Origin of the sequence: Massilia agilis, from assembly GCF_024756255.1 — a bacterium.
Taxonomy (GTDB): domain Bacteria; phylum Pseudomonadota; class Gammaproteobacteria; order Burkholderiales; family Burkholderiaceae_D; genus Telluria; species Telluria agilis.
The window spans coordinates 56,088-104,822 of the sequence record NZ_JANUHB010000008.1; the positions used below are offsets into that span (position 1 = coordinate 56,088).

The 48,735-nt window shown below is 67.1% G+C and carries 45 protein-coding genes (1 of these 45 cut by a window edge); 25 read left to right on the forward strand and 20 right to left on the reverse strand.

The genetic code is table 11. The annotated features are described in order from the left end of the window. The 6 genes in view from NX774_RS22715 to argS are tightly spaced (at most 15 nt apart) and all read right to left on the reverse strand, a layout consistent with a single transcriptional unit that may run on beyond the window. Window positions 1–38, reverse strand: the 5' end (the start) of a protein-coding gene (locus NX774_RS22715; RefSeq protein WP_258824573.1) for a type III pantothenate kinase. Its footprint begins 703 nt before the window's first position; only the first 38 of its 741 coding nucleotides appear in the window; the start codon lies at window positions 36–38; its stop codon lies beyond the left edge, outside the window. Between the two features lie 5 nt (window positions 39–43). Next, complete coding sequence (locus NX774_RS22720) at window positions 44–808, reverse strand: biotin--[acetyl-CoA-carboxylase] ligase (RefSeq protein WP_258824574.1); 765 nt, start codon at window positions 806–808, stop codon at window positions 44–46. Continuing rightward, a complete protein-coding gene (locus tag NX774_RS22725; protein WP_258824575.1) occupies window positions 805–1,599 on the reverse strand; it encodes an SDR family oxidoreductase in 795 nt (264 codons plus the stop codon). The genes NX774_RS22720 and NX774_RS22725 overlap by 4 nt, the downstream gene beginning before the upstream one ends. Beyond that, the gene (locus NX774_RS22730) at window positions 1,596–2,267 is read right to left on the reverse strand and encodes a thiol:disulfide interchange protein DsbA/DsbL (protein ID WP_258824576.1); all 672 of its coding nucleotides are present in this window, start codon (window positions 2,265–2,267) and stop codon (window positions 1,596–1,598) included. The genes NX774_RS22725 and NX774_RS22730 overlap by 4 nt, the downstream gene beginning before the upstream one ends. Window positions 2,268–2,277: 10 nt before the next feature. Further along, window positions 2,278–2,955 (reverse strand): SPOR domain-containing protein, encoded by a 678-nt coding sequence (locus NX774_RS22735; protein ID WP_258824577.1) that lies wholly within the window; start codon window positions 2,953–2,955, stop codon window positions 2,278–2,280. A 15-nt stretch (window positions 2,956–2,970) separates the two neighbouring features. Beyond that, a complete protein-coding gene (gene argS / locus NX774_RS22740) occupies window positions 2,971–4,680 on the reverse strand; it encodes an arginine--tRNA ligase (protein ID WP_258824578.1) in 1,710 nt (569 codons plus the stop codon). A 144-nt stretch (window positions 4,681–4,824) separates the two neighbouring features. On the opposite strand from argS, the gene rsmB reads away from it, so the two are divergent. The 8 genes from rsmB to NX774_RS22780 all read left to right on the forward strand — a co-directional run bounded on the left by rsmB (window position 4,825) and on the right by NX774_RS22780 (window position 12,672). Beyond that, entirely contained in the window at window positions 4,825–6,411 is a 1,587-nt protein-coding gene (gene rsmB, locus NX774_RS22745; protein ID WP_258824579.1) for a 16S rRNA (cytosine(967)-C(5))-methyltransferase RsmB, read from the forward strand. 46 nt (window positions 6,412–6,457) lie between these two features. Next, on the forward strand, window positions 6,458–7,018 hold the full coding sequence (locus tag NX774_RS22750; RefSeq protein WP_258824580.1) for a DUF4390 domain-containing protein: 561 nt from the start codon (window positions 6,458–6,460) through the stop codon (window positions 7,016–7,018). 3 nt (window positions 7,019–7,021) lie between these two features. Beyond that, complete coding sequence (locus tag NX774_RS22755) at window positions 7,022–9,304, forward strand: sensor histidine kinase (protein ID WP_258824581.1); 2,283 nt, start codon at window positions 7,022–7,024, stop codon at window positions 9,302–9,304. Between the two features lie 51 nt (window positions 9,305–9,355). Continuing rightward, window positions 9,356–10,084: a response regulator gene (locus tag NX774_RS22760; RefSeq protein ID WP_258824582.1), complete on the forward strand. Its 729-nt coding sequence runs from the start codon at window positions 9,356–9,358 to the stop codon at window positions 10,082–10,084. Beyond that, on the forward strand, window positions 10,081–10,437 hold the full coding sequence (locus NX774_RS22765; RefSeq protein ID WP_258824583.1) for a GTPase: 357 nt from the start codon (window positions 10,081–10,083) through the stop codon (window positions 10,435–10,437). Before NX774_RS22760 ends, NX774_RS22765 begins: the two co-directional genes overlap by 4 nt. 109 nt (window positions 10,438–10,546) lie before the next feature. Then, window positions 10,547–10,804: a BTH_I0359 family protein gene (locus NX774_RS22770; protein ID WP_258824584.1), complete on the forward strand. Its 258-nt coding sequence runs from the start codon at window positions 10,547–10,549 to the stop codon at window positions 10,802–10,804. 65 nt (window positions 10,805–10,869) lie between these two features. Continuing rightward, window positions 10,870–11,646: a class II glutamine amidotransferase gene (locus tag NX774_RS22775; RefSeq protein ID WP_258824585.1), complete on the forward strand. Its 777-nt coding sequence runs from the start codon at window positions 10,870–10,872 to the stop codon at window positions 11,644–11,646. A 195-nt stretch (window positions 11,647–11,841) separates the two neighbouring features. Continuing rightward, window positions 11,842–12,672: a lectin OAA family protein gene (locus tag NX774_RS22780; protein WP_258824586.1), complete on the forward strand. Its 831-nt coding sequence runs from the start codon at window positions 11,842–11,844 to the stop codon at window positions 12,670–12,672. Between the two features lie 63 nt (window positions 12,673–12,735). On the opposite strand, the gene NX774_RS22785 is transcribed toward NX774_RS22780, so the two are convergent. Further along, window positions 12,736–13,110, reverse strand: a complete 375-nt coding sequence (locus NX774_RS22785) for an SPW repeat protein (protein WP_258824587.1) — start codon at window positions 13,108–13,110, stop codon at window positions 12,736–12,738. A gap of 150 nt (window positions 13,111–13,260) precedes the next feature. On the opposite strand from NX774_RS22785, the gene NX774_RS22790 reads away from it, so the two are divergent. After that, window positions 13,261–14,202, forward strand: a complete 942-nt coding sequence (locus NX774_RS22790) for an ABC transporter ATP-binding protein (protein ID WP_258824588.1) — start codon at window positions 13,261–13,263, stop codon at window positions 14,200–14,202. A gap of 1 nt (window position 14,203) precedes the next feature. Beyond that, window positions 14,204–15,472: an ABC transporter permease gene (locus NX774_RS22795; RefSeq protein ID WP_258824589.1), complete on the forward strand. Its 1,269-nt coding sequence runs from the start codon at window positions 14,204–14,206 to the stop codon at window positions 15,470–15,472. Window positions 15,473–15,611: 139 nt separating this feature from the next. Here the strand turns inward: NX774_RS22795 and metH are convergent, their stop codons facing one another. Then, complete coding sequence (gene metH, locus NX774_RS22800; protein ID WP_258824590.1) at window positions 15,612–19,382, reverse strand: methionine synthase; 3,771 nt, start codon at window positions 19,380–19,382, stop codon at window positions 15,612–15,614. A 326-nt stretch (window positions 19,383–19,708) separates the two neighbouring features. Here metH and NX774_RS22805 point away from each other — a divergent pair, with 326 nt between their 5' ends. Beyond that, window positions 19,709–19,939, forward strand: coding sequence for a BrnA antitoxin family protein (locus NX774_RS22805; RefSeq protein ID WP_258824591.1), 231 nt, complete (start codon window positions 19,709–19,711; stop codon window positions 19,937–19,939). A 126-nt stretch (window positions 19,940–20,065) separates the two neighbouring features. On the opposite strand, the gene fmt is transcribed toward NX774_RS22805, so the two are convergent. Continuing rightward, window positions 20,066–21,010: a methionyl-tRNA formyltransferase gene (gene fmt, locus NX774_RS22810; RefSeq protein ID WP_258824592.1), complete on the reverse strand. Its 945-nt coding sequence runs from the start codon at window positions 21,008–21,010 to the stop codon at window positions 20,066–20,068. A gap of 9 nt (window positions 21,011–21,019) precedes the next feature. Next, window positions 21,020–21,562: a peptide deformylase gene (def, locus tag NX774_RS22815; protein WP_258824593.1), complete on the reverse strand. Its 543-nt coding sequence runs from the start codon at window positions 21,560–21,562 to the stop codon at window positions 21,020–21,022. Between the two features lie 259 nt (window positions 21,563–21,821). Between def and NX774_RS22820 the strand changes: the two genes are divergently transcribed. The 6 genes from NX774_RS22820 to NX774_RS22845 all read left to right on the forward strand — a co-directional run bounded on the left by NX774_RS22820 (window position 21,822) and on the right by NX774_RS22845 (window position 30,343). Beyond that, window positions 21,822–22,928 (forward strand): LysM peptidoglycan-binding domain-containing protein, encoded by a 1,107-nt coding sequence (locus tag NX774_RS22820; RefSeq protein ID WP_258824594.1) that lies wholly within the window; start codon window positions 21,822–21,824, stop codon window positions 22,926–22,928. Between the two features lie 7 nt (window positions 22,929–22,935). Further along, window positions 22,936–24,045: a DNA-processing protein DprA gene (gene dprA / locus NX774_RS22825; protein WP_258824595.1), complete on the forward strand. Its 1,110-nt coding sequence runs from the start codon at window positions 22,936–22,938 to the stop codon at window positions 24,043–24,045. A 313-nt stretch (window positions 24,046–24,358) separates the two neighbouring features. After that, window positions 24,359–24,838 (forward strand): Smg family protein, encoded by a 480-nt coding sequence (locus NX774_RS22830; protein WP_258824596.1) that lies wholly within the window; start codon window positions 24,359–24,361, stop codon window positions 24,836–24,838. A gap of 38 nt (window positions 24,839–24,876) precedes the next feature. Next, window positions 24,877–25,440, forward strand: a complete 564-nt coding sequence (locus NX774_RS22835; protein WP_258824597.1) for a lipocalin family protein — start codon at window positions 24,877–24,879, stop codon at window positions 25,438–25,440. A gap of 266 nt (window positions 25,441–25,706) precedes the next feature. Then, window positions 25,707–28,358, forward strand: a complete 2,652-nt coding sequence (locus NX774_RS22840; protein ID WP_258824598.1) for a DNA topoisomerase III — start codon at window positions 25,707–25,709, stop codon at window positions 28,356–28,358. Between the two features lie 278 nt (window positions 28,359–28,636). Next, entirely contained in the window at window positions 28,637–30,343 is a 1,707-nt protein-coding gene (locus NX774_RS22845; RefSeq protein ID WP_258824599.1) for a methyl-accepting chemotaxis protein, read from the forward strand. Window positions 30,344–30,606: 263 nt separating this feature from the next. Here NX774_RS22845 and NX774_RS22850 read toward each other — a convergent pair whose 3' ends face one another. The 3 genes from NX774_RS22850 to petA form a co-directional block, all read right to left on the reverse strand. Beyond that, window positions 30,607–34,185: an ABC transporter permease/M1 family aminopeptidase gene (locus NX774_RS22850; RefSeq protein WP_258824600.1), complete on the reverse strand. Its 3,579-nt coding sequence runs from the start codon at window positions 34,183–34,185 to the stop codon at window positions 30,607–30,609. A 3-nt stretch (window positions 34,186–34,188) separates the two neighbouring features. Further along, a complete protein-coding gene (locus NX774_RS22855) occupies window positions 34,189–35,082 on the reverse strand; it encodes an ABC transporter ATP-binding protein (RefSeq protein WP_258824601.1) in 894 nt (297 codons plus the stop codon). A gap of 265 nt (window positions 35,083–35,347) precedes the next feature. Then, a complete protein-coding gene (gene petA / locus NX774_RS22860; protein ID WP_258824602.1) occupies window positions 35,348–35,956 on the reverse strand; it encodes a ubiquinol-cytochrome c reductase iron-sulfur subunit in 609 nt (202 codons plus the stop codon). A 102-nt stretch (window positions 35,957–36,058) separates the two neighbouring features. On the opposite strand from petA, the gene NX774_RS22865 reads away from it, so the two are divergent. Continuing rightward, window positions 36,059–36,538 (forward strand): hypothetical protein, encoded by a 480-nt coding sequence (locus NX774_RS22865; RefSeq protein ID WP_258824603.1) that lies wholly within the window; start codon window positions 36,059–36,061, stop codon window positions 36,536–36,538. Window positions 36,539–36,572: 34 nt separating this feature from the next. Beyond that, window positions 36,573–37,217 (forward strand): 2-polyprenyl-3-methyl-6-methoxy-1,4-benzoquinone monooxygenase, encoded by a 645-nt coding sequence (gene coq7, locus NX774_RS22870; RefSeq protein WP_258824604.1) that lies wholly within the window; start codon window positions 36,573–36,575, stop codon window positions 37,215–37,217. A gap of 70 nt (window positions 37,218–37,287) precedes the next feature. On the opposite strand, the gene NX774_RS22875 is transcribed toward coq7, so the two are convergent. From NX774_RS22875 to NX774_RS22890, 4 genes are read right to left on the reverse strand one after another with little or no spacing between them, the layout of a single operon-like run. Beyond that, window positions 37,288–37,710, reverse strand: coding sequence for an OsmC family protein (locus tag NX774_RS22875; protein WP_258824605.1), 423 nt, complete (start codon window positions 37,708–37,710; stop codon window positions 37,288–37,290). 40 nt (window positions 37,711–37,750) lie between these two features. After that, a complete protein-coding gene (locus tag NX774_RS22880; RefSeq protein ID WP_258824606.1) occupies window positions 37,751–38,935 on the reverse strand; it encodes an ABC transporter permease in 1,185 nt (394 codons plus the stop codon). Continuing rightward, window positions 38,932–39,663 carry an ABC transporter ATP-binding protein gene (locus NX774_RS22885; RefSeq protein ID WP_258824607.1) on the reverse strand — a complete coding sequence of 244 codons (732 nt, stop codon included), beginning with the start codon at window positions 39,661–39,663 and terminating at the stop codon, window positions 38,932–38,934. The genes NX774_RS22880 and NX774_RS22885 overlap by 4 nt, the downstream gene beginning before the upstream one ends. A gap of 12 nt (window positions 39,664–39,675) precedes the next feature. Beyond that, window positions 39,676–41,094: an alpha/beta fold hydrolase gene (locus tag NX774_RS22890; protein ID WP_258824608.1), complete on the reverse strand. Its 1,419-nt coding sequence runs from the start codon at window positions 41,092–41,094 to the stop codon at window positions 39,676–39,678. A 281-nt stretch (window positions 41,095–41,375) separates the two neighbouring features. Here NX774_RS22890 and rplM point away from each other — a divergent pair, with 281 nt between their 5' ends. Together rplM and rpsI are read left to right on the forward strand one after the other, a co-directional pair. After that, complete coding sequence (gene rplM / locus NX774_RS22895) at window positions 41,376–41,804, forward strand: 50S ribosomal protein L13 (RefSeq protein WP_258824609.1); 429 nt, start codon at window positions 41,376–41,378, stop codon at window positions 41,802–41,804. A gap of 11 nt (window positions 41,805–41,815) precedes the next feature. After that, window positions 41,816–42,208, forward strand: a complete 393-nt coding sequence (rpsI, locus tag NX774_RS22900; RefSeq protein ID WP_258824610.1) for a 30S ribosomal protein S9 — start codon at window positions 41,816–41,818, stop codon at window positions 42,206–42,208. Window positions 42,209–42,415: 207 nt separating this feature from the next. Here the strand turns inward: rpsI and NX774_RS22905 are convergent, their stop codons facing one another. From NX774_RS22905 to NX774_RS22915, 3 genes are read right to left on the reverse strand one after another with little or no spacing between them, the layout of a single operon-like run. Continuing rightward, window positions 42,416–43,375, reverse strand: a complete 960-nt coding sequence (locus tag NX774_RS22905; protein WP_258824611.1) for a Gfo/Idh/MocA family protein — start codon at window positions 43,373–43,375, stop codon at window positions 42,416–42,418. A 17-nt stretch (window positions 43,376–43,392) separates the two neighbouring features. Continuing rightward, window positions 43,393–43,701: an EthD family reductase gene (locus tag NX774_RS22910; RefSeq protein WP_258824612.1), complete on the reverse strand. Its 309-nt coding sequence runs from the start codon at window positions 43,699–43,701 to the stop codon at window positions 43,393–43,395. Continuing rightward, on the reverse strand, window positions 43,698–45,173 hold the full coding sequence (locus NX774_RS22915) for a M20/M25/M40 family metallo-hydrolase (RefSeq protein WP_258824613.1): 1,476 nt from the start codon (window positions 45,171–45,173) through the stop codon (window positions 43,698–43,700). The genes NX774_RS22910 and NX774_RS22915 overlap by 4 nt, the downstream gene beginning before the upstream one ends. 81 nt (window positions 45,174–45,254) lie before the next feature. Here NX774_RS22915 and NX774_RS22920 point away from each other — a divergent pair, with 81 nt between their 5' ends. From NX774_RS22920 to erpA, 4 genes are all read left to right on the forward strand, one after another. Beyond that, window positions 45,255–46,610 carry an aminotransferase-like domain-containing protein gene (locus NX774_RS22920; protein ID WP_258824614.1) on the forward strand — a complete coding sequence of 452 codons (1,356 nt, stop codon included), beginning with the start codon at window positions 45,255–45,257 and terminating at the stop codon, window positions 46,608–46,610. 101 nt (window positions 46,611–46,711) lie between these two features. Next, window positions 46,712–47,749 carry an N-acetyl-gamma-glutamyl-phosphate reductase gene (gene argC, locus NX774_RS22925; protein WP_258824615.1) on the forward strand — a complete coding sequence of 346 codons (1,038 nt, stop codon included), beginning with the start codon at window positions 46,712–46,714 and terminating at the stop codon, window positions 47,747–47,749. Between the two features lie 143 nt (window positions 47,750–47,892). Continuing rightward, window positions 47,893–48,294 (forward strand): bactofilin family protein, encoded by a 402-nt coding sequence (locus NX774_RS22930; protein WP_258824616.1) that lies wholly within the window; start codon window positions 47,893–47,895, stop codon window positions 48,292–48,294. 55 nt (window positions 48,295–48,349) lie between these two features. Beyond that, window positions 48,350–48,715, forward strand: coding sequence for an iron-sulfur cluster insertion protein ErpA (erpA, locus tag NX774_RS22935; RefSeq protein WP_258824617.1), 366 nt, complete (start codon window positions 48,350–48,352; stop codon window positions 48,713–48,715). Window positions 48,716–48,735 lie beyond the last annotated feature (20 nt).

Here is a 48,735-nt window from a genome sequence, read left to right on the forward strand (position 1 = left end):
TTGACCCGCGTGTTGCCCGCGTCGACCAGCAGCAGCATCGTCGTCACTCCTTCAGCCGCAGCGAAACGTCGCCGGCGGCGATCGCGATGCGGCGTTCGCCGGTGTCGAGCAGCAGCCGGCCGGTGTCGTCCACGCCGGCGGCCACGCCTTCGTGCAGCACCGCGCCGCGGTCGAGGATGCGCACCGTGTCGCCCTGGTAGGCGTGCAGCAGGTTCCAGCGCGCGGCAAAAGTGGCAAACCCGGTGCGTTCGAACTGGCGCAGCATTGCGGCCAGTCCGTCCAGGAGCGCCGCCATCAGTTCGTCGCGGTCCATGCGCGCCAGCCACGGGACGGCGGACACCGCGCGCCCGATCTCGCGTTCGAGTTCGTCGGGCATCACGAGGTTCAGGCCCACGCCGATCACGGCCCAGATGCCCGGGCCCGGCGCGGCCGCCGTCTCGATCAGGATGCCGGCCAGCTTGTCGCCATCCTTGAGCAGGTCGTTCGGCCACTTCAGCTGTACCTGCACGCCAAGCCGGCCGAGCGTTTCGGCCAGCGCCACGCCCACTGCCAGCGGCAGCCCGGACAGCGCCTGCGGCCCGGACTCGAACTTCCACGCCAGCGAAAAAGTGAGCGAATGGCCGGGGGCGGACAGCCAGCTGCGCCCGGCGCGCCCGCGCCCCGCGGTCTGGTGCTCGGCCACCAGCAGCAGCGGCTGCGCGAGCGCGCCCGCGCGCGCCAGCAGGTCGGCGTTGGTCGATCCGGTTTGCGGCACCACCTCGACCTGCACGCCGCTCGTGGACAGCGCGGCGATCGATGCCGCGTTCATGGCGCCACCTTGCGCGCCTTGCGCGGCGCCTTGTGGAACAGGGCGTCGTACAGCGGATTGGGCAGCAGCCGCAACAGCTTGGCGACCACGCCCATCTGCCACGGGATGACGCGGTAGCTGTCGCCGCGGCCGATGGCGCGCACCGCCAGTTCGGCGAAGCGATCCACCGGCATCAGGAAGGGCATCGGGTATTGGTTGTGACGGGTCATTGGTGTGTCGATGTATCCCGGCGCGATGGTGACGACCGGGATGCCATGGTGTTTCAGTTCGAGCCGCAGCGACTCGCAGTAGGAGATCACCGCCGCCTTGGAAGCGCTGTAGGCGCCGGCGCCGGGCAGGCCGCGGATGCCGGCCACGCTGGCGATGCCCACCAGCCGGCGCGGACCCTGCTGTGCCTTCATCGCCTCGACGAAGGGCGCGAAGGTGGCCACGGTGGCGTTGACGTTGGTGGCGAACACGGCGTCGAACACGCCAAGGTCTTCCGCGCGGTCGGTGAGCGTGCCGTGCGAGATGCCGGCGTTGGCGATCACGATGTCGGCGCCGCCGAGCGCGCCGATGAAGTCCTGCGCGGCCCCCGCCAGCGCGGGGCGGTCGAGCACGTCGAGCGCGTACACGCGGTGGCGTTCGGGATTGGGCAGGCTGGCGGCGAGTTCTTCCAGCAGTTCGCGGCGGCGCGCGGCCAGGCCGAGCGTGGCGCCTTGCTGCGCGTAGCGGCGCGCCAGCGCGGCGCCGATGCCGCTCGATGCGCCGGTGATGAACACGCGGTCCATGCTGCCGGCGGCATGCGTCATTTCTTGTCCGCTTTCGCGCGTGCGACCAGGTAGTCCATCACCTGCAGCGCCTCCTGCTGCATCTGGCTCTCGGCGACCGGTTCGGTTTGCCCGAGGTGGGCGTGGTAGGGCGAGGTCAGGTAGCGGCCGCCGACGGCGACCATCGGCCACTGGTTGATGCCGTAGGCCTGCATCTTGGCGTTGGCCTGGTACATGCGCGCCTGCACGCCGTACGAACGGTAGGTGTCGATGAAGCGGGCGCGGTCGATGCCGGCCTTGCTTGCCCAGTCGAACACGGCTTCGTCGGTATTGAGCGGCAGGCGGCTTTCGTGCATCGCGGCGAACACCTTGGCGTGGTACTGCTCCAGCAGGCCCAGCGCCTCGAGCGTGTAGAACAGGCGCTGCTGCGGCAGCACGTTCATGTCGCGCGTGACGTGCACGCGCTTGAACACGATGTTCGCGCCCTGCTTTTTGACCCAGGCCGCCAGCACCGGCTCGAAGGCGTTGCAGTGCGGGCAGTAGTAGGCGAAGAACTCGGTCACCTCGACCTTGTCGCCGGCGTCCGTCGGCTGCGCGGCCGGCAGCACCAGGTATTCGACGCCGGCCGTGGGCGCGTTGGGGGAGGCGACCGTGGCCGAAACGAAACCGAGCAGGGCGCAAGCGATCAGCAGGCGGCGCAGCAGGCGCATGGGAAGCTCCCTATTTCTGGTTGCGGACGATGGCCACGTCCACGCCGCTGTCGAGCAGCTTGGCCCTGGCCTTGTTCATTGCCTCGACCTGGTTGTACGGGCCCATGCGCACGCGGTGCAGCACGCCCGAATCGCTGGTGCGGTCGCTGATGCTGGCCTCGAAGCCGAGCAGGGCCAGCTTGGCCTTGGCGCTTTCGGCGTCGGCCATTTCGCGGAACGCGCCGGCCTGCAGGTAGTACACATAGCCGTCGCCGCCCGCAGCCGGGGCCGCGGCGGGTGCGGCGGGCGCGGCAGGTGCCGGGGCCGGGGCTGCCGCCGCCGGGGCCGGGGCCGGGCGCGGCGCCTCGCCGTGCGCGGCAGGCTCCTTCATGCCGGCGATCGCCGCGCCGAGCGGGTCGGCGTCGGCCGCGTTGCCGCTGCGGGTGGTGGCGCGGGCGCTCAGTTCCTTGTTCGCTTCGCGCGCGGCGTCGCGGTTGCTGTACAGCGGCTTGTTCGGATCGGTCGCCTGGCCCGGTTCCGGGTCTGCCGGGCGGCCGGTCTTGACCGCCTTGTCGGTGAACGGCGAGGCGCCTTTCGTGATCGCCAGCGCCACCGCCACCGCGATGGCAAGGCCGATGATCAGGCCGATGATGATGCCGGTGAGCGTGCTGCCACGCTGGCGGCTGTGGAGTGGGTGCTGGACGGTCATTGACGCCTTCTCTGGTTACATCTTGTTGGGTGCGGATACGCCGATCAGGGCCAGGCCGTTGCGCAGCACCTGGCGGGTTGCCGCCAAGAGTGCCAGGCGCGCCAGCTTGAGCGCCTCGTCGTCCACCAGCACGCGCTCGGCGTTGTAGTAGCCGTGCAGTTCGCCGGCCAGCTCGCGCAGGTAGAACGCGACCTGGTGCGGGCCCAGTTCGGCCAGCGCGCGCTCGAGCATTTCGGGGTAGTCGGCCAGGGTGGCCAGCAGCGTCGCCTCGCGCGGGGCGGTCAGCGGGGCCAGGTCCACGTTCGCCAGCGCCGCTTCGTCGCCACCCCACTGCGCCAGCACCGAGCAGATGCGTGCATGGGCGTACTGCACGTAGTACACCGGGTTCTCGTCGCTGGTCTTGAGCGCCACGTCCACGTCGAACACGAATTCGGTATCGGCCTTGCGCGAGATGAGGAAGAAGCGCACCGCATCGCGCCCGCGCGTGATGTCGCCGTTGCCCGACCATTCGATCAGGTCGCGCACGGTCACGTAGGAGCCGGCGCGCTTGCTGATCTTGACCTCTTCGCCGTTCTTCATCACGGTGACCATCTTGTGCAGCACGTAGTCGGGGTAGCCCTGCGGGATGCCGATGTTCACCGCCTGCAGGCCGGCGCGCACGCGCGCGATGGTGCCGTGGTGGTCGCTGCCCTGCACGTTGATCGCCTTGGTGAAGCCGCGGCGGAATTTTTCGATGTGGTAGGCCACGTCCGGCAGGAAGTAGGTGTAGGTGCCGTCGGACTTGCGCATCACGCGGTCCTTGTCGTCGCCGTAGTCGGTGGTCTTGAGCCACAGCGCGCCTTCCTGTTCGTAGGTCTTGCCCGAATCGACCAGCGCCTTGACGGTCGCCTCGACCTTGCCGTCGGTGTAGAGCGAGGACTCGAGGTAGTAGTTATCGAACTTGACACCAAAAGCCTGCAGGTCGATGTCCTGCTCGTTGCGCAGGTAGGTCACCGCGAAGCGGCGGATCGATTCGAGGTCGTCGGTGGCGCCGCTGGCCGTGGCCGGCTGGCCGTCGCTGGCCGAGACGGTCTTCTTGGCCAGGAAGTCGTCGGCGATGTCCTGGATGTAGTCGCCGTTGTAGGCCGACTCGGGCCATTCCGTGTCGCCCGGGCGGAAGCCGCGCGCGCGCGCCTGCACCGAATTGGCCAGCGTGAGGATCTGGACGCCGGCGTCGTTGTAGTAGAACTCGCGAGTGACCTGGTGGCCCTGCGACTCGAACAGCGACGACAGCGCGTCGCCCAGCGCGGCCTGGCGGCCGTGGCCCACGTGCAGCGGGCCGGTCGGGTTGGCGGACACGAATTCGATGATCACGTGGCGGCCGGTGCCGGCGGTGCTGCGGCCGTAGCCTTCGCCCTGCTGCAGGATGGTGCGCACCACCGACTGCTTGGCACTGGCAGCCACGCGCAGGTTGATGAAGCCGGGGCCGGCCACGTCGGCCGATTCCACCAGCCCCTGTGCGGCGGGCTCGGCAAGCAGGGCGGCGACCAGGCGCGTGGCCAGTTCGCGCGGGTTGGTCTTGAGCGGCTTGGCCAGCTGCATGGCGATATTGCAGGCGATGTCGCCGTGCGACGGGTCGCGCGGGCGCTCAAGGACGATATTCGGGGTCAAATCGCTGCCGGCGATGATCGGCGCAAGGGCGGCCTGGAACAGGGCAGCGATTTCTTGTTTTTGTTGGGCGAGCATGGTGGTTCGTCTGTAAAGGGTTCGGGCCGTGGTCGCGCCACAGGCAAAATATCGTCCATTATACTGGTTTGCTGCAGCGCCGAATACCGTCAGGGCCCGCTGCGGCGCGACGGTTTAAGCCTGGCCAAAGGCTAAGCCGGTACAATGGCCGTCCTTTATGCATCCACGATCGCCATGACCGAAAAGCGCCCGACGCTCACCCTCAAACCCCGGCCCAAGGCCGCGCCCGCCAAAGCGGGACCGGCCAGGTCCGGGCAGTCGAAAGCCGCCGGGCCGAAACCGGGGCCGTCCAAGCCGGCCGGGCCAAGGCCGGCTTCGCCAAAGCCGGCGCGGCCCGCGCCTGCACCGGCTGCCGCCGCGCCGCAAGCCGAGCCTGGGCCGCGCCTGCGCCACAGCTACGAGGTCAAGACGGTCCACCAGCTCGACTATCGCCCCGAGCTGCCAAGCGATTCGCTCGCCTTTGCGCTGCTGGGCGCAGCCAGCAGCGTGGCCCGGGTGCGCGCCGGCACCGCGCTGCCGCAGGCGCTGGCCGCCGTGTTTGCGGCCTTCGACGCCGAGCCGCAATCGCGCGGCGCGATCCAGGACATCGCCTACCGCGCCATGCGCCAGCTCGGCCGCACCGACGCGCTGATCGGCCTGATGACGTCCAAGGCGCCCGAACCGCCGATGCTCGCCGGGTTGCTGGGCTGCGCGCTGGCGCTGCTCGACCCGCCGGCCGGCGAGGCGCCGCCTTACGAAGCCTTCACGGTGGTTGACCAGGCCGTGCGCGCGGCCGCCGCCCACCCCGATTTTGCCCACGCCAAGGCGATGGTGAACGCGGTGCTGCGCCGCTTCCAGCGGGAGCGTGACGCCCTGCTGGCGGACGCGCTGCGCCAGCCACCGGCCCGCTGGAACTACCCGCAGTGGTGGATCGACACCACGCGCGCCGCGTATCCGGACAAGTGGCAGGACATCCTCGAGGCCGGCAACGTGCACCCGCCGCTGACCCTGCGCGTGAACCGCCGCAAGAGCAGCGTCGCAGCGTACCTGGACGTGCTGGCCGGCGCCGGCATCCGCGCGGCCCAGGTCGGGCCGGCGGCGGTGCGCCTGGAGCAGGCCATCCACGTGTCCAGGATCCCCGGTTTTCATGAAGGCGTGGTGTCGGTGCAGGACGCCGGCGCCCAACTGGCCGCGCCGCTCCTGGATCTGCACGATGGCATGCGCGTGCTGGACGCCTGCGCCGCCCCCGGCGGCAAGAGCGGCCACATCCTGGAGCTGGCCGGCGTGGACCTGACCGCGGTGGACGCCGACCCCGAGCGCCTGCGCCGCGTGGGCGAGAATCTGGGCCGCCTGGGCTTGGCCGCCAGGCTGGTCGCGGGCGGGGCGCAGGACCGCGACTGGTGGGACGGCCAGCTGTTCGACCGCATCCTCGCCGACGTGCCCTGCACCGCGTCGGGCATTGTGCGGCGCCACCCTGACATCCGCTGGTTACGGCGTAAATCGGACACGCTCCAACTTGCAACACTTTCGTCCGAAATACTCGACAATGTGTGGCAGATGCTCCGCCCGGATGGTAAATTGCTGTTCGTGACATGCTCGCTGTGGCCCCAGGAATCGGAGGCGCAGGCGGCCGCATTCGCAGTTCGCCACGGCGCGATCCGGCTGGATGCGCCCGGCCAGCTCCTTCCGGCCAGTGCCGCCGGAGAGGATCATGACGGTTTGTTCTACGCCCTGTTCCAGAAGCGGGCGTAGCCGGTCTCTGACAACAAGTACTAACTAATAGGCACTGGCCCCACTCGTGATCGTACGCTTACTACGCCTTCTCGCCTGCCAGCTCCTGCTGGCGTTCGCGTGCGCGCAGGCGCAGGCGTCCGACGGGATCGACATCACGCGCGCGGTCATCGAGTCCTCCGACGACGGCTACCGCCTGAACGCCGCCTACGCCTTCGAGCTGCCGCATGGGCTGGAAAACGCGCTGCAGCTGTCGGTGCCGCTGTACTTCACCACCGAGATCGAGCTGACCCGCCCGCGCTGGTGGTGGACCGACGAGAAGGCCGTTTCGCAGCGCCAGACCATCAGCATCAAGTACGACGTGCTCACCCGGCAGTACCACGTGCGGGTGATGGGCAGCGTGCAGCAGAGCTTTCCCACGCTGGATGAGGCATTGTTCATGATCCGCCGCAGCCGCTGGCTGATCGCACCAAAGGGCGCGCTCAAGCCCGGCGAGACGTACAATGTCACGCTGCGCATGTTCATGGACCGCGAGTACCTGCAAAAGCCGCTGCAGGTGAACGCCTTCAACAACGCCGACTGGCGGCTCACGTCCAGCAAGAAAACCTTCACCTATAAGGCTGAGTAAAGCGTGAACCAGGCTTTCCGCTATGCGTTGGTGGTCGGCGCGGCGATCGTCTCCATCCTGCTGTTCCTGCTGGCCTCCGCGTCCGACAACTCCGGTTTCTTCGACCGCAACTACTCCTGGCTGCTCGGGCTCAATGCCGCGATGGCGGCCGGCATGCTGGTGCTCGTCGTGGTGGCGCTGGCGCGGCTGGTGCGGCGCTACCGGGCCGGCAAGTTCGGTTCCCGGTTGATGGCGCGGCTGGTGCTGCTGTTCGCGGCGATCGGCATCTTGCCGGGGCTGGTCATCTTCATGGTGTCGGTGCAGTTCGTGTCGCACTCGATCGATTCGTGGTTCGACGTGAAGATCGAAGCGGCGCTCGAATCTGGGCTGAACCTGGGCCATGCCGCGCTGGACGAGGCGCTGTCCGAGCTGTCGGCCACCGCCGAGAGCACCTCGGCCGCGCTGGCCGGGCAGAGCGACCTGCACGCAAGGCAGGTGCTGGCGCGCGCGGTCAACGACACCTCGGGCATGCAGAGCGCGATGCTGCTCGACGCCGAGGGCAAGCTGCTGGCCTCGTCGTCCAGCACGCGCGGCGCCGACCTTGCGGCCGACCTGCCAACGCCGCAGATCCTGCGCCAGGCCGGCATGCCCGCCGGGTACGCCCATGCCGAGGGCGGCATCGAGCGCGACTTCCGCGAGTCGGCCGGCGAGGGCAATGCGCTGGACGCGGCCACCGGCCTGCGCCTGCGCGTGGTGCGCGCGGTGCCCGAGCCGCCGGGCGCGGCGCCGCGCTACCTGCAGCTCTTGCAGTCGGTGCCGGTCAACCTGGCTTCCAACGCCGAGGTGCTGCGCACCGCCTACAGCGAATACCAGCAGCGCCTGGTGGACCGCGTGGGCTTGCACAAGATGTACATCGAAACGCTCACGCTCACGCTGCTGCTGGCCATGTTCGGCGCGCTCGCCAGCGCCTTCCTGATCGCGGAAAACCTGGCCCAGCCGCTCCTGGTGCTGGCCGAGGGCACGCGCGCGGTGGCCGAGGGCGACCTGTCGCCGCGCCCGATCGTCGAAACGAAGGACGAGCTGGGCACGCTGACCCAGTCGTTCAACGCGATGACCGGCCAGCTGTTCGAGGCCAGGAGCGCGGTCGAGCGCAACCGCGCCGCGCTGCAGTCGGCCAAGGCGCACCTGGAGTCGGTGCTGGCCAACATGTCCGCCGGCGTGATCGTGATGGACGCCGACGGCGTGGTGGTCAACACGAACGACGCCGCGCACCGCATCCTGCAGGTGGAGCCGGGGGCGCTGGCCGACCGGCCGCTGGACGAGATCGAGGGTCTGGAAGGCTTTGCCGGCATCATCAACCGCGCATTCTCTGCCCAGAGCGCGCAGTCCGCCGCCGGCAGCCGCCTGCGCGCGCACTGGCAGCAGCAGATCGAGGTGCCGCGCCGGCCGGGCTCGCCGGAGGACCACGACATCACCCTGCTGGCGCGCGGCTCGCGCCTGCCGGTGGGGGCGGGCAGCGGCTTCATCGTGGTGTTCGACGACATCTCGGACGTGATCTCGGCGCAGCGCTCGGTCGCCTGGGGCGAGGTGGCGCGGCGCCTGGCGCACGAGATCAAGAACCCGCTCACGCCGATCCAGCTGGCGGCCGAGCGCATGCAGATGAAGCTGGCGCCGCACCTGCCGCCCAAGGAATCGGAGTTGCTGGACAAGGGCGCCACCACCATCGTCAACCAGGTGGCCGCGATGAAGCGCATGGTGGATGACTTCCGCGACTACGCCAAGGCGCCGCCGGCGGTGCTCGAACCGCTCGACCTGAACGCGCTGATCGAGGAGATCCTGCGCCTGTACCAGTCGGGCGACGACTCGGACATCATCCATGCCGCGCTGGCGCCCGGTTTGCCGCACGTAATGGGCGACGCCACCCAGCTGCGCCAGGTGATCCACAACCTGCTGCAGAACGCGCAGGACGCACTGACCGACCGCTCTGATGCCGCCCCTGCGCCGCGCATCGACCTGACCACCGAGGCGATCCACTACCAGGGCGCGGACGGCGCCGCCGGCACCGCGGTGCGCATGGCGATCGTGGACAATGGCCCCGGTTTCGCGCCCAAGATCCTGTCGCGCGCGTTCGAACCCTACGTCACGTCGAAGGCGCGCGGCACCGGACTGGGGCTGCCGATGGTCAAGAAGATCATCGACGAGCATGGTGGCCGGATCGATATATCGAACCGTGCCGATGGAACCGGCGCTTCCGTGTTCATTTTGCTGTTAAAGTTAGCGCCTGAGGCGAACTTGGCCGCAGCGTAAATCGCGCATAAAATCATGCCTGTTGATGGGTGAGATCTGGAAGGCACACACATGGCGAACATACTCGTAGTAGACGATGAAATGGGAATCCGGGAGCTGCTCTCGGAGATCCTGGGCGACGAAGGCCATGCGATCACCTTGGCCGAGAATGCGCAGCAGGCGCGCGAGGCGCGCGCCGTGGGCGCGCCCGACCTCGTGCTGCTCGACATCTGGATGCCCGATACCGATGGCGTCACGCTGCTCAAGGAATGGCAGCGCGACGGCTTGCTGACGATGCCGGTCATCATGATGTCCGGCCACGCGACAATCGACACCGCGGTCGAGGCGACCCGGATCGGCGCACTGAATTTCCTGGAGAAACCAATCGCGCTGCAAAAACTGCTGAAGGCCGTGCAGCAAGGTCTTACGCGTGCGCAAGAAGTGGCGCGCGCCCCGGCCATTGCCCCGCGCCCGATCGCGGCCGCACCGAGCGAAGAGAGCGTGGCCGTGCCCAGCCCCATGTTCAGCGCGGCGGCGCCGGCGCCGGCCCTCAACGGCCGCATGATCGGCATGGCCACGGCCAGCGATGCGCACGGCCATGGCTACACGCTCAGCTTCGACCTGCCCCTGCGCGAGGCGCGCGATGCATTCGAGCGCATGTATTTCGAGCACCACCTCGGGCGCGAAGGCGGCAGCATGACGCGCGTGGCCGAAAAGACGGGCCTGGAGCGCACCCACCTGTACCGCAAGCTCAAGCAGCTCGGCGTCGAGCCGGGCAAGCTTGCTAAAAAACAAGGATGACCGGCCGGCGCGTGACCACCACCCTGGTCACCGGCCCGTCCTACCATGAGCGCGAGCAGGCGATCGCGGCGCGCCTGCACCACGACGGCGCACTTTCCGCCGTCATTCTCGAAGGCTTGCCCGACGGCCAGCCGGTCCTCCTGCCGTCCCCCTCACTGTTGATTGAACGCATCGCTCCCGGTTGCCTGTGCTGCACCGGGAATCTGGTTTTGCGTGTAACATTAAATCGTCTCCTGCGCCGCCGCCCGGCCCAGCTGTTCATCGGGCTGGCGAACGCGGAGCATCTTGGTCAGTTGCGATCGTGGCTCTGCAGCGCGCCATACGATCAGCTGTTGGAACTGGCGCCGAATTAGCACTCTTGAAATCGGTTCGGCCCAGCCCCACTTCTTCACTGAAGTGACAAGCCAGCCGCTCGCCGCCGCGCGGCTGGTCGCCACACAACTCTGATCGGGAGGAGTCATCATGAACATGATCTATAACAGCGAACAGTACAGCGTGGTCGAATTCGGCGCCGACCGGAATCTCGAAGCCCTGCGCTTTGGCGGCTACGAGATCGTCGACAAGGCTGGACGTCGCGAGGCATTCATCGGCGGCAGACTGGCGCAAGCCTTCCGGCGCGACGTCAACAACCTGATCGCCAGCGAGCCGACCATGGAAGAAATCGACGACTTCCTGGGCTCGTATGACACCCTGATGAGCCAGCCCGTGGTGCTGCACTAAGCGCCAAGCGCCGGGTCGGCTTGGCAAGCGGCCCGGCAGCGCTGGCACATGGTAAGCTTGCCGCCATGTGCCAGCTTCTCGGAATGAATTGCAACGTCCCCACGGACATCGTTTTCAGCTTCACCGGCTTTGCCCACCGTGGCGGGCGCACCGATACCCACCGTGACGGCTGGGGCATCGCATTCTTCGAAGGCGCCGGCGTGCGCCATTTCGTCGACCACGAGGCCGCGATCCACTCGCCGATCGCCGAACTCATCAAGCGCTACCCGATCAAGTCCACCAACGTCATCGCGCACATCCGCAAGGCCACACAGGGCCAGGTGGCGCTGGAAAACTGCCACCCGTTCGTGCGCGAGCTGTGGGGCCGCTACTGGGTGTTCGCCCACAACGGCGACCTGAAGGAATTCGCGCCGGCGCTCACCGGGCCGTTCCGCCCGGTCGGCAACACCGACAGCGAGCTGGCGTTCTGCTACCTGCTGCAGGAGCTGCGCGCGCGCTTTCCCGACGGCGCGCCGCCACTGCCGGCCTTGCGCGCGGCCGTGGCCGAACTGGCGCAGCGCATCGCGCGCCACGGCACCTTCAACATGATGCTGTCCGACGGCACCGCGCTGTTCGCGCATTGCTCGACCAAGCTGTGCTACATCGTGCGCCAGCACCCGTTCGCGCATGCCCACCTGGCCGACGAGGACCTGTCAGTCGATTTTTCCACCGTCACCACCCCACGCGACCGCGTCGCCATCATCGTCACCGAGCCGCTGACCAAGAACGAGCAGTGGACCGATTTCGCACCGGGCGAACTGAAGGTGTTCGTGGACGGCGCGCCGCTCCCCGCGGGCGCCTGAGCCGCTGCCCGGCAGCGTTTATGCACGCTGCCTGTTTTGGTTTTTTCACCCCTCATAGTTGATAGGCCACGCCTGCGGCCGGAACGCGCAGAATGGCCTCCCTGTCGGTGTTTTTCTGACAACGAATGTAAGACAAAACCGAAATCCGGGGCAGCGCCGAACTGCTGCAACACCATGGTTCAGGAGGGGTGAAACATGTCCAAAACGAGCAAGGCATCGAATAATCTCCATCATGTGCAAAACCAGTGGGGCGGCTCGTCCGCGCCGTGGCAGGAAGGCGGCATGTGGGTCCTTGGCTGCCGTTCCGGCCAGAACGTGGTCGCCGTCAACCTCACGTCGGGCGACGGCGGCAAGACCTTCACGGGCCAGATGAAATACGCGGGCGAGGGCGCCATCGGCGTGCGCGCCACGCTCACCCAGGCCAACACCTACATCGTCGAGAACCAGTGGGGCGGCAACGCGGCGCCGTGGCACCCGGGCGGCACCTGGGTGATCGGCTGCCGCGCCGGCCAGAACGTGGTCGCGCTGAACATCGAGTCCGGCGACGGCGGCCAGACCATGGCCGGCACCATGACCTACGCGGGCGAAGGCCCGATCGGCTTCAAGAGCCAGCTGGCCGATGGCGGCGTGTACCTGGCCGAGAACCAGTGGGGCGGCTCGGCCGCGCCGTGGCACCAGGGCGGCGTGTGGGTGCTGGGCTGCCGCGACCAGGGCGTGATCGCGCTGAACATCGCCTCCAACGACAACGGCAAAACCCTGAACGGCACCATGCAGTACGTGGGCGAAGGGCCGATCGGTTTTCGCGCGACGATGGTCGCGGGCAACAACTACCAGGTCGAGAACCAGTGGGGCGGCTCGTCGGCCCCGTGGCATCCGGGCGGGGTGTGGCTGATCGGCTGCCGCGCCGGCCAGCAGGTGGTGGCGGCCAGCATCACCTCGGGCGACGGCGGCAAAACCTTCAACGGCGGCATCACCTACAGCGGCGAGGGGCCGATCGGCTATCGCGCGGCACTCCAGCCGGGTTGATCGCGGCGTGAAAAAAAAAGCGGACCCGCGGGCCCGCTTTTTTTTGTGGTTCGGCCGGCGGCTTCAGCTTGCCGTGCCGGTTCCCACCCATTGCGCATGCAGCTCGGGGTCGGTGCGCATCTCCCACAGCGCCAGCACCACGGTGGCAATGCCGACGATAAGCAGGCTGGCCGTCATGCGCCGGTCCTGCACGTTGATGAGCCAGGGCGACACCGCCGTCCAGATCCCCACGATCAGGTTGAGCAGCACGGCCCAGATGTAGGTCTTGTACAGGTCGAAGATGGCCAGCGCAGCCATGATCAGTCCCGCGACGAAGCCGTTGATGGCCACCGGCGACGAGCCGGGATAGCCCAACGCCATTGGTGAAACGAACAGCCAGATACCAAGCAGCAGGATGAGTTGGTCCTGCCATCGCCTGGTCGAGAAACGCAGTGCCATGATGAACCTCCTTTGCGGGCCATTCCCGCAGTGTATTTGGCAACAAATTCGCCGGTAAGTTCGCTGGCGGACATAAGAGGGACTTGCGTTAAGACAATATCAAGGTGACACTCTCGGCAACCGTTAATCATCCAACAATGCGGAGGCCGGATGCCCGATGTCCTGTTGAGTGCTTCAAACCTGGTGAAATCCTACGGCGAGCGGCGCGCCGTCGATGGCGTATCGCTGCGTGTGCTGGCCGGGCAGACGCTCGGCCTCCTGGGCCCGAACGGCGCCGGCAAATCGACAACCGTCGGCATGCTGTGCGGCCTGGTGCGGCCCGATGCCGGCGAGGTGCTGCTGGCCGGCGAGCCGATCAACCCGGATGCGATGCGCGCCAAGGGCCGCATCGGGCTGGTGCCGCAAGACCTGGCGCTGTACGAGGACCTGCCCGCGCTTGAAAACCTGCGCCTGTTCGGCGCCCTGTATGGGCTGGCGGGCACGCTGCTGGCCGAACGCTGCAAGGCGGCGCTGGCGCTGGCCAACCTGGAGGACCGCGCGCGCGACAAGGTCGCCACGTTCTCGGGCGGGATGAAGCGGCGCCTGAACATCGCCTGCGCGCTGCTGCACGAGCCGCAGCTCCTGATCCTGGACGAACCGACGGTGGGCGTGGACCCGCAAAGCCGCAACGCCATCTTCGACACGCTCGAACAGCTCAAGCGCGAAGGGCGCTCGCTGGTGTACACCAGCCACTACATGGAAGAGGTCGAGCGGCTGGCCGACCACATCGTCATCATCGACCACGGCAAGGTGCTGGCGGACGAGAGCCCGGCGGCGCTGCGCGAGCGGCTGCCGGCGCAGGCCGCGCTGCGTTTCGAGCTGCGCGAGCCGCTCAAGGAAGAGCACCTTGAACGCCTCCGCGGCGAGGCCGGGGTGGCGGGCATCAGCGCCAACGGCACGGCGTACGAGGTGCGGCTGGCCGACCCGGACGACGCGGTCTCGCTGCTGGCCTGGCTGGAAAAGAACGGCTACCGGATCCATCATTTCGCCACCGCCCGCGCCAGCCTCGAAGACATCTTCCTCAACCTCACCGGGCGCTCGCTGCGCGACTGACATGACCGCCTTGATTGCACTTGTCCGCAAGGACCTGATCCTGTTCCTGTCCGACCGCCGGCGCCTGCTCGTCAGCCTGGTGATGCCGATCCTGATCGGCGCCTTCTTCGGCTACCTGACCGGTGGCGCCGGCGACAAGGGGACCATCGACGTTGCGCTCGTCATGCAGGACAGCAGCGACGTCGCCGCAAAAATCGAGGCCGGCCTGCGCGCGGACCCGAGCCTGCACCTGAGCGCCATGTCGCTGCCGGACGCGGAGGCCGCCGTCAGCAAGGGCAAGCAGGGCGTTGCCATCGTGATCCCCGCCGGCTTTGGCGACGCCGCCGGCGAAGCGCTGTTCGGCGTGGCCGACAAGCCGCAGGTGCGCCTGCTGTACGATCCGTCGCAAAAAGCGGTGCTGGCGATGGTCAAGGGAATGCTGACGCAACAGGTCATGCAAACCGTCAGCAGCGAAATGTTCGGCGGCCGGCGCGGCGCCGAACTGGCCGACCGCGGGCTGCGCGAGCTGGAAAAGCGGCCGGACGCCGATGCGAAGGCCCTGCGCGACTTGCTGGGCAGCGTGAAGAACTACCACGTGAGCCTGCAGGACAACGGCAAGGCTGAATCGGCCGGCCTGTCGATGCCGTTTTCGACCAACGACGAACCGATGAAGGCGGGGCCTGCCGCCGAGGGCTACAACGGCTACGCGCACTCGTTCGCCGGCATGGCCGTGCAGTTCATCCTGTTCATGGGGATCGACATGGGCATCGGCGTGCTGCTGGCCAAGCGCAGCGGCGTGTGGAACCGGCTGCTGGCTGCGCCCGTGTCGCTCACCACCGTGCTGCTGGCGCGGGCCGCGTCCACCGCGCTGATCGCATTCGGGCTGATGTGCGCGGTGTTCGTCGTGGCGGTGCTGGGCTTTGGCGTGCATGTGGCCAGCGTGGCCGGCTTTGTGTGCGTGGTGTTCGCGTTTGCTGCGATGACCGCCGGGTTCGGGCTGCTGATTGCGGCGTGGGGCAAGACGCCGGAGGCGGCGCGCGGCATCTCCATGGTCGCGACACTGCTGATGGTGATGGCCGGTGGTGCGTGGATGCCCTCGTTCATGTTCCCGCCGTGGATGCAGAACGTCTCGCTGGCGATGCCGACGCGCTGGGCGGTGGACGGGCTCGACGCGGTAACCTGGCGCGGCTTCGGCATGGAAGTGGCCGGGCCGGCGACGCTGGCGCTGCTGGGCTTTGCGGTGGTATTCGCCGCGCTCGCCGTGTGGAAGTTCAGGCAGGAGAACCAATAAACCCCGTCGTTCGTAGGGTGGGCAGATTCTGCCCACGCGTTCAAACAGAGCTCGTGCAGAGGCAACGCAAGCTTTAGTTGAACGCGTGGGCGGGAGATCCGCCCACCCTACGAATGACAGGGTCGTGGCCGCCCGCGCATCAGGACAGGTTCGGCGCCAGGTAACGCTCCAGCTCCGCCTTGTCCATGCCGCGCCGGCGCGCCATGTCCTCGAGCTGGTCCTGCCCGATCTTCCCGACCACGAAGTAGGTGGACTGCGGGTGCGAGAAGTAGAAGCCGGACACCGCCGCTGCCGGATACATCGCGAACGCATCCGTGAGCTCCATGCCGATCTCGCCGGCCTGCAGCGTGTCGAACAGCGCGCGCTTGACCGTGTGCTCGGGGCAGGCCGGATAGCCGGGGGCAGGGCGGATACCCTTGTAGCGCTCGCCGATCAGCTCCTCGTTCGACAGCTTCTCGTCGGAGGCATAGCCCCACAGGTCGGTGCGCACGCGTTCGTGCAGGTACTCGGCAAAGGCCTCGGCCAGGCGGTCGGCCAGCGACTTGAGCATGATGGCGGAGTAGTCGTCGTTCGCCTTCAGGAAGCGCTGCTCGTGCTTCTCCACGCCCAGCCCTGCCGTCACGGCAAACATGCCAATGTAGTCCGCAATGCCCGACGACCTGGGCGCAATGAAGTCGGCCAGGCAGCGGTTCGGCTTCTGCTCGCCGTCCACCACCGGCTTGACGCCCTGCTGGCGCAGGCCGTACCAGGTGAACGCCACCTGTTCGCGTGAATCGTCGGTGTAGACCTCGATATCGTCGTCGTTGACCGAGTTCGCCGGCAGCAGCGCGATCGCGCCGTTGGCGGTGAGCCAGCGGCCCTCGATGATCTGCTTGAGCAGCGCCTGGCCTTCCTCGAACAACTTGGACGCGGCCTCGCCCACCACCGGGTCGTGCAGGATCGCGGGGTAGGGACCTGCCAGGTCCCAGGTCTGGAAGAACGGGCCCCAGTCGATGTAGCGCGCAACGGCGGCCAGGTCCACGTTGCGGAACTCGCGCCGTCCGATGAACTTCGGCTTGGCCGGGGCGTAGTCCAGCTTTGCCTTGTTCGCGCGCGCCTGTTCGAGCGTAACCATCGGCAGCGCCTTCTTGTTGGCGTGCTGCTCGCGGATGCGCTGGTAGTCGGCGCTGATCTCGGCCAGGTAGGCATCGCGCCCGTCCACCGACATCAGCGACTGCGCCACCGACACCGAGCGCGAGGCGTCCGGCACGTAGATCACCGGGCCTTCGTAATGCGGGGCGATCTTCACCGCCGTGTGCGCGCGGCTGGTGGTGGCGCCGCCGATCAGCAGCGGGATCTTGCGCTCGCGGAAGTACGGGTCGCGCTGCATTTCGCGCGCAACGTGCGCCATCTCTTCCAGCGACGGGGTGATGAGGCCGGACAGGCCCACGATGTCCGCGTTCTCGATCTTGGCGCGCGCCAGGATCTCGGAGGCCGGCACCATCACGCCCATGTTCACCACTTCGAAGTTATTGCATTGCAGGACCACTGAGACGATGTTCTTGCCGATGTCGTGCACGTCGCCCTTGACGGTGGCGACCACGATCTTGCCCTTCGGCTTGGCCACCACGCCGGTCAGGCGCTCCTGTTCCTTCTTTTCCTCTTCGATGAACGGGATCAGGTGCGCCACCGCCTGCTTCATCACGCGCGCCGACTTGACCACCTGCGGCAGGAACATCTTCCCTTGCCCGAACAGGTCGCCCACGATGTTCATGCCGTCCATGAGCGGGCCTTCGATCACCTGGATCGGGCGCCCGCCCGAATTGGCCAGCTGCTGGCGCGCCTCTTCGGTGTCCTCGACGATCCACTGCGTGATGCCGTGCACCAGCGCGTGCGCCAGGCGCTTGTCGACCGGCGCATTGCGCCACTCGAGGTTCTGCTCCTGCTTGTTGCCGCCGGCCTTGAGGGTGCCGGCCAATTCGATCATGCGCTCGGTCGCGTCCGCGCGGCGGTTGAGCACCACGTCCTCGACGTGCTCGCGCAGCACCGGGTCCAGTTCGTCGTACACGCCGATCATGCCCGCGTTGACGATACCCATCGTCATGCCGGCCTTGATCGCGTGGTACAGGAACACGGTGTGGATCGCTTCGCGCGCCGGGTCGTTGCCGCGGAAGCTGAACGACACGTTCGATACGCCGCCCGACACCTTCGCGTGCGGCAGGTTCTCGCGGATCCAGCGCGTGGCGTTGATGAAGTCCACCGCGTAGTTGTTGTGCTCTTCGATACCGGTGGCGATGGCGAAGATGTTCGGGTCGAAGATGATGTCTTCGGGCGGGAAACCGACCTTCTGCGTGAGCACGTCGTAGGCGCGCTTGCAGATCTCGGTCTTGCGCGCGAAGGTGTCGGCCTGGCCCTGCTCATCGAAGGCCATCACGATCACGGCCGCGCCGTAGCGGCGGCACAGCACGGCCTGGCGGATGAATTCGTCTTCGCCTTCCTTGAGCGAGATCGAGTTCACGATGGCCTTGCCCTGCACGCACTTCAGGCCCGCCTCGATCACCGACCATTTGGACGAGTCGATCATGACGGGCACGCGCGAGATGTCCGGTTCGGACGCGATCAGGTTCAGGAAGCGCTGCATCGCGGCGCTTGAGTCCAGCATCGCCTCGTCCATGTTGATGTCGATGACCTGGGCGCCGTTCTCGACCTGCTGGCGCGCCACCGACAGCGCCTCGTCGAACTGTTCGTTCAGGATCATGCGAGCGAACGCCTTGGAGCCGGTCACGTTGGTGCGCTCGCCCACGTTCACGAACAGCGAGTTCTCGTCGATGGTGAACGGCTCCAGGCCCGACAGGCGCATCGCGACCGGGATGTCGGGCACGCGGCGCGGTTCGGTGGTGGAGAGGATCTCGGCGATGGCTTTGATGTGCTCGGGCGTGGTGCCGCAGCAGCCGCCGGCGATGTTGATGAAGCCGGCGTCGGCGAATTCGCTCAGCAGGGCCGAGGTGTCGGCCGGCAGCTCGTCAAAGCCGGTGTCGCTCATCGGGTTGGGCAGGCCCGCGTTCGGGTAGATGCAGACGAAGGTATCGGCGATCTGCGACAGCTCCTCGGCATAGGGCCGCATCAGCGCGGCGCCCAGCGCGCAGTTCAGGCCGATGGTGAGCGGTTTGGCGTGGCGCACCGAGTTCCAGAACGCCGGCACGGTCTGGCCGGACAGGATGCGGCCCGAGGCGTCGGTGACGGTCCCGGAGATCATCAGCGGCAGGCGCGGCGTCTCGGGATGCTCGTCGAAGTACTGGTCGATCGCGAACAGCGCGGCCTTGCAGTTGAGGGTGTCGAAGATGGTTTCGACCAGCAGGAGGTCCACGCCGCCTTCCACCAGGCCGCGCACCTGCTCGTGGTAGGCCGCCACCAGCTCGTCGAAGGTGACGTTGCGGGCGGCCGGGTCGTTCACGTCCGGCGAGATCGAGGCGGTCTTCGGCGTCGGCCCCAGTGCGCCGGCCACGAAGCGCGGCTTGTCGGCGCTGCTGTATTTGGCCACGGCGGCGCGCGCCAGCTTGGCTGCCTCCACGTTCATCTCGTAGGCGAGATGCGCCATGTGATAGTCGTCCTGGGCGATGCGGGTGGCGCCGAAGGTGTTCGTTTCGATGATGTCCGCGCCGGCGGCCAGGTAGCGCTCGTGGATTTCCTGGATCACCTGCGGCCGGGTCAGGGTCAGCAGCTCGTTGTTCCCCTTGACGAACAGCTCGCGGTGGCCGCTGCCGGCAGGCGCGGCAAAATCGGCGAAGCGCGCGCCGCGGTAAGCCGCCTCGTCCAGCTTGTACTGCTGGATGATGGTGCCCATTGCGCCGTCCAGGATCATGATGCGGCGCGCAAGGATGTCGCGCAGCTGGGCTTCGATCGGGGAGGGGGCGGCGGTGCGGGTATTCATCGTTCTGCTTTCAAGAGGCGCGGCGCAAAGCCGCACTGTTGGGCGGGTCTGAAATTATACGTGATCGCGGCTGTTTGGTTCTTAGGCAGCCGCGGCGGCCAAAGTTCACCATCTGCGAGTGTTTGGCGACCCGCGGGTCAGTTATTTGTAACATTGTGTATTAACAGCCGCTGTCGTTACATTGCGATACAATTCGCGCCCCCTCAGCAATCTCCGCGTTACATATCGGTACGAAAATCAGAGCGTGCCACCGGTGGCGTGGCTGAAAGTGTTAAATAACTGGCATGTGTCGCGCCGTCGCGTGCGCAGCCGAAATGGAAGATCCAATGAACAAAGAATACGAGCCGGACTGGAATCAGCCGGTAGTGCGCCCCCTCGACACCGTAGCGCAAAAGCATCACGCTGGCGGCGGCGTCAAGCAGATCGTCACCATCCGCCTGGACGTGGACATGCTGGAATGGTTCAAATCGGCGGGCCCTGGCTACCAGACCCGCATCAACCAGGTCCTGCGTGCCCACATGGACGCGCAGCGCGCCGCGGCGCAGCAGCAACAGTAGGGTGGGCAGGTTCCCTGCCCACGCGTTCAGCGTCGGCGTGCATGACTAGCGGTGGAGTTCAACGCCGGCGTGCATTGCTAACGGTAAAAGGAAAGGCAGGAAAGGCGCTCCCGCCTACCCGGCGCCTTACTCGAACGCGAGGTTCTCGAGCGGGAAACCCTTGAGGAACTCGGCAGCCGGCAGGCGCTTGCCGCCCGGTTTCTGCAACTCGGCCAGGCGCAGCGCGCCCTGGCCACACGCGACGACGATCCCGTGCTGGGCGTCGGCCTGCAGCACCTTGCCCGGCGTCCCCGCGCCTTCCACCGGCTCGGCTTTCCAGATCTTGACCGTCACGCCACCCGCCTGCGCATGCGCGCCGGGGAACGGGTTGAACGCGCGCACCTTGCGCGCCAGCGCCTCGGCCGGCTGCGACAGGTCGAGCTTCGCTTCTTCCTTGCTGATCTTGGCGGCGTAGGTGACGCCTTCCCCGGGCTGCGGCACCGGGCGCAGTTCTCCGTAGCGCTGGAGCGCATCGACGATCATGCGCCCGCCCAGCGCGGCCAGCTTGTCGTGCAGGCTGCCGGTGGTGTCCTGCGGCTCGATCGGGATCGCCTCGATCGTGAGCATGGGGCCGGTATCCAGGCCTTCTTCCATCTGCATGATGGTCACGCCCGTGCTGGCATCGCCCGCTTCGACCGCGCGGTGGATCGGCGCGGCGCCGCGCCAGCGCGGCAGCAGCGAGCCGTGGATGTTGATGCAGGGCCGGATGTCGAGCGTGCTTTTCGGCAGGATCAGCCCGTACGCGGCCACCACCATCACGTCGTAGTCGAGCCCGGACAGCGTCTCGTGCGCGGCCCTGGCCTGCGCGGCGCGCTCGGGATCCTTGCTGTCCAGGCGCAGCGACAGCGGCTGCAGCACGGGAATGCCGTGCGCGAGCGCGAACTGCTTGACCGGGGAGGCCTGCAACTGCATGCCGCGCCCGGCCGGGCGGTCGGGCTGGGTGAGGACCAGGGGAATCTCGAAGCCCGCTTCGAACAGCGAGCGCAGGGCCACGGCGGCAAACTCCGGGGTGCCGGCAAAAACGACCTTCATGGGCGGACCTTAGCGGCGGGCGCCGGCGGCGCGCGGACCCGGTTCGCGCTGCATGCCGCGCTCTTCCTTGAGCAGCTTGGTCTTGATGCGGTTGCGCTTGAGCGGCGACAGGTATTCGACGAACACCTTGCCCATCAGGTGGTCCATTTCGTGCTGCACGCACACCGCCAGGAGGCCGTCGGCCTCGAGCTCGAACGGCTTGCCGTGCTGGTCGAGCGCGCGCACCTTCACGCGCGCGGGGCGCTCGACGCCGTCGTAGATGCCCGGCACCGACAGGCAGCCTTCCTCGTACAGCTGCTTGTCCTCGCTGGCCCAGATGATTTCGGGGTTGCAGAACACCTTGAGCTGGTCGTGCGTTTCCGACACGTCGATTACGATCAGGCGCTCATGTACATCGACCTGGGTCGCGGCCAGGCCCACGCCTGGCGCGTCGTACATGGTTTCGGCCATGTCCGCCACCAGCTGCTGCAGGCGCTCGCCAAAATCGGTCACCGGTTTGGCGACCTTGTGCAGGCGAGGGTCGGGATAGCGGAGGATGTTCAAAATGGCCATGTGTCTGGTCGTGATATCTGTTCAATCAGGTTTGTTGGAAAAGCGTCCACACAAGCACAAATACTGCACGCCAGCCCGGAAGCAGGACGCGGTTTTGTCTTGCTAGTTCAGGGATTTATGTGCAGAATTTGATACAGTTCGGCAACTTTCTGGATCCGCCCTGCGGGTTCAGGCGCCGTCTCTTGTGCTGTGGTTCGGCCGGGGCGAACGGCGCAGCCAGCATTTGTCGCGTGACAGCCGCACTTTACGGACCGTTTCGATGAAAAATTTTAGCATAGTCGGGACCCGCCTTGCAGCGGCAGCCCTGTTCACGTGTGCGGCGATGGCCGGGGCGCACGCCGCGCCGGGCAGCGACTTCCGGCCCGACGCGCCGGACCAGCACGTGGTGGTCAAGGGCGACACCTTGTGGGGCATCTCCGGCACCTTCCTCAACAGCCCGTGGCGCTGGCCGGAAGTGTGGGGCCTGAACAAGGACGAGATCCGCAACCCGCACTGGATCTACCCCGGCCAGATCATTTACTTCGACCGCGCGCACGGCCGCCTGTCGCTGCACAAGCCGGGCGAGGGTGGCGCCGGCGACGCGCAGGGCGAACCGCCCGAGCTGCGCATGTCGCCCCAGCTGCGCACCGAAGCGCTGGGCAAGGACGCGGTCCCGGCCATTCCCGCCGCCGCGATCGAGCCATTCCTGTCCCAACCCCTGGTGGTCGAAGCCGACGAGCTGGCCGGCGCCGCGCGCATTGCCGCCTCGCCGGAAGGGCATATGTACCTGGGCAAGGGCGACAAGGTCTATGTGCGGGGCGACCTGAACGGCGGCAGCTCGTTCCAGGTATTCCGCCCGGGCACGCCGCTGACCGATCCGGAGTCGGGCAAGGTGACCGCCTACCAGGCCACCTACCTTGGCACCGTGGCGCTGCAGGCGCCGGCCCGGGGCGGCGCCGACGTGCACACCTTCGTGGTCGCCAGTTCGAACCGCGAGATGGGCGTGGGCGACCTGCTGGTGCCGGCCCCGCCGACCCCGATCCGCAACTACGCGCCGCACCCGCCGGAGCGCCCGGTCAAGGCGCGCGTGATGTCGATCTACGCCGACGTGGCGCAGGCCGCACAGAGCCAGGTCGTCACTGTCAATAAGGGTTCTGTTGACGGACTCGACATCGGCTCCGTGCTGCAGCTCTATCATTACGGCCAGACGGTGACCGACCCGGGCAGCAAGGGCTTCCTGGGCCTGTTCCGCAAGAAGATCAAGCTGCCCGACGAGCAGTTCGGGACGCTGTTCATTTTCCGCGTGTTCAAGCACGTCTCGTACGGCCTGATCATGCAAGTGACGGAGCCGGTGCGAGTCGGCGACGTGGCCAACTCACCGGAGTAACCCCGCCGTGCAGGACACGGACCCCACCACCGCCGCCAGCGCCGATCACCTTGCCCACTGGCTGCGCCTGGAACAGGCAAGCGGGGTGGGGTGCCGCAGCGCCAACCTGCTGCTGCAGCACTTCGGCTCGCCGGCGGCCATTTTCGCGGCCGGGGTCACGGCGCTGTCGCAACACGTTACCCAACGCCAGGCGCGCGCCCTGTGTGCGCCGCCTTCGGCGCAATTCGATGCGCTGCTCGCGGCCACGCAAGCGTGGCTGGCCGAACCCGCCCACCACATCATCACGCAGCACGACCCGCGCTATCCCAACGCGCTGGCCAACATCGCCGATCCGCCGCTCATGCTGTACGTGAATGGCAATCCCGGCCTGCTGGCGCGGCCGGCGCTGGCCATCGTCGGCAGCCGCAACGCAAGCACCCAGGGCAAGGCCAATGCCGAGGGGTTCGCGCGCGCCCTGTCGCAAGCCGGGGTCACGATCGTGTCGGGGCTGGCGCTGGGCATCGACGCGGCAGCCCATGCCGGCGCGCTCAAGGGCGAGGGCGCCACCATCGCCGTCATCGGCACCGGCGCGGACCGCGTGTACCCGGCCGCCAACCGGGCGCTGGCGCGCGACATCGCGGAACAGGGCTGCATCGTCAGCGAGTACGCGCTCGGCACGCCGGCCACGAGCGGCAACTTCCCGCGCCGCAACCGCATCATCAGCGGGCTGTCGGCCGGCGTGCTGGTGGTGGAGGCGGCGGCGGAATCGGGCTCGCTGATCACCGCGCATGTGGCGGCCGACCAGGGGCGCGAGGTGTTCGCGCTGCCCGGCTCGATCCACTCGGCGCTGTCCAAGGGCTGCCACAAGCTGATCCGCGAAGGCGCGCGCCTGGTCGAGACGGTGGACGAGGTGCTGGAGGCGCTGCAGCTGTCGCCGCTGGCCGGGCGCCGCCCGCGCGCGCAGCAGGCGTGCGGCGGCTTGCTCGACCACGTCGGTTTCGACCCGATCGGGTTCGATGCGCTGGCTGCCGCAACGGGCGCCAAGGCGTCGACCCTGAACAGCGAACTGCTGCTGCTCGAGCTGGCGGGGCTGATCGAGCGCTTGCCCGGCGGGGCGGTGCAGCGGCTGGTGCGCTGATCGGGCGGGTAGGGTGGGCAGCTCGTCTGCCCACGCGTTCAAGCGCTGCGCGGATGGCCGCGCGGCTTGCTTGGGCCGGTTGAACGCGTGGGCAGAATCTGCCCACCCTACGGAGATGTGGCTGCGCCCCGGCTTTCGGTCTCCCCCTGCTGTTGAGCTTTGCCAGCGTTTTTAAGGACATTTGTTCTACCCACCCCGTCATTGCCAGGAACCAATGCATGGCGGGTTCGATAAGGCTGCAAAACAACGTTCCCAGGGCCGTGCCGTGCGGCACTTGTGTCGCGGCGAGCTTAACTGCTACAGTAGCGCCACTATGTTCGACATTCTGGTCTATCTCTACGAGACGTACTACCGTCCCGATGCCTGCCCCGAGCCGGCCGCCCTGGCGCGCAAGCTGTCGGCGGTGGGCTTTGACGATGTCGAAATCTCCGAAGCGCTCGACTGGTTGAGCGGCCTGGCCGAAATGGCGGGCGAGGACATGCTAGACACCGCCGCGTCGACGGGCACGCGTTTCTACGCCCGCCGCGAATTCGACGACCTCGGCACTGCCGCGGTCGGTTTCATCACCTTCCTCGAGTGCGCCGGCGTGCTCGGTCCCGTGCAGCGCGAAATCGTCATCGAGCGCGCGCTGGCGCTGGGCGAGTCCCCGGTCTCGCTGGGCAAGCTCAAGATCATCGTGCTGATGCTCCTGTGGAGCCAAGGCAAGGAGCCGGACGCACTCATGTTCGACGACCTGTTCGGCGACGACGAGGAAGACGGCGAGGGCGAGGTGCTGCCCCGGCTGCTGCACTGAGCAGCCGGTCCGTGGCCGATCGGTTCGCGACTGCGCCGATGAAACTTACTTTTTCCCGCACCCTGATGCTGGCCCTGGCCGCTGCCCTGCTGGCCCTGGCCGCGCCTGCGCGCGCCGAGCCCCCCGCACCACTGGCGCCGATCCCTTCGCTGGACCTGGCGCGCTATCTTGGCACCTGGTACGAAATTGCCCGCTACCCGAACCGTTTCCAGCGCCAGTGCGCAGGCAGCGCGACCGCCCAGTACAGCATGTTGCCGGACAATACGGTCGAGGTGCGCAATCGCTGCCGCCGCGCCGACGGCAGCATGGACGAGGCAATCGGTGTCGCGCGCCAGCTCGGCGGGCGCGACTCGGCGCGGCTGGAGGTGCGCTTTGCGCCGGCCTGGCTGTCGTGGCTGCCGCAGGTGTGGGGCGACTACTGGGTGATCGACCTGGATCCGAATTACCAGCTGGTGGCGGTCAGCGAGCCGCGCCGTCAATACCTGTGGATCCTGGCGCGCACCCCCAAAGTGGACCCGGGTGCCTACCAGGCGCTGCTGGCGCGCCTGGTGCGCCAGGGCTTCGACCCCGGCCGGCTGCAGTCCTCGGCCACCCAACCCTAGCCGGGTACGGCCAGCGGGCGGTGCCGCCCGCTGGCCCATTTTCTGTCCCCAGCGCAAACATACGCCGCATTTTAGTTGCCGTGGGGCTAACAACTATTGCATAGTCCCCGGTGCCGAGCCCACTTGCCGTTTGCGCGGCAACCCGCTTATCATTGGCCGCTTGGCCCGGACTGTTACTAATAAGACATTTTCGGGAAAACGACCGGCTCGGCGACAAGCATGTATGATGCGGCCAAGCCTCTAATATAAGTACGACGAGAAACACTATGACCAAAACCCTCATCATCGCCGAGAAGCCGTCCGTTGCGAATGACATCGCCAAGGCGCTCGGCGGCTTTACCAAGCACGATGAGTATTTCGAGTCCGACGACTACGTGCTGTCGTCGGCCGTCGGCCACCTGCTCGAGATCGCGGTGCCGGAAGAGTATGACGTCAAGCGCGGCAAGTGGAGCTTTGCCCACCTGCCGATGATTCCGCCGTATTTTGCCCTGAACCCGATCGCCAAGACCGAATCGCGGCTCAAGGTGCTCAACAAGCTCATCAAGCGCAAGGACGTGGGCGCCCTGATCAACGCATGCGACGCGGGGCGCGAGGGTGAGCTGATCTTCCGCCTGATCGTGCAGGCTTCCAAGGCCAACAAGCCGGTCAAGCGCCTGTGGCTGCAGTCGATGACCGCCGGCGCCATCCGCGACGGCTTTGCGCACCTGCGCAGCGACGAAGAGATGCTGCCGCTGGCCGACGCCGCGCGCTGCCGTTCCGAGGCCGACTGGCTGATCGGCATCAACGGCACCCGCGCCATGACCGCCTTCAACTCGAAAGAGGGCGGCTTCTACCTGACCACGGTGGGCCGGGTACAAACGCCGACGCTGTCGATCGTGGTGGACCGCGAAGAGAAGATCAAGAAGTTCGTCCCGCGCGACTACTGGGAGGTGCGCGCCGAGTTCGTCTGCGCGGCCGGCATCTACGAAGGCCGCTGGCTCGACCAGTCGTTCAAGAAGGACGAGAACGATCCCGAAAAGCGCGCCGAGCGCCTGTGGAGCAAAGCTGCCGCCGATTCGGTGGTGGCGGCCTGCCGCGGCAAGCAGGGCACGGTCACCGAGGAATCCAAGCCGACCACCTCGATGGCGCCGGCCCTGTTCGATTTGACCTCGCTGCAGCGCGAGGCCAACGGCCGCTTCGGCTTTTCGGCCAAGAATACGCTGGGCCTGGCGCAGGCGCTGTATGAAAAGCACAAGGTGCTGACCTATCCGCGTACCGATTCGCGCGCGCTGCCGGAGGACTACCTCGGCACCGTGAAATCGACCCTCGAGGTTCTCAAGGAGAACGCGAACTACCACCAGTTCGCCAAGCAGATCCTCGACAAGGGCTGGGTCAAGCCGAACAAGCGCATTTTTGATAACACCAAGATCTCGGACCACTTCGCGATCATCCCGACCGGTGTGGTGCCGAAGAACCTGTCCGAGCCCGAGCAGAAGCTGTACGACCTGGTCACGCGCCGCTTCATGGCCGTGTTCTTCCCGGCCGCCGAGTTCCTGGTCACCACCCGCTACACCACCGTGGCGGGCCACCAGTTCAAGACCGAGGGCAAGGTGATGACCAACCCCGGCTGGCTGGCCGTGTATGGCAAGGAGGTGGCCGAGGACAAGGAGGGCGGCGCGACCCTGGTGCCGGTGGCGAAGGACGAGAAGGTCCTGGCCGACAAGCTGACCGCCAACGGCCTGACCACCAAGCCGCCCGCGCGCTACACCGAAGCGACGCTGCTGTCGGCCATGGAAGGCGCGGGCAAGCTGGTCGACTCCGACGAGCTGCGCGACGCGATGGCGGGCAAGGGGCTGGGCACGCCGGCCACGCGCGCCGCGATCATCGAGGGCCTGCTGACCGAGAAGTACCTGATCCGCGAAGGCCGCGAGATGATCCCGACGGCCAAGGCGTTCCAGCTCATGACGCTCTTGCGCGGCCTGGGCGTGAACGAGCTGACCATGCCGGAGCTGACCGGCGAGTGGGAATACAAGCTGTCGCAAATGGAGCGCGGCAATATCTCGCGCGAAGAGTTCATGCAGCAGATCGCGCAGATGACCCAGGTGATCGTCAAGCGCGCCAAGGAATACAGCAGCGACACGATCCCGGGCGACTACGCGACCCTGCACACGCCGTGCCCGAACTGCGGCGGCGTGGTCAAGGAAAACTACCGCCGCTTTGCCTGCACCAAGTGCGAGTTCTCGATGTCCAAGACGCCGGGCGGGCGCCAGTTCGAGATCGAGGAAGTCGAGCAGCTGCTCAAGGACCGCACCATCGGCCCGCTGCAGGGCTTCCGCTCGAAGATGGGCCGTCCGTTCGCGGCGATCCTGCGCATCGTGCGCGACGAGGAGATCCACAACTTCAAGCTCGAGTTCGACTTCGGCCAGGACCAGCAGGAAGGGGACGAAGGCGAGGGCGTGGACTTCACCGGCCAGACCCCGCTCGGTCCGTGCCCGAAATGCGGCGCCGGGGTGTACGAGATGGGCCTGGCCTATGTGTGCGAGCACAGCGTGGCCAAGCCCAAGACCTGCGACTTCCGCAGTGGCCGCATCATCCTGCAGCAGGAGATCCTGCCCGAGCAGATGGCCAAGCTGCTGGGTGAGGGCAAGACCGACCTGCTGCCCGGCTTCGTTTCGCAGCGCACGCGCCGGCCGTTCAAGGCCTTCCTGGTGCGCGGCAAGGACGGCAAGATCAGCTTCGAGTTCGAGGAGCGCAAGGCCAAGCCGGCAGCCAAGGGCAAGGCGGCTGCCGCAGCGGCGGACGATGGCGAGGACGGCGGCAACGGCGGTGCGGCCGTGGCCACCAAGACCGCGAAGAAGGCTGCGGCGCCCAAAGCCGCGGCAAAGGCCGTGGCGCGCAAGGCGCCGGCCAAGCGGGCCAGCGCGGCAGCTAAAAAGTAAGCAATCCGGCCTGAAGAAAAACGCGAACCTCGGTTCGCGTTTTTTTTGCGGTAACTTTTTGTCACGCTTGGCTCGTCGTGATGCTAATGGGTGAAAATTGCGCATTTCACATTTTGTCCTTTATTGAAAGCCGCCTTGCTTGATATCCGCGAAAATACGTCTCAAATTTGTGACAAAAAGGCGAGGTAAACATTTCTGGCACTCACAGTTTCCGCTATATTGATCTGCAGAAATTGAACGCGCCGCGGGTCCCGCCGCGGCGCACGTAGAGGGCTCCTGTGAAACTATCCAACCTGAAAATTGCGGCCCGGTTATACCTGGGTTTTGGCGCCGTCGTGGCTGTGCTGGTGACGCTGTTCGTGATCGCCTATGCAAACTTCGCCCGGCTGGGCGCGGCGAACAACATGAATATCCATACCTACCAGGTACTGGGCGCGGTCGATGGCGCGCTGGCCAGCCTGATCGACATCGAGACGGGCGAACGCGGCTTTGCCCTGACCGGGCAGGAGGCTTCGCTTGAGCCTTACAAGGCGGGCAAGGAAGCGTTCGCCAAGTACCTGGCGCAGGCCCGTACGCTCACGGCCGATAATCCTGCCCAGCAGGCACGCCTGCAGGAACTGGGCACGCAGCAGCAGCAGTGGCTGGACGGTGTGATCGACCAGACGATCGTCCAGCGCCGCCAGGCGGGCGATGCGGACATGGCGTCGATGGTCACGCTGATGAAGGCAGGCAAGGGCAAAAAGTTCATGGACGCGATGCGCGCCCAGGTCGCCACGATCAAACAGACCGAGCTCACCCTGCTGGAGCAGCGCCAGCAGAGCGCCCGGGAATTACACGCGACGATGGCCGCAACCCTGATCGGCGGCGGCGTCGTGGCCTCGGTGCTCGCGGCCCTGGTTGCGCTGAGCCTTGCGCGCAATATCACGGCACCGCTGCGCCGCGCGCTCGACCTGGCCAAGCAGGTGGCGCAAGGTGACCTGACGGCACAGGTGCGCGTGGAGTCGAAGGACGAGACGGGCGAGCTGATGGCCGCGCTCAAGGACATGAACGCGTCGCTGCTGGGGATCGTCACCCGGGTGCGCACTGGCACGGATGCGATTGCGACCGCCTCGTCCGAGATCGCGGCCGGGAACCAGGACCTGTCCTCGCGCACCGAACAGCAGGCCAGCTCGCTGGAAGAGACCGCGTCGTCGATGGAAGAACTGACCTCGACCGTGAAGCAGAATGCGGACAACGCCCGCACCGCCAACCAGCTGGCTGCCGCCGCCTCGGGCACCGCGGCGCAGGGCGGCACGGTGGTGTCGCAGGTGGTGGAGACGATGGGCGCGATCAACGAATCGGCCAGCAAGATCGTGGACATCATCTCGGTCATCGACGGCATCGCGTTCCAGACCAACATCCTCGCGCTGAACGCGGCGGTCGAGGCGGCGCGCGCCGGCGAGCAGGGCCGCGGCTTTGCCGTGGTGGCCAGCGAGGTGCGCAACCTGGCGCAGCGCTCGGCCGCCGCGGCCAAGGAGATCAAGGTGCTGATCACCGATTCGGTGGAGAAGGTCGAAGCCGGTTCGCGCCTGGTCGACCGGGCCGGCTCGACGATGGAAGACGTGGTCGCCAGCGTCAAGCGCGTATCGGACATCATCGGCGAGATCGCCGCCGCGAGCGAGGAGCAGCGCTCCGGCATCGAGCAGGTGAACGAGGCGATCAACCAGATGGACCAGGTGACCCAGCAGAATGCGGCGCTGGTGGAGGAGGCTTCGGCCGCCGCCGAGGCGATGCAGGAACAGGCGGCCGGGCTGGCTGGCCTGGTTGGCACCTTCCGGGTGGACGAGCGCGCGCAGGGCGCCCCCGTGGCCAGGGCGGCGCTGGCCCGCAAGGCAGCGCCGCCGCCCCTGGCGGTGACGGCCACGCGCCGGCCGCAGGGCGCATCCAGCCGCAGCCCGCGCAAGGAGACCGCCATGGCGGGCGGCGGCGAGTGGGAAGCCTTTTGACGGTTCGCGCCGTCCACTAATGCATTTGTAGGGTGGGCGGCTGTGCCGCCCACGCGTTCAAACAACAGGGACGCTGCGGTAAATCATGCTTTGGTTGGACGCGTGGGCGTTCGTTCGGCCGGGCACTGCCCAGCCTCACCCCGTCCACCCTACGCGAAGGCCAGGTCGTAGGGTGGGCTCTTGAGCCCACGCGTTTGGCATGCGCCGCGTGAGTACCGCGTGGGCACAAGTGCCCACCCTACGCAAGTGGCGAAAGCCTGCGCTCAGCGCAACTCGACGCTGACCATGTTATCCGCCGGCTTGCGGTCGATGAGCTTGTTGTCGGGGTCGATGCCCGCGCGCCCTGGTACCCGGTCCACCACCAGGGTCACCTGCTGCTCGCGTCCCGTCACCAGGCGCCGCTCGCGCACGATCGGGCTGCCGTTCTTGTCGTCCACGCCGAACTCGATGTAGTCGCGCAGCGCCGCCGGCTGCTCGTCGCCCAGCTCGCCCGCGCGCACCTTGCCCGCGGTCGCATGCAGCACCACCTCGTACTTGCCGTCCGGCCGCTTGTGCGCGACGGCGCTGTCGGCGCGGTTCTCGTACAGCACGATCGACTCGAACAGGTCGTCGATGAGGTAAGCCTTGTCCGGCGGCGTGATCGCGCGCAGCGCGTCCACCAGCACCGTCGCGTTCGGGTAGGGGTTGCCGTGGTAGGCATGGCGCGCCAGGATGCCTTGCAGGGCCTGGTCCACCTTGTCCTCGCCCAGCAGGTCCTGCAGCAGGTACATCGCCAGGCTGCCCTTGCGGTAGTGGATGTAGTCCTGGTTCTCGTTCTGCGCCAGCGGCAGTTCCTTGCGGCTTTCGTGCGCGCGGCCCATCAGGTAACGGTCCAGGTCGTAGCGCAGGAAGCGCCGCATCTTGGCCGGCCCGTAGGTGTGCTGCATGACCATCAGCGCGGTGTACTCGGCCAGCGTCTCGGACAGCACCGTGCCGCCGCGCGTGTGCGCGGCCATCAGCTGGTGGCCCCACCACTGGTGCGCCACTTCGTGCGCCGTGATGTAGTAGGGGTAGTCGATGTCCTTGGGCGAGCTGTCGTCCACCTTGGCGATGAAGCCCATGCTCTCGGAGAACGGGATCATGCCCGGGAACGACTGCGCGAACTGGGCGTAGCGCGGGAACTCGACGATGCGCAGCTCGTGGTACTGGTACGGCGAGAAGCGCTGCGAGCCGTAGCTGAGCGCCGCCTTGGCGCCGCGGATCATGCGGTCCACGTTGTAGTCGTGGCCCGGATGGTAATACACGTCGATCGCCACGTCGCCCCAGCGGTCGTGCCGCACTTCGTAGCGCGCCGACTGGAACGCGTAGAAGTTCAGGATCGGCTTGGTCATCCGGTAGTGGAAGAAGCGGCGGCCGTTGGCGATCCACTCCTGCTGCAGTTCGCCAGGGGCGATCGCGACCTGGTCGGCGCTGGTGCTCACCACCGCGTCAAAGCGGATCCAGTCCGCGTCCGGACCGACCTGGTTGATCGACTGCGATGCCGCATCGTCGCGCGCGGCCATGCGTTCGCGCGGCGGCAGGCCGTGGCGCTTGCGGTCGCGCGCGTCCACCAGCTCGGCCTCCTCGCGGTAGCCGATGTGCGGCAGGATCTCGTTGGTGAAGAAGGTGCCGTTGCCCACCACCGGAGTGTCCTGGCCCAGCCCCAGCACGCCGCCGGGCGCCCAGATCAGCGTGTAGGACAGGGTCATGCGCTGCCCGCTGGCGAGCGGCTGCGCCAGCCGGTAATGGTAGAAGCCCAGCTGCCGGTCGCTTGCCACCAGCGTGGCCGGTTGCGAGAACGCCGGCTTGAACGCGGCGCTGCGGTCCTGGTACAGGATCACGTCGCGCACCGGCTGGCCGGTCCGGTTCTCCAGTTCGTACACACCCTTGACCATCAGGCTGCGCGTTTCCGGCGCGATGTCCACCTGCAGGTCGGTGCCGGTGATGCGCGGCTGCGGCAGGCTGGCGTAGCGCTTGTAGCGCAGCTCGTATTGCGCGCGCTGCTCTTCGCGCGCGAACGCGGTCTGGTAGTCGCCTGCGATTTCCAGGTTGTAGCAGAGCAGGCCGCCCATGCCGACGAACACCGCCAGGCCGGTGCCGAAACTGGCGAGCACGCCCGGCGTCAGGCAGCGGCGCGCTGCGCGCAGGCGGCTCCTGAAGTCTTCGTTGGTCCCGCGTGGCCACAGCAACAGCGACACCGACAGCAGCATCAGCGCCGCGCCGCTCCAGTACAGCAGGAAGGCGCGCTCGCGCACCAGGTGGTGGCCCACGCCGTTCATGGCAGAGTAGATGAACTCGGGCGTCACGCCGTACAGCACCAGCGGGTGATCCAGCCCGAGCGAGCCGAAGGTGACCAGCGCGATGTAGTAGAGGATAAGGGCGAAGTAGGCCAGGTATTTGTGGTTGATGACCACCTGCGCCGCGATTGCGAGCACCGCGATCAGCGCATACTCGGGCAGCATCACGCCGAACAGGCCTTGCAGGTACAGGCCCGGCTCGAGCGAGAAGTAGCCCTTGGCCAGCTGGATGCCCATGCCGGTTACCATGGCAATGGCCAGCATCAGCGCCTGCAGCGCGATCAGGCCAATGGTCTTGCCCAGAAGCGCCACCCAGCTCGGCACCGGCAGCGCGTCGATCATCTGGGCCATGCGCGCCTCGCGCTCGCGCCAGACCAGTTCGCCGGCATACAGCGTGGTCACGACGATCATGAACAGCGAGTACACCTCGCGGATCATGTCGAGGATCTGGTAGGTGACGGGATAGGTGTTGGTGCCGAACAGCGAGCCCAGGTTGAGCGAGCTGGCCACCAGTGCCAGCACGCCGGCCAGCGCGATCACGGCAAAGTAGATGTTCTTGACCGATTCGCGCACGCTGTACCAGCTGGCGCGCAGCAGGAGCAGGCCCAGGCTGCGGCGCGCGAAATCGGGCGTCTCGCGCGTGTCCACCGCGGCATGCGACAGCGCCAGCGGGGCCTGGGCTTCACCGCGCGCCTTGCCGCCCGCGTCCACGCTGCCCACGAACGAGAAGCGCCAGTAGCCGAGCACCAGCACCACCAACCCGAAGCCGGCCCAGATCAGGCGGTTCATCAGGTACACGCCTTCGAACGGAACGGCCTTGGCATTGCGTTCGGCCACACTCCAGTATTCGGTCAGGCGGATCAGGGCGGTGGTGCCGAACGGGTCGATCAGCGCGGCCAGGGTCTTGTAGTCGAGGTCGCGCGCCAGCGACGGCGCCACGATGTAACCGACCAGCATGACCACGCTGGCCACATACACCGGCAGCATGCGCCGGGTCAGCGCCGCCAGCACGAAGAAGATGGCGCCGAAGATGAACAGGTTGGGCAGCAGCGTGAGCAGGTAGGGCTGCAGGTAGGTAGAGGCGTGGATGGGGCCGAGCTTGTCGGGGTCGATTCCCGGGATCCAGCCGGCGGCCAGCGCGCCCAGCGGGATGCTCGCAAAGACGATCGCGAGCACCGCGAACGCGCCGAGGAAGCGGCCGAACACGTAGGCGTGCTTGCCGATCGGCGCGCTGAAGAAGAAGTGGTGCATCTCGCGCTCGAAGTCCTGCTGCACCGCGCGCCCCATCATCGCCGCGATCACGATCACGCCAAAGCTGCCCAAGACCGCCGACGAAATGGCGATCGAGCGCGGCGCGTTGATCGCCACGCGCGCGCCGAACGACACCACCGCGTCCTTGAACACGCCGCCGGCGGCGGCCATCCACAGCATCGCCAGCGCCAGGAAAATCAGGAAGTACACCCAGGTCGAGAGCATCCGCAGGCGCTGCTTCGCTTCGAACAGCGCAATCTCAAATATCGCCCGCATGCTTCAGCTGACCTCTTCTTCGGGCCGGTAGTGGCCCGCGATGGTGGCGAAATACACGTCTTCCAGGCTGGCCTGGGTCGGCTCGAAGCCGTCGCCGGGGTCGCGTTCGCTGTACACATGCACCAGCGTGCGGCCCATCAGGAGCCGGGTCGAGATCACCGCATGCTGCTTCTGCAGCAGCGGCAGCTCCTGCTTGGTGGCGAAGCGCGCCCAGATGCTGTCCTCGATGTCGTAGGTGAGCTTTTGCGGCTCGCCGCACAGCAGCACCTGGCCCTTGTTGATGATGGCCATGTTGGCGCACAGGTCGGCCACGTCGGACACGATGTGGGTGGACAGGATCACCGTCTTGTCCTCGCCGATGTCCGACAGCAGGTTGTGGAAGCGCACCCGCTCCTGCGGGTCCAGGCCGGCGGTGGGCTCGTCCACGATGATCAGCTGCGGGTCGCCCAGCAGCGCCTGGGCGATGCCGAAGCGCTGGCGCATGCCGCCCGAAAAGCCGCCCATGCGCTGGTGGCGCACCTCGAACAGGTTGGTCTGCTGCAGCAGGCCGTCCACCACCTCGCGCCGGCGCGCCTTGTTGGAAAGACCCTTCAGGATCGCGAAGTGGTCGAGCAGTTCATAAGCCGTCACCTTCGGGTACACGCCGAAGTCCTGCGGCAGGTAGCCCAGCAGCTGGCGCACCGCGTCCTTCTCGTCGAGCACGTCGATGTCGCCCAAAAAGACCGAGCCGGAGTCGCACTCCTGCAGCGTGGCCAAAATCCGCATCAGCGTCGACTTGCCGGCCCCGTTCGGGCCGAGCAGGCCGAACATCCCTGGCGGGATGCGCAGGCTGACGTTGTCCAGCGCCACCACGCCATTGGCGTAGGTCTTGGACAGGTTGCGGATGCGTAATTCCATGAATACTCCTCGTGGTGCGGCACATATCCGCACGATGTTGCCTTACGGACTCTTTGACGCTTGCATTGTATTAAATTGTCACCGCGCCCGGGGTGTTCTTGCGATGCGCTGCGCAATTGGGGGAGCAGAATGCGCGATTCCGGGAGCAGGGCGCGGTGATGTGTTGAATCCACGGCAGGCGGTGCGATCGGGCAATTTTTCCCAAATGCAACGGTTTGACGGGTGGCTGAACGCCTGGGCAGGGAACCTGCCCACCCTACCGGGTTCACGTAGTTACGCCGGGCCCTTCCTCGCCGATGACGAGCCGCTCGCCGTGGTAGGCATGTGGCGGCACCGCCAGGTTGACCGGCGCCGGCACGTTGCGGAAAACGCGGCCCGCCAGGTCGTACTTGGAGCCGTGGCAGGGACAGTAGAAGCCTCCGGGCCAGTCCGCGCCAAGGTCGGCGGCGCCCGGCTCGGGCCGGAAAACGGGAATGCAGCCGAGGTGGGTGCACACCGCCTCGACCACGAGGAAGGCCGGGCGCACCGAGCGGGTGGGATTGCGCGCGTATTTCGGCTGCTGGTCGGTCTGGGAGTCGGGATCGAGCAGCAGCGCGTTGTGCTTGCCCAGCGTGGCCAGCATCTGTGGCGTGCGGTGCAGCACCCAGACCGGCCTGCCGCGCCAGTTGACGGTGATGAGCGCGCCCGGTGCAACCCGGGTCACGTCCACGTCCACCGGCGCCGCCTCGGCCTTGGCGCGCTCGCTCGGTTCCATCGACGCCACGAACGGGATCGCCGTTGCAGCAAGGCCCACCGTGCCCATGCCAACGGTCGAGGCGACCAGGATGCGCCTGCGTGCCAGCTCCTTGTCGTCCAGCGGTCCGGTTTCGCTCATGTCCACGGGGTGCCTCGGCCAGGTTGATACCGGTTTGACCGGGAAAATCGCGCGCCGTTGCCATTTTTCGTTGTGCCACGCAGAAAGGTGGATAATGGCGCGATGGACACCGCAATCAAGGAAAAGGTACAGGCCGTGATGCGCCTGGCGCGCACCCGGCAGGAGTCGACGGACTGGTTCCGCGTCGCGCTGGGCCTGTATTACCTGGCCGGCCTGATGACCAGCGAGGCGATCGACTTCAAGAAGGTGGACCGGGAGTACAACCGCTTCATCTACCACACCATCGGCGGCGGCCACAGCATCACCAGCGTGCTGCAGTTCATGAGCGGGGATAAGGTGATGCCGGTGGTCCAGTCCGAGCGCTTCATGGCCGCGTTCGCCGAATGCTGTGCCGACGTACCGGCGGACACGATTCCGTTCCTGCTGTCGCTGAACCTGGGCGTGGCCAAGAATATCTCCAGGCTCGAGGTCACCGGGCCGCTGCACGAGTGGATCGAGCGCCAGCAGGCGCTGCTGGCGCAGGCGCAGCAAACGCCGGGCGAGGGCGAACGGAACGGACCGGCAGCAGGCGAAGGCCTATAATGGCGCTTTCCAGCCGTATCGTTTTGACTATTTCATGATTGCCAACCGTTCCATCAATCCCCTCGACCACCTGATCGTGGGCTTCGACCGCGCCCTGCGCGTGGTCGGTGGCGTAGCCACCTCGTCCCGTCCCAACCCGGCCGCGCATGCCGCCGACGGCGAACTGAACGAAGAGGAGCAGCGCCACAGCGCCGGCCTGATGCGCGTGAACCACGTGGGCGAGGTCTGCGCGCAGGCGCTGTACGACTCGCAGGCGCGCTTCGCCCAGACGCCGGAGGTGCGCGCCCAGTTCGAGCAGGCCGCGCGCGAGGAAGAAGACCACCTGGCCTGGACCGCGCAGCGGCTGTCCGAGCTCGGCTCGCAGCCCAGCCTGTTGAATCCCTTGTGGTATGCGGGCGCGTTTGCGCTTGGCACCATCGCCGCCAAGATGGGCGATGCGCACAGCCTGGGTTACGTGGTCGAGACCGAGCGCCAGGTCGAGGCGCACCTGAACAGCCACCTCGACGCGCTGCCCCCGCAGGACGCCAAGTCGCGCGCGATCGTGGACCAGATGCGCATCGACGAGATCGCGCACGGCGCCGCCGCCCAGTCGCTGGGCGCGACCGACATGCCGCTGCCGGTGAAAATGGCGATGCAGGCGATGGCCAAGGTGATGACCTCCACCGCCTATTACATCTGATTGTGCTGGAACGCCCGCCGTAGGGTGGGCGGGTCTCCCGCCCACGCGTCCAACGATTGCGTGAAAACCCTTACGCCTCGACGATCTCGAACGAGTGCGTGATCTCGGCCGTCTTGGCCAGCATGATCGAGGCCGAGCAGTATTTGTCGTGCGACAGGTTGACCGCGCGCTCGACCGTCGCTTCCTTCAGGTTGCGGCCGGTGACGGTGAAGTGGAAGTGGATCTTGGTGAACACCTTCGGATCGGTTTCGGCGCGCTCAGCCTTGAGGGTCACGTCGCAGCCGCGCACGTCCTCGCGCCCGCGCTTGAGGATCAGCACCACGTCGTAGGCCGTGCAGCCGCCGGTCCCCAGCAGCACCATTTCCATCGGCCGCGGCGCGAGGTTGTGGCCGCCGCCCTCGGGCGCGCCATCCATGCTGACCATGTGGCCCGAGCCGGTCTCGGCCCGGAAACTCATGCCCGACGGGCCATTCCAGCTGACTTTCACTTCCATTTGCGTTCTCCGCTATTGTGCGATGCGCTTATTGTAAGGCTTACACCGCCAGCACGTAGCGCTCGCTCTTCATCCGCCACGCGGCAAAGGCCACCGCCGCCACTGCCGGCACGGCCGAGCTGAGGAAGGTGAGCACGAACGGCACCGCTTCCACCTGCCCGGTGCGGGCCATCTCGCGCAGCAGGGTCTGGTCCGAGAGCATCGGCACCAGGTACATCCAGGTGGCCGTTTTCAGGTCGAGCATCGATACCAGCACGCCCGGCACCATCGGCACCAGCATCACGAAGCTGAGCAGGCTCTGGGCTTCCTTGAACGACTTCGAATTCATGGCCAGCGCCACCTGCACCGCAGCGGCGAACAGCGACAGCGGCAGCGCGGCGATGCACACCATGGCCAGGCCACCCCACGACAGGCTCCATGCCATGCCGATTTCTTCCAGCGGCAGCCAGGACAGCACCAGGTGCGCCAGCGCCAGTTCGAGCGTGACGCCCACCATCGCGAGCGTGCCGGCGGCCAGCCATTTGCCCACCACCAGGTCGGCGGCGCGCGCCGGCTGCGCCATCAGCACTTCGAGCGAGCGCCGTTCGCGCTCGCCGGCGGTGCTGTCGATCGCGGTGGCCATGCCCAGCATGAAGGACGGGAAGAACAGCGCGGCCAGGATGCTGCCGATCATGGCCGCCGAGCGCGAGGCGTTGGTGCCGGTGTCGTAGCGCTGCAGCTTGATCGGCGAGAGCGTGGCCGGCGACACCCCGTGCGCGAGAAGGCGCGCACCCGCGATGTTGGAGCCGTAGGCGTTGATCACGTCCTCGATGTCGCGCGGGCGCGAGCCGGTGTCGGCGGCCGAGTCGAACCACAGCTCGATCGCGGCCGGACGCATGGCCTCGTAGTTCTCGACGAACTTGTCGGACACGCGCAGCACCGCCACCGTCTTGCGGCCCTTGAGCAGGGCGGCGATGCCTTCCTCGTCCATCGGCGCGACCTCGCGCAGCGTGAAGTTCTTCTGCCTGAGCTGGGTCATCAGGTTGGGCGCCCTGGCCGCGCCGATGACGGCGACCTCGGCGCCTTCGCGCTCGGGCTTGGTGGCGCGGTTGACCATCTGCTGCAGGATAAAGCCGAGCACCACCGGGTACATCACCGTGAACAGCGCCAGCATCGCCAGCGTGCGCTTGTCGCGCAGGGTTTCGCGCAGCTCCTTCAGGAGCACCACCATGAAACGCGGCTTCATGCGAGGATCCCTTCTTCGCCCACCAGGCTGACGAACGCGTCCTCCAGGTTGGCGATGCCGGTGCGGCGGCACAGCTCACCGGGCGAGCCCTGCGCCACCGTGTGGCCCTTGGCGATCACGATCACGTCGTCGCACAGGTGGGTCACCTCCTGCATCACGTGGGTGGCCATCAGCACGCAGCAGCCTTCCGCGCGCAGCGCCGACAGCGCGTGGCGCAGCGCGCGCGTGCTCATCACGTCCAGGCCGCGGCTTGGTTCATCCAGCAGCAGGTGGCGCGGCCGGTGCAGCAGCGTGCGCGCCAGCGCCACCTTGATGCGCTGGCCCTGCGAGAAGCCCTTGCAGCGGCGGTCGATGATGTCGTCCATCGACAGCATCTCCGATACCGCGTCGATGCGGCTGTCCAGTGCGCGGCCGCCCATGCCGTTCAACTCGCCGAAGTAGGCCAGGTACTCGCGCGTGGACAGGCGCTCGTACAGCCCGAACTGGTCGGTCAAGAAGCCGATGTTGTTGCGCACTTTGAGCGGGTCGCGCTCGGGATCGACGCCGTCGATCAGGATGGTGCCGTGGTCGCGCCGCAACAGGCCCACCAGCGTGCGCAGCAGCGTGGTCTTGCCGGCGCCGTTGGGGCCGAGCAGCGCCGTGATCTGGCCGTCGCGCGCGGTGAAGCTCACCCCGCCCAGCGCCTTCACACCGCCAAATTGTTTGCGTACTTCGTCAACTTCGATCATGGGCTGGAGGGGTCAGGGTTGCGGGCCGGCGCTGCCGAGCTGGAAGGTCGGCGCCGGGATCTCGGACAGGCAGCGCGCGTCCACCGGCTTGTCCGGGCGGTCGAGGAATTCGCGCAGCACGCGCGCCGCGCACGGCAGCTGCGACACGCCATGGCCGGCATTGGCCACCACCACGTGCTGGGCGTGCGCCATGTGGCGCGCCGCCTCTTCGGCGCGGTGCGGCGGCGTGACCGGGTCGAGCGCGCCGGACAGCAGCAGGGCCGGCGCGTCGATGCGCGACGGCGCCTTGTAGGGCACGGCCGGCACCTTCATCGCCGCGCACAAGGGCACGATGCGCTTTGCCATCGGCGCTGTGAGCACGCCCGCGTCGGCGGCCAGCAGCGCGGGCGTCATGCGCGGCACGTCCTCGGCGCAGACCACGGCCAGGTGCAGCAGCAGCGCATTCGAGCCTTCCGCCGACAGGTCGGAGAACAGGTTCTGGCGCGCCACGAACGGCGCCCAGTTGCCCTGGTAGGCCGTGTGGACCAGGAACGGCAGGCGGCGCGCGTCGGCCGGGCTGTACAGGATGTTGTGGACGGTGCCGAGAAAGCGCGTACTGGACATGGTGAAGCTCACCGGGCGCGCGGTGCGCGGGTCGGGCAGCGACAGCTTGACGCCGGCCGCGGCGCTCTCGACCAGCGCCGCAAATTCCTGCTTCAGGCTGGGGTAGGCCTTGTGGCAGGCGGCGTCGCGCGCGCACAGGTCGAATACCTTGTCGAGTGACGCCTGGCTGTCGCGCCCTCCCGCCGGGATCACCTGGTCGGGCGCGGCGACGGCATCGAGCAGCAGGGTGCGCACCGAACCCGGATAGGCACGGGCGTAGGCTTGCGCCAGGCGGGTGCCGTACGAGCCGCCCCAGACGTTGATTTTGCCGTAGCCCAGCGCCTGGCGCACCTGCTCGATGTCGCGGGCGGCGGCCTGGGTGGTGTAGGCGGCAAACGGCGCGCGCGAGTTGGCAATGCAAGCGCGCACCAGCGCGTCGAGCTGCTCGTCGCCCATCGTGTCTTCCTGCGGCATCGGGCAATCCAGCTTGCCCGACAGGCCGGTGCCGCGCTGGTCGATGAAGACGATGTCGCGGGTGGCGCGGGCGCGCTTGAAGGCGCCCGAGAGCAGCGGCAGCACGTCGCTGCCGGCTTCGCCCGGGCCGCCGGCCAGCACGAACAGCGGGTCGGGACGCGCGGCCTCGCGATAGGCGCGCGCCACGGTGACGTGCAGCCTGAGGGTGCCGGCACCCGGCTTGCCATAGTCCAGCGGCACCGGCAGCGTCATGCAACGCAGCGCGTCTTCCGAGCCGGGCAGGTGGCAGGTGCGTTCGCTTGGCGGCTCCGTCGCCCGCGCCGGGGTGGCCAGCAGCAGCGCCAGGGCCGTCGCCAACGGTAACTTGTATTTCACAGGCACTCCTATTCTGGTCGGAGTCATAATAATTTGGCAATCGCGGCGAGGTCAACGGTAGGCTCAAGGTCCACTCTAGACCAAATTTCCTATTTGCAACTTAACCTTGGTTGAATGCGCCCACGCCACAAGGCTGCGCGGCTGGGTTGACCCGGGAGCCCGTTGTCCGCTATCATGGCAGGCTTTCCGTTTGCTCAGGAAAAGACAATAAGGTCGAGTCCGCGCCAGCGAGGGCGGAACCACCGCGTAATTTGAGCATTTAACCAATTTAGGAAGTCAACATGAAAACTTTTTCCGCTAAAGGACATGAAGTCCAGCGCGACTGGTTCGTGATTGACGCGACGGACAAAGTCCTCGGACGTGTTGCCAGCGAAGTGGCACTCCGACTGCGCGGCAAGCACAAACCGGAATTCACTCCGCACGTCGACACCGGCGACTACATCGTCGTGATCAATGCAGGCAAACTGCGCGTGACCGGCACCAAAGCGAACAACAAGGTGTACTACCGTCACTCGGGCTACCCGGGCGGTATCTACGAAACCAACTTCCTGAAAATGCAACAGCGTTTTCCGGGTCGTGCGCTGGAAAAGGCCGTCAAGGGCATGCTGCCCAAGGGTCCGCTCGGCTACGCGATGTTCAAGAAGCTGAAAGTGTATGCGGAAGGTACCCACCCGCACGCTGCCCAGCAACCCCAAGCACTCGAGATCTAAGGAGCTGACTCATGATCGGTAACTACAACTACGGCACTGGCCGTCGCAAGAGTGCAGTCGCTCGCGTGTTCATCAAGGCCGGCACCGGCCAGATCACCGTGAACGGCAAACCGGCAGCGGAATACTTTTCGCGTGAAACCGGCCTGATGGTCATCCGTCAACCGCTGGAACTGACCGGCAACGTCGAGCGTTTCGACATCAAGGTCAACGTGCACGGTGGCGGTGAGTCGGGCCAGGCAGGCGCCGTCCGTCACGGCATCACCCGCGCCCTGATCGACTACGATGCAGGCCTGAAGGGCGACCTGGCACGTGCCGGTTTCGTCACCCGCGATGCCCGCGAAGTCGAGCGTAAGAAGGTCGGCCTGCGCAAAGCACGCCGCGCCAAGCAGTTCTCGAAGCGTTAATCGCTGCCGCAGCGTTCATCGCTGCTGCAAAATCAGCCGCCCGCTGCAAAGCCGGCGGCTTTTTTTTGCTCGTTGGCGGTAGGGTGGGCTCTCGAGCCCACGCGCTGTCACGCGCCGCGTGTTTTCCGCGTGGGCTCGAGAGCCCACCCTACGCCGCTCGTTCAGCCCACCCTACGCCGCTCGTTCAGCCCACCCTACGCAGCTCGTTCAGCGCAGCAGCGCCTCCACGGTCTGCTGCACCTGCCAGGCTTCGTCCAGCGTGGCGAGCGTATGCGGCGCGCCGGCGCAAAAAGCCCGCAATTGCTCGACCAGCCCTTCGCGCGTTTGCCGGTAGCTCGTTTCCTTGTCCGCCGCCCCGACCGGGTGCCATTCGCCGCCGATGCGGCGCTGCACGCAGTACCAGTCGTGCATGCGCAGCGCGCCGTCGGTGCCGACAAAGGTGCAGCGGTTGTCGTCGTCGATGGCGCCGGCCACGGCGGCGTCGATCTCCACCGGCGTGTCGCCGATCCGCAGCTGCGCCTGCAGGCTGGTTTCGGCTGCGGCCGGATCGCGGGGATAGACCACCGCATGCGCCAGGACGTGCGGCGTGCCGAGCTGGCGGACCAGCAGGAACAGGAAGTGCGACAGGACTTCGCGGCAAAAGCCGCCCTCGGCCCGCTGCGCCAGCCAGGTCGCATCTGCTTGCCAGGGCCGCGGCCATTGCCGAAAGCGCAGGCGCACCTCGGCACGCGTGACCCGGCCCACCGCACCGTCGCGCAGCAGAGCGGCCAGCATGGCCACCGGCGGCGATGCGCCAAACACGAAGTTGACGGCCACGCGCCAGCCTTCGCGCCGGGCGCGCGCCACCAGCGTGGCGGCGGCGTCGACATCCAGGGCCAGCGGTTTTTCGCACAGGACCGCTTTCCCGGCTTCGGCCGCGGCGGCCAGGTACTGCAAGTGGGTGCCGGGCGGCGAGGCGATGTACACCAGGTCCACGTCCGGGTCGGTGAGGACCGCCTCGGCGCTGGGGCGCATGGCGTTGTGCGCCAGCGCGGCCATCGCCGCACGCGCCTGCGGCGCCGGGTCCCAGGCGGCGGCAATCTCGAACTGCCCGGATGCGACCAGCCGGGGCGCAAGCGCCCGGGCCATCGTGCCGCATCCAATGATTCCTAGTCTGTATGGAGACATACGATTCCCGGGCCGGATCAGCCGGCGGCGTTCAGTTGGGTGAAGGGCTTGAGGTCCGTATAGTTGGCCACGTCGGCCATGATCTCGGCCCCGTGCTCGGCCAGGCCGGCGGCCAGGCGTTCGCCGTCGCTGCACAGCAGGTGGCCCACGGCGAGAAAGCGCGGCGGATTGCCGTCGGCGTCGGGCAGGCCGCGGTCGACCTCGAAACCCTTGACGCCAAATGCCTGCAGGCGCTGCATCACCATCGGGAAGTGCTGGTCGCGGTAGTAGTCGAAGTCGAAACGGGCGGCGGCGTCGAACGGGTAGAACACGGACAGTTTGATCATGATGTTTCTCCTGATTGAGAGGGAAGGGCCTGGCCGTCGCCGGCCAGGATGGCGAGCCACTGGTCCACGCCCCGGTAGAGTGTGGACAGCAGCAGGTTTTCGTCGTGACTGTGCTGGTTGCAGTCGTCGTTCGAAATCGGCATGGTGATGACCGACAGGCCAGCGCGGGCAAAGTGGTGGAAGGCGAGGCTGCCGCCTTCGCTGGGCTCGAGCACGAGCTCTTGGCCCAGCAGCGCGCGCAGCCTGGCGACGATGCGCCGGCCAGCCGCATGGTCGAGCGGGGTGCGGGTGGCGGGAAAGCCGGCCAGGCAGTCCAGCTGCACCACCGGCCCGCATTGCCGGAGCGTGGCCGCCGTCGGCGTGCCGTCAACAATGGGGTAGCCGAGTGCCGCGATCCCGTCGCGCAGCTGTGCGCAGACTGCTTCGGGCGCCATGCCTTCGACCAGGCGCAGGTCGAATTCCGCGACCGCGCTGCCTGGCACAACGTTGCGCGCGCCAGCGCCGACGCCACCGGCGGCCAGGCCGCGCAGGTTGAAGGTGGGCTGGTTGATCAGCATTTGCAGGCTGTCGCGCGGCAGCTCGCGCATGCCGAGCCGCTGGGCTACCTCGTGCTCGATCGGCGGCACGGCGGCGATCGCGGCCAGGCTTGAGGCGTCCAGCGGCGCCGCGTCCTTGCCGTAGCCGGGCAGCCGCGCGCGGCCGTCGCCATCCACCAGCGCGCCGATCAGGTGCGCCAGCTGCACCGCCGCGTTGGGCGCAAAGCCGCCGAAATGGCCGCTGTGCGCATCGTGCGCCGCCGCATGCAAGGTCAGGCGGGCTTGCACGATGCCGCGCACGCCGAAGGCCACCGTCGGCAGGCCGCTCTGGTGCAATTCGCCCGATGCCGAAATGACCAGGTCCGCGTCCAGGCGCGCGCCGTGCCGGTCGATGATGCCGGCCAGTCCCGGCGATTCGCGCTCTTCCTCGCCGTCGAACAGGAATTTCAGGTTCATCGCCGGCGCCATGCCGGCGGCACGCAGCACGTCCAGCGCCGACAGTACCGCCACGATGGCGTTCTTCGAATCGGCGGCGGAGCGCGCATACAGCCGCCAGCTTGGCTCGATCGCGGCTGGCGAGGCCGGCCAGTGCACGAAGCCGGAGTCGGCGCCGCCGCTGCGCAGCCGGGGCTCGTAGGGCGGCGAGTGCCAGCCTTCGCCAGCGGGCACGCCGTCGTAGTGGCTGTAGATGAGCAGCGTCTCGCGCACACCAAGGCGGCATAGCTCGCCATAGACGTAGGGGCGGCCGCTGGCGGTTGGCCACAGCTCGGAGTGGATGCCGCGGCGCGCCAGCATCTCGCGCAGGTGGCCGGCGTTTGCCTGAATCGCGGCGCTGTCCTCGACGTCGTTGGGCACGCGCAGCCACGCGGCCAGTTCATCCAGGATGACCAGCGCGCGTTGGCGGCGGAGGGACTGCAGGGTGGCAAGCGTTCTCATTGAATCCGTACAATATGTTTTTGAACATTAAATGTAATGGTACACTTGACGGAATGATGCAGTCAAAAAGAAAATTGTTTCATGACAAATTGGATACCTGAGCTACCCGCCAGCGGTGACAAGCCGATCTATCTGGCGATCGTCGATGCGCTGCAGGACGCGATCCGCAAGGCCGTGCTGCCGGCCGGCGCGCGCCTGCCCGCACAACGCGAGCTGGCCAAGGCGCTGGGCGTGACCGTCGGCACCGTCAGCCGCGCCTTCATCGAGGCGCAGCGCCGCGGCCTGATCGAATGCGGGGTCGGCAGCGGCAGTTACGTGCGGCGGGCGAGCGATGCGCTTGCCGACGCCGCGATCGACCTGCGCACCCACGCCCCGGCCTTCCCCGAGGGCATCGACGGGCGCGACATGCTCGAACAGGCGCTGGCTGGTTGCCTGCGCGGCGACGGGCTTGCCGGCCTGCTCGCGCCCGAGGTCACCGGGGAGAATCCGGCGCACCGCGAGGCCGCGGTGGCCTGGCTTGCGCGCTGTGGCGTTGCGGCCAGCAGCGCCAGCGTCCTGATCGCGGCGGGCGCGCAGAACGGCCTGTATGCCATCCTGGCGACCTTGTCCCGCCCCGGCGGTGTGGTCCTGTGCGAGGCGTTCACCAATCCCGGTTTCATGCTGGCCGCGCGCCAGCTGGGCCTGGCGCTGGTGGAGGTCGCGAGCGACGGGGAGGGCGTGTTGCCGGACGCCGTGGCGCAGGCATGCGAGCAGCACGCGCCGTGCGCCCTGTACTGCCAGCCGACCTGGGCCAACCCAACGGCGGCCACCATGTCGCCGGCCCGCCGCAAGGCCCTGGCGGCGGTGCTGGAGCGGCACGACCTGCCGATGATCGAGGACGACGACTACGGCCCGCTGGCGCCCGAGGGCTTGCCGCCGCTGGCTTCGCTCGCCCCCGCGCAGGTGTTTTACCTCGCCAGCCTGTCCAAGCCGATCGGTTTCGGCTTGCGGCTGGCCTACGTGCAGGCGCCGCCACGCTGGCAGGCCGCGCTGCAGTCGCAGTTGCGGGCGACCATCTGGATGGTCTCGCCGCTGGTGACCGAGCTGGCGGCGAGCTGGCAGCGCCAGGGCCTGGCCGACAAGATCCTGCGCTGGCGCCGCGACGAGGCAGCCGCCCGTGCGCAGCTGGCGCAGCAGCACTTGGGCGTGCCCGTCAACGGCATGGCCAGCCACGTCTGGATCGCGCTGGCGCCGGGCTGGCGCGGCGACCGCTTTGCCCAGGGGCTGGAGCGGCAGGGCGTGCTGCTGGCCGCGGGCGAGAGCTTTGCCGTGCAGCCGAGCGCGCGCGGCTACGTGCGCCTGACCCTGGGCGCAGTGCCGCGTCGCGCCAGCCTTGCGCGCGGGCTCGAGCTAGTGGGCGCGGCGCTGCGCCAGCCGCCGGAGATCGAATTGCTGTGAGCAAAAGCCGGCGCAACGCGTGCCCGCCGGCATGGCGGCCGCGAGACTGCTAAAATTGCACCCTCGGCCGAAAGGCAATGTCTCATCACAAGGAAACCACAATGATCAAAGTTGGCATCGTCGGCGGAACCGGTTACACGGGCGTGGAATTGCTGCGGCTGTTAGCCGTTCACCCGCAGGTGGAGCTGACCGCCATCACTTCGCGCAAGGAAGACGGACTGCCGGTCGCCGACATGTTCCCGTCGCTGCGCGACCGCGTGAACCTGGCTTTCTCCGCGCCCGACAAGGCCGACCTGACCAAGTGCGACGTCGTGTTTTTTGCCACCCCGCACGGCGTGGCCATGGCGCAGGCGCCCGAGCTGCTCAAGGCCGGCGTCAAGGTAATCGACCTGGCCGCCGACTTCCGCATCAAGGACGCGTCCGTGTTCGAGAAGTGGTACAAGATTCCCCACACTGCCCCCGAGCTGCTGGAAGAGGCGGTGTACGGCCTGGTCGAGCTGAACCGCGAGCAGATCAAGGGCGCGCGCCTGATCGCCAACCCGGGCTGCTACCCGACCACCATGCAGCTGGGCTATTACCCGCTGCTCAAGGCCGGCGTGATCGACGCGGGCAACCTGATCGCCGACTCCAAGTCCGGCGTATCGGGCGCCGGCCGCAAGGCCGAGATCGGCACCCTGTTCTCGGAAGCGAGCGACAACTTCAAGGCCTACGGCGTGGCCGGCCACCGCCACACCCCGGAAACCTCGGCCCAGCTGCAGCGTTACACCGGCCAGAAAGTCGGCCTGATCTTCACCCCGCACCTGGTGCCGATGATCCGCGGCATGTTCTCGACCCTGTACGCCAAGCTGACCCGCGACATCGACAACGCCGCGTTGCAGGCGCTGTTCGAGGCCGAGTACAAGGATTCGCAGTTCGTGGACGTGATGCCGTTCGGTTCGCTGCCGGAAACCCGCTCCACGCGCGGCTCGAACATGCTGCGCATCGCGCTGCATCGCCCCGAGAATGGCGACACGGTCGTGATCCTGGTGGTGCAGGACAACCTGGTCAAGGGCGCCTCCGGCCAGGCCGTGCAGTGCATGAACCTGATGTTCGGCCTGCCGGAAGAGACCGGTTTGCAACAGATCGCGCTGTTGCCGTAACGGATTTGCACCCCTGCGGCGTCGTTTTCGGCTGAGCCGGACACGATCTAGATCAAAGCGGTAACTGTTGAGCGAGATAAATTGACCTCTGGTTGGTTTTACAAGCTCCGTCCGTTCCCGTCATTTCTTGCAGGGGTGCCATCATGTTCGGTCGTAATGCCAAAAGCGAAATAGACAGCCTGGTCGGTATTTCCGCCCGCATCGAGGGCGACCTGATGTTCACGGGCGGCCTGCGCATCGATGGCGAGGTACACGGCAACGTGGTAGCCGGCGACGGCGCTGACAGCGTGCTGATCGTCTCCGAGCACGCGCGCATCGAGGGTGAGGTGCGCTGCGCCAACCTGGTGGTGAATGGCTATATTGCCGGTACGGTTTATTCCTCCGAGCTACTTGAATTACAGCCAAAAGGCCGCATACATGGAGATGTCCATTACAAGCTGCTCGAGATGCACGGTGGCGCTCTTGTTACCGGGAAATTAACCCATCAACAGACGGGCGAGCCGGTCTTCCACCTGGCGGTGGGGGCGGAGGTGACCGAAGCATGACTTTCGCCGAGCGACTATAATGGACGGCAAACCGAATCCATCCAGGAGTTACCAAATGACTGCAGTCGCTGACGTGCAAGAAAACACCATCCCGACGCCCATCGTGTTCACCGACAGCGCCGCTCAAAAGGTTGCGCAACTGATCGAGGAAGAGGGCAATCCCGACCTGAAACTGCGCGTGTTCGTGCAGGGCGGCGGCTGCTCGGGCTTCCAGTACGGGTTCACGTTCGACGAAATCGTCAACGAAGACGACACCACCATGGTCAAGAACGGCGTCCAGCTGCTGATCGACTCGATGAGCTACCAGTACCTGGTTGGCGCCGAGATCGACTACAAGGACGACCTCGAAGGCGCGCAGTTCGTGATCAAGAACCCGAACGCCAACTCGACCTGCGGCTGCGGTTCGTCGTTCTCGGCCTAAGCCGGCACCACCAGCTTCAA

Excerpts from the sequence above, each read along its gene's own strand:
- NX774_RS22720 (WP_258824574.1), bottom strand. The coding sequence starts at position 808 with ATGAACGCGGCATCGATCGCCGCGCTGTCCACGAGCGGCGTGCAGGTC.
- NX774_RS22725 (WP_258824575.1), bottom strand. The coding sequence starts at position 1,599 with ATGACGCATGCCGCCGGCAGCATGGACCGCGTGTTCATCACCGGCGCA.
- NX774_RS22730 (WP_258824576.1), bottom strand. The coding sequence starts at position 2,267 with ATGCGCCTGCTGCGCCGCCTGCTGATCGCTTGCGCCCTGCTCGGTTTC.
- NX774_RS22735 (WP_258824577.1), bottom strand. The coding sequence starts at position 2,955 with ATGACCGTCCAGCACCCACTCCACAGCCGCCAGCGTGGCAGCACGCTC.
- argS (WP_258824578.1), bottom strand. The coding sequence starts at position 4,680 with ATGCTCGCCCAACAAAAACAAGAAATCGCTGCCCTGTTCCAGGCCGCC.
- rsmB (WP_258824579.1), top strand. The coding sequence starts at position 4,825 with ATGGCCGTCCTTTATGCATCCACGATCGCCATGACCGAAAAGCGCCCG.
- NX774_RS22760 (WP_258824582.1), top strand. The coding sequence starts at position 9,356 with ATGGCGAACATACTCGTAGTAGACGATGAAATGGGAATCCGGGAGCTG.
- NX774_RS22765 (WP_258824583.1), top strand. The coding sequence starts at position 10,081 with ATGACCGGCCGGCGCGTGACCACCACCCTGGTCACCGGCCCGTCCTAC.
- NX774_RS22770 (WP_258824584.1), top strand. The coding sequence starts at position 10,547 with ATGAACATGATCTATAACAGCGAACAGTACAGCGTGGTCGAATTCGGC.
- NX774_RS22775 (WP_258824585.1), top strand. The coding sequence starts at position 10,870 with ATGTGCCAGCTTCTCGGAATGAATTGCAACGTCCCCACGGACATCGTT.
- NX774_RS22780 (WP_258824586.1), top strand. The coding sequence starts at position 11,842 with ATGTCCAAAACGAGCAAGGCATCGAATAATCTCCATCATGTGCAAAAC.
- NX774_RS22785 (WP_258824587.1), bottom strand. The coding sequence starts at position 13,110 with ATGGCACTGCGTTTCTCGACCAGGCGATGGCAGGACCAACTCATCCTG.
- NX774_RS22790 (WP_258824588.1), top strand. The coding sequence starts at position 13,261 with ATGCCCGATGTCCTGTTGAGTGCTTCAAACCTGGTGAAATCCTACGGC.
- NX774_RS22795 (WP_258824589.1), top strand. The coding sequence starts at position 14,204 with ATGACCGCCTTGATTGCACTTGTCCGCAAGGACCTGATCCTGTTCCTG.
- metH (WP_258824590.1), bottom strand. The coding sequence starts at position 19,382 with ATGAATACCCGCACCGCCGCCCCCTCCCCGATCGAAGCCCAGCTGCGC.
- NX774_RS22805 (WP_258824591.1), top strand. The coding sequence starts at position 19,709 with ATGAACAAAGAATACGAGCCGGACTGGAATCAGCCGGTAGTGCGCCCC.
- fmt (WP_258824592.1), bottom strand. The coding sequence starts at position 21,010 with ATGAAGGTCGTTTTTGCCGGCACCCCGGAGTTTGCCGCCGTGGCCCTG.
- def (WP_258824593.1), bottom strand. The coding sequence starts at position 21,562 with ATGGCCATTTTGAACATCCTCCGCTATCCCGACCCTCGCCTGCACAAG.
- NX774_RS22820 (WP_258824594.1), top strand. The coding sequence starts at position 21,822 with ATGAAAAATTTTAGCATAGTCGGGACCCGCCTTGCAGCGGCAGCCCTG.
- NX774_RS22830 (WP_258824596.1), top strand. The coding sequence starts at position 24,359 with ATGTTCGACATTCTGGTCTATCTCTACGAGACGTACTACCGTCCCGAT.
- NX774_RS22835 (WP_258824597.1), top strand. The coding sequence starts at position 24,877 with ATGAAACTTACTTTTTCCCGCACCCTGATGCTGGCCCTGGCCGCTGCC.
- NX774_RS22840 (WP_258824598.1), top strand. The coding sequence starts at position 25,707 with ATGACCAAAACCCTCATCATCGCCGAGAAGCCGTCCGTTGCGAATGAC.
- NX774_RS22850 (WP_258824600.1), bottom strand. The coding sequence starts at position 34,185 with ATGCGGGCGATATTTGAGATTGCGCTGTTCGAAGCGAAGCAGCGCCTG.
- NX774_RS22855 (WP_258824601.1), bottom strand. The coding sequence starts at position 35,082 with ATGGAATTACGCATCCGCAACCTGTCCAAGACCTACGCCAATGGCGTG.
- petA (WP_258824602.1), bottom strand. The coding sequence starts at position 35,956 with ATGAGCGAAACCGGACCGCTGGACGACAAGGAGCTGGCACGCAGGCGC.
- NX774_RS22865 (WP_258824603.1), top strand. The coding sequence starts at position 36,059 with ATGGACACCGCAATCAAGGAAAAGGTACAGGCCGTGATGCGCCTGGCG.
- coq7 (WP_258824604.1), top strand. The coding sequence starts at position 36,573 with ATGATTGCCAACCGTTCCATCAATCCCCTCGACCACCTGATCGTGGGC.
- NX774_RS22875 (WP_258824605.1), bottom strand. The coding sequence starts at position 37,710 with ATGGAAGTGAAAGTCAGCTGGAATGGCCCGTCGGGCATGAGTTTCCGG.
- NX774_RS22880 (WP_258824606.1), bottom strand. The coding sequence starts at position 38,935 with ATGAAGCCGCGTTTCATGGTGGTGCTCCTGAAGGAGCTGCGCGAAACC.
- NX774_RS22885 (WP_258824607.1), bottom strand. The coding sequence starts at position 39,663 with ATGATCGAAGTTGACGAAGTACGCAAACAATTTGGCGGTGTGAAGGCG.
- rplM (WP_258824609.1), top strand. The coding sequence starts at position 41,376 with ATGAAAACTTTTTCCGCTAAAGGACATGAAGTCCAGCGCGACTGGTTC.
- rpsI (WP_258824610.1), top strand. The coding sequence starts at position 41,816 with ATGATCGGTAACTACAACTACGGCACTGGCCGTCGCAAGAGTGCAGTC.
- NX774_RS22905 (WP_258824611.1), bottom strand. The coding sequence starts at position 43,375 with ATGTCTCCATACAGACTAGGAATCATTGGATGCGGCACGATGGCCCGG.
- NX774_RS22910 (WP_258824612.1), bottom strand. The coding sequence starts at position 43,701 with ATGATCAAACTGTCCGTGTTCTACCCGTTCGACGCCGCCGCCCGTTTC.
- NX774_RS22915 (WP_258824613.1), bottom strand. The coding sequence starts at position 45,173 with ATGAGAACGCTTGCCACCCTGCAGTCCCTCCGCCGCCAACGCGCGCTG.
- NX774_RS22920 (WP_258824614.1), top strand. The coding sequence starts at position 45,255 with ATGACAAATTGGATACCTGAGCTACCCGCCAGCGGTGACAAGCCGATC.
- argC (WP_258824615.1), top strand. The coding sequence starts at position 46,712 with ATGATCAAAGTTGGCATCGTCGGCGGAACCGGTTACACGGGCGTGGAA.
- NX774_RS22930 (WP_258824616.1), top strand. The coding sequence starts at position 47,893 with ATGTTCGGTCGTAATGCCAAAAGCGAAATAGACAGCCTGGTCGGTATT.
- erpA (WP_258824617.1), top strand. The coding sequence starts at position 48,350 with ATGACTGCAGTCGCTGACGTGCAAGAAAACACCATCCCGACGCCCATC.